Consider the following 47938-nt stretch of genomic DNA (forward strand, 5'->3'; position numbering starts at 1 on the left):
CACGTCACCCTACGCGGTGGCTCGCCTGGGGGAGGTTTCGCGGTGCGCCGGGGGCCCGTGGGGGCGTCCCCCTGGCTCGGGGTCAGGTCGTGTGGTTGTCCGCCTCCGTCAGCGCCTCGTCCAGGGCCGCGAGGCCCTCCTTCGCGTCCGCATCCGTGATGTTGCACGGCGGGACCACATGCGTGCGGTTCATGTTGATGAAGGGCCACAGGCCGCGCCGCTTCGCGGCCGCGCCGAACGCCGCCATGGGGGCGTTCGCCTCGCCCGTGGCGTTGTAGGGCACCAGCGGCTCCCGGGTCTCCCTGTTCTTGACCAGGTCGAGCGCCCAGAACATGCCCACGCCCCGCACCTCGCCCACGCTCGGGTGCCGCTCGGCCAGCTCCGCGAGGCCGGGGCCGATGATCTCCGCGCCGAGCCGGGCCGCCTGCTCGACGACGCCCTCCTCCTCCATCACCCGGATCGTGGCGACCGCCGCCCCGCACGCCAGCGGGTGCCCCGAGTACGTCAGACCGCCCGGGTAGGGCCGCCGCGCGAAGGTCTCCGCCACGGCCGCGGAGATCGCGACGCCGCCCAGCGGCACGTAACCGGAGTTGACGCCCTTCGCGAAGGTCATCAGGTCCGGCACGACACCCTCGAAGTGGTCCACGGCGAACCACTCGCCGGTCCGCCCGAAGCCCGCCATGACCTCGTCCAGGATGAAGACGATCCCGTGGCGGTCGCAGATCTCGCGGACTCCGGCGAGGTAGCCGGGCGGCGGGACCATGATGCCCGCGGTGCCGGGGATGGTTTCGAGGATGATCGCCGCCACCGTCTGCGGGCCCTCGAAGGCGATCGTGTCCTCCAGGTGGCGCAGGGCCCGCTCGCACTCCTGCTGCTCGTTCTCCGCGTAGAAACGGGAGCGGTACAGGAACGGCGCCCAGAAGCGGACCACGCCCGCGGAGCCGCTGTCGGAGGCCCAGCGGCGCGGGTCGCCGGTGAGGTTGATGGCCTGCTCGGTGCCCCCGTGGTACGAGCGGTACGCGGAGAGGACCTTGGGGCGGCCCGTGTGCAGCCGGGCCATGCGGACGGCGTGCTCGACGGCGTCGGCGCCACCGTTGGTGAAGAAGATCTTGTCCAGGTCGCCGGGGGTCCGCTCGGCGATGAGGCGTGCGGCCTCCGAGCGGGCCTCGACGGCGTAGGCGGGCGCGAACGTCGTCATCGTCGCGGCCTGCTCCTGTATCGCGGCGACGACCTTCGGGTGCTGGTATCCGATGTTGGTGTAGACGAGGCCGCTGGTGAAGTCGAGGTAGCGGTTGCCGTCGTAGTCCCAGAAGTGGGAGCCCTCGGCGCCGGCGATGGCCGGCGGGTCGATGAGCTCCTGTGCGGACCAGGAGTGGAAGACATGTGCGCGGTCCGCGGCCTTCACGGCGGCGCCGACCTGGGGATTCGGCTGAGGGGTCATGAGGCCGAGGGTAAATGTCCGCGGAGTGGACACGACATGGGCGTCCTGTCTGCCGGAACAAGCGGAACCCGACACAGTGTCGTATGTGCCGCGGGGAGGCTTTCTTCACCGGGGGCTCAGTCGTCGTCCGTGTCCGTGTCCGCCACCACTCGGGCCCGCGGGCCGTCCGGCGTGCAGCGGATCTCGTACGGCAGGTCGTCCTGTTCGTCGTCGTCGGCCGGTTCCGCCTCCAGGCGGGCCACCGCCGACGGGCCGCGGGTCACGTCGTCGTCGATGTGGAAGCCGTCGGCCGGGCTCCAGGAGACGAGGAAGACCGTGCCGTCGGTACGGCACTCCACGGTCGCCGCCCCGCCCGTGAAACGGACGGTGGACCGCTCCGGGGCCGGCGACGGCTTCGACGACTTCGGCGGCTTCGGCGGCTTCGGCGAGGGCTTCGGTGGTTTCCCCGCCGGCCCGTGCGAGGCCGCGCCGGACGGCTGCCGCGAGGGCGGAGCCTTCGTACCGCCCGAGGGGGAGCCACCGGAAGGCCCCGCCGAATCCGACGCCCTCGCCAACGCCTCGCGCACCGCGGCCTCGTCCAGCGGTCTGCTGTGCGCGGCGCCGCCCCCGCTGTCCGCGCCGGCGAGCTGCCAGGCGCCCAGTGCCCCCGCCGCCGTGCCCACGGCCACCCACGCCGCAGTCGCCGCGGCGCTCCGCCACTTCCTCATGACGCCACTGTGCAGCATCGTTTCCTAACGCCCGGTCAAGACCCCGCCAAGGAGCGGGGCCCGCCCCTGACTACGGTGGTTGTATGGCGCATCTTCTCGTCGTCGAGGACGACCCCCAGCTGCGCGGCGCGCTGGTGCGGGCCCTGCGCGACAGGGGGCACGCCGTGGCGACCGCGCCGAGCGGCATGGCGGGGCTCGACGCGGCGGTGACCAGCAGGCCCGATCTGGTCGTCCTGGATCTGGGGCTGCCCGACGTGGACGGGGCGCAGGTGCTGCGGATGCTGCGGGCGGTCAGCGACGTACCGGTGATCGTGGCGACGGCCCGCGACGACGAGCCGGAGATGGTGGCGGTACTGGAGGACGGGGCGGACGACTACATCGTCAAGCCGTTCGGCGCCGCCCAGCTCGACGCCCGCGTCAAGGCCGTGCTGCGCCGCCTCGGCGCGACCGAGACCGAGGAGCCGCTGCGGGTGGGGGCGTTGACCGTCGACACGGCCTCGCGCGAAGTCACCCTGGACGGTGCGCCCGTCGACCTGACGCCCCGCGAGTTCGACCTGCTCGCCCATCTCGCCCGCAGGCCGGGCCAGGTCGTCTCCCGGCGTGAGCTGCTGGCCGAGGTCTGGCAGCAGCCGCTGGGCGGCGCCGACAAGACGGTGGACGTCCACCTGTCGTGGCTCCGCCGCAAACTGGGCGAGACGGCCCAGCGACCGCGCTACCTGCACACCGTCCGCACGGTAGGCATAAAACTCACACCCCCGGACACCCCCGCGCCCCCGGACCCCCGAGGCGCCCCCTGATGCGCCGCAGTCTGTTGTTGCTCACTGCCGCCACGACCGCTCTCGTTCTCGCCGCCCTGCTCGTTCCGCTCACCCTGCTGACGCGGACCCATGCCGCCGACCGTGCCACGGCCGAGGCGACCGCTCGGGCGCAGTGGGTCGCTCATGCCATCGGGCCCTCCCTGGCCACCGCCGACGAGCGGGAGACCGCCGAGCAGACGGTGGAGAGCGTCAACGGCCAAGGGCTGCCCGCCACTTCGCTCGTCCTCGCGGACGGGTCGGTCATCGGGCCGCGGGACATGGGGAACGCGGAGAGCGCCGAGAACGCCGAGAACTCCGCCGTCACTGAGCCCGTCCGCCTCGCGCGGACCGGCCGTGCCTTCACCTACGAGCCCGAGTCCGGCGGGCGCCTGGTCCTGGTGCCCGTGCAGGGCGCGAAGGGCGGCACCGCGGTCGTGCAAGTGACGCTCAGCGAGCGGCAGTTGTATGCCGGGACGCTCGCCTCCTGGCTCGTCCTCACCGGCATCGGCGTCGGCCTCGTACTCCTCGGGCTGCTGCTCGCCGACCGGCTCGGGGCCCGTCTCGTCGGCGCGACCCGGCGCCTGGCCCGCACGGCCGACCGGCTGGCCGCCGGGGACCTGACCGCCCGCGCCACCCCGGAGGGGCCGCCCGAGCTGCGCCTGATCGCGGGCGAGCTGAACCGCCTTGCGGGCCGCATCGACGAGCTGCTCACCGCCGAGCGCGAGAACGCCGCCGACCTGGCCCACCGCCTGCGCACCCCGGTGGCCGCCCTGCGCCTGGACGCCGAGACGCTGCGCGACACCGACGAGGCGCGGCGCATCGCGGCCGACGTCACCGCCCTCGAACGCAGCGTCGACGACGTGATCCGCCGGGCCAGGCGCCCCCTGCGCGAGGCGCCGCGCGCGGACCTGGCGGCGGTGGCCCGCGAACGGGCCGCGTTCTGGCGGCCGCTGGCCGAGGACCAGGGACGGGACACCGGCGTCACGGCCCCGGGGCACGAGGTGCCCGTGCCCGTCCCCGCCGATGAACTGGCCGCGGCGATCGACGCCCTGATCGGCAACGTCCTTGACCACACCCCGCAGGGCACCGCCTTCCACGTCACCGTGCGCGGCACCCCCGAGGGCGAGGCCGTGCTGACCGTCCGCGACGAGGGCCCCGGCTTCCCCGGTCACGCCTCCCCCGGCCGGGGCACGAGCGGCGGCGGCTCCACGGGCCTCGGCCTGGACATCGCCCGCCGCACGGCCGAGGAGGCGCACGGCCGCTTCGGGGCGGCGAGCACGGACGGCGGGGCCGAGGTCACCCTGGCGTTCCCGCCCGCGCCCCGCGCGGAAAGGCCGTCCGTACCGCCCGCGCCCACTTGTTGATGCCCAGCTCCGGGCGGACCGCCGCATACCCCCCGCAGTACTTGGTGAAGTCGGCCGCGCGCACCCCGAACCGGTGCAGCACCCGGTCGGCCTCGGTCAGATGCCCCTTGGTCTTCGTCTCGACGAGCACGAGACCGGAGTCGGCCTCGGCGGTCCCGCCGGTCGCGGTGTCCCGTACGACGAGACCGGCGTCGCACGTGATCCGCTGGCCGTCGGCCACGAAGGTCGCCCGCTGGTAGTCCGTGACCAGGGAGGGGACGAGGCCCTCCGGTGCCTCGACGCCGTACGAACCGCGCAGCACCCCGGCGAGGAACCCCTGCCGTGCCGCGTCCAGGACGTGGTCGTCCCCTTCGAGCCGCTGCCGGTGCTTGACGGTCTCGCCACGGCCGCTCTTGAGCTTGATCTCGAACTGCCGCTCGCCGCTGTCCTGGTAGACCCGCTCCCGGATGCGATAGCGCAGGCGGCGGCCCTGGCGGTGGTCGTGGAAGGTGACGAGCTCCGGGGTGTCGTAGTACGTCGAGTGGTACCGGAACCAGCGCTTCCCGCCGATGCTGAGCGCCCGGAAGGGACCGCAGGAGCGCCGGGGGTCGGTCAGCAGGGCCGCGAAATCCCCGAAGACGTCGACGGGCACGAGATAGCTGTTGTCGAAGCGGGCCAGCAGCTCCGCCCGGGCGTTCACCTCGTCGAGCGCGATGGGTTGCGCGGCGAGCGCGGCGCGGCCGATGGCGCGTACGGCGGGGTTCACACGGTCTCCTTCGGATGGCTGGGGGCGAGCGTGCGGGACCGGCTTGTGCGTCGTCGTGGTTCCTGATGCGTGCGTCGTGACGTCTTCCCTGTGAACTCCCCGGGGCGCGTGGAAGGTTCCGGCTGGCGGAACCGGACCTCCAGCACCATGAGATCGCGTACGTAGTCGATCTCCTGCACGGTCCAGCCGAGCGGTTCGCCGAGGCGCCGGGCCAGTTCGGCGCGGAGGGCGGTCTCCTCGCGGTACACGGCGTCCAGGGTGACGACGGCCCGCCGGTCGGCCGCGAAGAGGCGCGGGTGGTCGGCGCCGTACATGACCAGGAGCAGCACGGCCGCGAGACCGGCGGCCACGGGCAGCCCGAGGGCGGGGAGTCCGCAGAGCAGGCCGAGCACCAGGGTGATGAAGTAGTACGCGACCTCCTGGTGCTGGAGGGCGTCGGAGCGCAGCCGCACGATCGAGAGCACCCCGAAGAGCCCGAAGCCGAGCGCGAGGCCGCCGTCGCCGCCCACGGTCCCGAGTCCCGCGACGACCGCGAACAGGGCGACATTCAGCGCGAGATAGGCCGGTACCAGCTCCCGCCTGCGATGCCGTGGATAGAAGACGCCGAAGGTCAGCAGCGTGACGGCGGCCAGATCGAGGGCCAGGTGAGCGCTGAGGGTCAGTGTGCTGTCCATGCCCGGTCACGCTAGGGACGGCCGGGTTAAGGCCGCCCCTGGTGGACGTTAACGAAGCGCACCACACGAAGACCATGCTTGACAGCACGCTGCCAGGCTTGACAGCACACTGCCATTACGACAGCATGCTTACGTACGACGCCATGAGCCGCAGCGACATCCACCTCACGGAGGACCCCATGTCCCGCAAGCCCGTACACCTGGCCGTCTACGACACCTTCGCCGACTGGGAGACCGGCCACACCACCGCGTGGCTGGCCCGCGCGGGGTACGAGATCCGCACGGTCGCCCTGACGGCAGGGCCCGTCACCTCCCTCGGCGGCCTGCGCGTACAGCCCGGCCTCGCGCTCGCCGAACTGCGCCCCGAGGACAGCTCGCTGCTGATCCTGCCGGGCGCCGACCTCTGGGACACGAGCGACGACCTCGCGCCCTTCGCACGCGCCGCCCGCGCCTTCCTCGACGCCGGGGTGCCGGTCGGCGCGATCTGCGGGGCCACCGCGGGCATCGCCCGTGAGGGACTGCTCGACGACCGGACACACACCAGCGCGGCGGCGATGTACCTGACGGCGACCGGCTACAAGGGCGGCGAGCGGTACGTGGAGAAGGACGCGGTCACCGACGGCGACCTGGTCACGGCGGGCCCGACCGAGCCGGTCGCGTTCGCCCGGGAGATCTTCGGGCGGCTCGGCGGCGTCTTCGAGGGCGAGAAGCTCGACGCCTGGTACCGGCTCTTCCACGACTCGGACCCGGCGGCCTACGAGACGCTCAACGCGTAGAGGCGGAGCGGCAGATGACCGACGAAGCACAGCGCGCACAGCAGGACCTGCTCAGCAGGGCGGCCCTCACCGTCTTCCGTCTCAACGGCCAGTTCCTCGCACGCTCCGAGGAGCTCGCCAGGCCGGCGGGGCTCACCGCCGCCTGGTGGCAGGTGCTCGGCGCCGTCCTGCGCGAGCCGCTGCCGGTGGCGGGCATCGCCCGCGCGATGGGCATCACCCGGCAGAGCGTGCAGCGCGTGGCGGATCTGCTGGTGCGCGAGGGCCTCGCCGAGTACGTGCCGAACCCCGCGCACCGCCGGGCCAAACTGCTGCGGCCGACCGACGCGGGCAGGGCCGCCGTGGCCAGGATCGAGCCGGGGCACGCGGAGCTAGCGGGGTGGCTCGCGGTGGCGCTCGGGGGACGGGAACTCGCGGAAACGGTAAGGGTGTTGGAACGCCTGTCCGAGGCGCTTGACGCCCTCCCCGACCCGGCTGCGGAACCCGTCGCGGGACCTGTTGTGGAACCCGTTACGGAACCGTAGAGAGCGGAGCGGTCCTCGCTGTCGTACCCGCGCACTATCCTCACCGTGTTGCACACCAATGGGGGAGGACGGTGCGGCGATGGAGAAGCTCGGGGCCGGTGATCCGCAGCGTATCGGGGCGTATCGGCTGCTGGCACGGCTCGGCGCCGGCGGCATGGGGCAGGTGTACCTCGCGCGGTCCGGCAGGGGCCGCACGGTCGCGGTGAAGCTGGTGCGCCAGGAGCTGGCGGAGCAGGACGAGTTCAGGAACCGCTTCCGGCAGGAGGTGCAGGCCGCGCGGCAGGTCGGCGGGGCGTGGACGGCGCCCGTCCTCGACGCCGACACCGAGGCGGCCATCCCCTGGGTGGCGACGGGGTATGTGGCGGGACCCTCACTCCAGAGCGTCGTCTCGCACGGCCACGGGCCGCTGCCCGAGCGGTCGGTGACCATCCTCGCGGCCGGTCTGGCGAACGCACTCAAGGACATCCACGCGGCGGGCATCGTCCACCGCGACCTCAAGCCGTCCAACGTCCTCATCACGATCGACGGCCCGCGCGTCATCGACTTCGGCATCGCCCGCGCCCTGGAGACGGTCACCGACGGCGGCCTGACCCGCACCGGGGCGCTCGTCGGTTCGCCCGGTTTCATGGCACCCGAGCAGGTGCGCGGCGACCGGATCACCCCGGCCTGCGACGTCTTCTGCCTCGGCTCCGTCCTCGCGTACGCGGCGTCGGGCGCGCTGCCCTTCGGCACGGCCAACAGCGGTGTGCACGCGCTGATGTTCCGCATCGCGCAGGAGGAGCCCGACCTGGAGGGGCTCCCCGAGAGCCTCGCCGAGCTGATCGGCGCCTGCCTGCGCAAGGACCCGGCGTCCCGGCCCTCCCTCGACGACGTCCTGGGGCTCACGGGCGCGCAGGACACGCTGAGCGAGGCCGGCCGCACGCTCGACCCGTGGCTGCCGGGCGCGCTCGTCGCGCAACTGGGGCGGCATGCCGTGCAGTTGCTGGACGCGGAGGACCCGGACGAGCCGGGGGCGCAGGCGGGCGGCTCCGCGAATGGCTCCTCGACGCCGGGTTCCTCTCAGGGCGCGGCTCCCGGAAGCACGCCCTCCGTGGGTGCGCCGCCCGGCGGCACGCCACCACTGCCGCCCGTGACTCCCCCGGCAGCCGCCGCCGGAGCGACAGCCGCGCAGAACGGCGCACGCAACGCCGCCGAGCCGCCCGCCGCCGACGGGCACACGCCCCCGCCCCCGGGCACGCCCGGCGCCACGCCCCTCGACCACCTGCCCACCATGGTCTCGGGCCAGTCCCCGCCGCCCGCGCCGCCGCCCGGCACCCCGGCGTACGGCTATCCGCAGCAGCACCAGCCGCCGCCGGCCGGCTACGGCTACCCGCAGCAGCAGCCTCCCGGGTACGGCTCGACGCCCCCCTACGGCCCCGGGTACGTCGCCCTCGGCCCGCCCGAGCCGCCGCGCCGCAACGGCCGTTCGACGGCGGCGCTGATCGCCGTGGCGCTGATAGTGGCCATCGGCGCGGGCGGCACGGTCTACGCCGTGATGAACGGCGAGGGCGACGGCAAGAAGGACGACGGCGCCAAGAACACCGCGAGCAGCGGCCCATCGACACCCGGCCCGACCTCGCCCACCCCGGGGCCGAGCACTCCGGACCCCACGCCCACCACCCAGGACGACGACGAGGGCACGGTGCCCGAGAAGTACCTCGGCACCTGGGCCGGCGGCCTCGACAACGACGCGGGACACCACACCCGCCGCCTCACCCTCCAGCAGGGCGAGACCGGGGACACCTCGCTGTCCCTGGTCGCGGAGGGCCCGATGAAGGACGGCACCCCCTACCGCTGCGTCTTCCAGGGCAAGCTGGAGTCCGCCTCCGACGAGCGGCTGCACTTCAGCGGCACCGAGATCACGGTGGGCGAGCCCATGTCGGCGTGCACCCCGGGCAAACCGAGCGTCGTCACGATCCTCGGCAACGGCAAACTGCGCCGCGCCAACACGGACGGCACGGGCGAGATGACCTACGACAAGGCGGGCTGAGCGCGCCGGGCGCCGCCTCGGCGCACCGGACCGTACGAGCTGAACCGTCGGCGAACAGTCGCCGACGGGACGGCGAAGGGGGCCCGCGCCAGCCGCCGGGCGCCTACGGTCACCGCTCATGGAGTGGTTGAGCACCGAAAACACCATCGCCGTACTGACGGCGGTCCTGGGCCTGCTCGCCACCGTGGGGGCACTCTGGTACGAACGCCGGGTGCCACGCCGGAAGCGCATCGGCTACCGGGTGCAGCTGGACACCGCCATAGGCGACAACGTCCGTACGGGCGGCGCCAATGCCCGCCTCGGGCTGTTCGACGAGACGCCCGAGATGTCCGACGCCACCCTCGTCCTGCTCCGCGTCGAGAACGACGGCTCGCAGTCCGTCTCCGACGCCGACTACACCGGCCGCGCCCTGCACGGCCTGACCGCCGTCTTCTCGGGCCGTACCGTCCGGGGCCTCGCGGTGACCGCGCCGGCCGGCGCCGACCACCTCATGGAGCACTTCACGCAGGGCGCGGGCCTGCGCTACGAGGGCAGCACCCTGCACATCCCGCGCGTCCCGCTCAACCGGGGCCAGCACTACAAGCTCCTGGTCCTGCTCACCGGCGGCCCCGTCGGCGGCGAGGTCATCGTGTCCGGCGGCATCCAGGCGGGCGAGGTCCAGCCCAACCGGTCGACCACGCTCGACGACAAGCCGCCGGTACTCTCCCGGCCCGCGCGGCTCCTGACCGTACTGCTCACCCTGTCCGTCATCACGCTGGCCACGATCATCGTGCTGCGCGACGACAACCCGCCGCCGATCGAGTGCGCGACGGGGGAGCTGACGGTGCTCGGCTCGACCGCGTTCGCGCCGGTCGCCGAGGAGCTGGCGGACAAGTACGAGAAGGACTGCCCCGGCTCCGACATCACGGTCGCCGCGCACGGCAGCGCGGCGGGTGTACGCGAACTGAACGACGAAGGGAAGCAGTTCAGCGGCGGCAGCGACGCTGCCGGTGGCCGGGGCAAGGGCTCGCCGCCCCTGCTCAGCTTCTCCGACGGTCCGAAGTCCGACGGCTTCCCGCGCCTCGCGGAGACCCGGGTCGCCGTCTCCGTCTTCGCGCTGGTCCTCAACGACCGCGTAAAGCTGACGAACCTGACGTTGCCGCAGGTGCGCCGCATCTACCGTGGCGGCGTACGCAACTGGGAGGAGCTCGGCGGCCCCAACCTGCCGGTGGTCCTCGTCAGCCGGGGTTCGAGCTCGGGCACCCGTGACACCCTCCAGCGCCGCGTCCTTGACGGCGCCTTCGAGATCAAGGCCTCGTCCAACGACTGCCTGAGCAAGGACGACCGGTCGGTGCCCGTCACGCGCTGCGAGCTGGACTCCACCGAGCAGGTGCTCGACGCCGTCGGCCGCATTCCGGGCGCCATTGGCTACAGCGAACTCCGCGCGGCGGAGGGCCTGAAGGGCCTGCACCGCCTGAACCTGGAGGGCCACGCGCCGTCCGCCGAGAACCTGGAGAAGAGCGGCTACCCGTACCGCGAGATCGAGTACGCCTACACCTACGGCCAGCCCCCCGCCGACTCCCTGGCCTCCAGCTTCCTCGCGTACGCACGCGGCAACGGCCTGGACGTCATCCGCACCCACGGGCACCTGCCGTGCGCGACGCCGGAAGGGTTGCGCATCTGCGGCGACGCCACGGCGGGGTGAGCGGGGCGGGGCTCCCTGCGGGGGGCCGCCCCGCCATGTGTCACGACAGCCGGATCGTCCGGACCAGCGGCATGTCCGCGTACAGGTCCGGGGCGGTCGTCACCACGGGCCGCCCGTCCGGCCAGTCGGGCGTCGGACGGGACAGATGGACCGCCTGGCCGACCCGCCACTGGACGCCGTCACGCAACAGCACGCCCACAGCCGACGCCCCGGCGTAGTCCAGCTCGACGATCTCCGCGGCGGGCAGCGCGCCGACGTGCTCGGCGAGCCCCTTGCGCATCCCTTCCGCCGCCGCCAGGCAGAGTGCCGGTACGTAGACGTGCCGGGTGGGGCCGTGCGCGGTGTTCGAGATGAACTGCGAGGCGAGCCGATTGCCCGAGCCCAGCGCGAGCAGGGCGCTCTCGTCGTAGATCACCGCCGTGGACCCGCTCACAGGCTGTCCACGTGCCGACCGGCCTCCAGGTCCTGCCACACCTTCTCGGCCCTGTCGTGGTCTTCGTCCGTCAGCGTCACGCCGAAGTGCGTCTCGCAGTACGCCTTGGCCTCCTCGTACCGCTTCCGCAGCTCGTCCTTGGTGGGCGTGGCGCCCGCCAGCTCGGCGAGCAGGTCGCGCATGGACATGCCCCGCTCGCGGGCGAGCACCATGAGCCGGTCACGGACGGCGGGGTCAACCTTGACGGTGGTGTCAGCCATGACGACAGTATACTGGCGGTATACCGTCTCGGGCCGCTCAAGCAACGCGGTCATGCCGTTCCTTTCTGCTGGGTGAACCCGACCGCACGGATGTGGGCCGGGAGTCTGTGATGTGCGGCCCCTGCGGGGCCGTCGGCAGCCTCACCCGGGCGAGTTCAGCGCGCCGTGCAGCAGCAGCGTGTGGACGAGGCGTCCGTCGCCGGTGGGCCGGTAGCGCCACCGCAGCGGCCAGGTCCAGCCGCCGAGCGCGGGCACCGGGATGTACGAGATGTGCCCCGGCCCGGCGGTCAGCCGGGTGACACCGTCCGGCCACGCCCGGTGCGACGTACTGCCGACCGGCACGAGGAAGTACACCGCGCGGCAGGCGCGGGCCTCCTCGATGACCGGCCCCGGGTCGCCGCCCGTGTGCCGGGCGAGCTCGTCCGCGAGGGCGCGGCCCGCGTCGCCGTCGACCCGTACGGCATCGAACTGGACGCCTGCTTTACGGAGTTGGATACCGGCGGCAGGAACCCAGTCGACCTGCGTGTTTCGCGTGTTCATGGGACCAGCTAAGCCGGACGGGGATAGCGTCTTCCATAACTCTGTGTCGACCACCGCGCACGGTCAGGATTCGGCGCCGCCTGGTTGAGATCACTTGAGTTCGGTTGAGATTGCTTGGGTTCGGTTGGGTTTCGAACTAGCTCGGAGGTGACCGCAATGGCGCGGTCCGGGAACAAGGACGAGGCGGGCGGCGTCACCCACCTCGTCGCCGCCCTGGCGAAGGCCCTGCGGGAGCAGCATCAGCTCTCACAGGACAAGTTGGGCGAACTGATCGGCTACACGGGCTCCGCGATCAGCGCGATGGAGACGTGCGCGCAGCCGGCGAGCGACCAGATGCTGGTCAAGTTGGAGGAGGTGATCGGGGCGGGGCTGGGCATCTTCGAGAAGGCCCGCAGGTATGTCTTGATGGAGAAGTACCCGGCGCGGTTCCGTGGCTTCTCCGCGATGGAGGCGGAGGCGCTCACGCTCTCCTCGTACGAGAACCTGGTCGTCGACGGTCTCTTCCAGACGGAGTCATATGCGCGGGCGTTGATCACAGGGGGCTACCCGCCCGTGTCCGAGCAGAAGCGCGAAGAGTTCGTCGAAGCCCGGCTCGCCCGCAGGGCGCTCTTCGACCGGAACCCGACTCCGATGATCGAGCTGATCCTGGAGGAGTCCGTGCTGCGGCGCCCGTTCGGGAGCTGGGATATCCACCGTGGCCAACTACGCTCGCTTGCCGAGGACGCCCAGCGTGTCAACGTCACCCTTCAGGTGCTGCCACTTGAGCGCGGACTACGCGGTACGTACGCGGGCGACCGTGGCCCCATGAAGCTCGTCGAAACCAAGGATCATGAGCATGTGGTCTTCATGGAGATCGAGGACCAGGGCATCCTGGTCAGCGATCCCGCCGAAGTCTCCCAACTATCGCACCGCTATGCGAAGATCCGCGCACAGGCCCTGAGTCCCGACGACTCGCTGAGCCTCATCGAGCGGTTGGCAGGAGAAGATCAGCGATGAGCAGCAACCTGCGGTGGTTCAAGTCGAGCTACAGCGACAGCGGGGGCGGCAACTGCCTCGAAGTCGCCTACGACTGGCGCAAGTCCAGCTACAGCGACGACGGCGGCGGCAACTGCGTCGAAGTGGCCACCGGCTGGCGCAAGTCGAGCTACAGCGACAGCGGCGGCGGTCAGTGCCTGGAGATGGCCCCCTGCCCCCACACCCCCACCACCCACATCCGCGACTCCAAGAACCCCGAGGGCCCCACCCTCACGGTCACTGCGGACGCCTGGGCCGCGTTCCTTGCAGGGAAATCACACCTCGCCGGAGAGTAACCCCAGGTCAGCAGCGGGAGGGCGTGAAACTTTCCTGCCCCCGGACGGGTCAGGTGCGGTAGCGGGGGAACTCGGCGGTGTCTACCGACCCCTGGCCCATCCGAACCCTTTCACCGAACTTGTAGTGAGCCGGGGCGGCCTACTCCTCGCTCGGGCATGACGGAGATGCCCTCCCACGGCAACGCCGCTCGCTGTCATGGCCCGAGCGTGCCGGACATGCCGAAGGGGTGAGTCGCACGTCAGCGCGACCCACCCCTTTGAGCGGCTGCCTATGAGCGGCTGCCTAGACGAACGAGTTGATCTCGATCGTCTCCGTGCGGCCCGGGCCCACGCCGATCGCTGAGATCGGGGCGCCGGACATCTCCTCCAGGGCCTTCACGTAGCCCTGCGCGTTCTTCGGCAGGTCGGAGAAGGTCTGGGCCTTGGTGATGTCCTCGGTCCAGCCGGGGAGGTACTCGTAGACGGGCTTCGCGTGGTGGAAGTCCGTCTGGTTGTACGGGAGCTCCTCGACGCGCTTGCCGTCGATCTCGTACGCGACGCAGACCGGGATCTGCTCCCAGCCGGTCAGGACGTCCAGCTTCGTGAGGAAGAAGTCCGTCAGGCCGTTCACGCGGGTCGCGTAGCGGGCGATCGGCGCGTCGAACCAGCCGCAGCGGCGGTCACGGCCGGTGGTGACGCCCCGCTCGCCGCCGATGCGGCGCAGGTCCTCGCCGTCCTGGTCGAACAGCTCGGTCGGGAACGGGCCCGCGCCGACGCGGGTCGTGTACGCCTTCAGGATGCCGATGACGCGGCTGATCTTCGTCGGGCCCACGCCCGTACCCGTGCAGGCGCCGCCCGCGGTCGGGTTCGAGGAGGTGACGAAGGGATACGTGCCGTGGTCCACGTCCAGGAGCGTGCCCTGGCCGCCCTCGAAGAGGACGACCTTGTCCTCGTCGAGCGCGTTGTTGAGGATCAGGGTCGTGTCGGCGACGTACTGCTTGATGTTCTCGCCGTGCTCCAGGAGCTGCTCCACGATCTGCTCCGCCTCGATCGCGCGGCGGTTGTAGAGCTTCGTGAGGAGCTGGTTCTTGATCTCCAGCGCCGCTTCGACCTTCTGCTGAAGGATCGACTCGTCGTAGAGGTCCTGCACGCGGATGCCGGTGCGGTTGATCTTGTCGGCGTAGGTCGGGCCGATGCCGCGACCCGTGGTGCCGATCTTGCGCTTGCCGAGGAACCGTTCCGTCACCTTGTCGACGGTGACGTTGTACGGCGTGATGATGTGAGCGTTTCCGCTGATCAGCAGCTTCGACGTGTCGACGCCGCGCTCGTTCAGACCGCTCAGCTCGGAGAGCAGGACCGACGGGTCGACGACGACTCCGTTGCCGATGACAGGCACACAGTCCGGGGAGAGGATCCCGGAAGGGAGGAGATGCAGCGCGTACTTCTGGTCGCCTACGACAACCGTGTGGCCGGCGTTGTTGCCGCCCTGGTAGCGCACTACATAGTCCACCGAGCCACCGAGCAGGTCAGTGGCCTTTCCCTTGCCTTCGTCACCCCACTGAGCACCGAGCAGCACAAGTGCGGGCACAGGCGTACACCCCTTCCGGGCGGGGCATGTCCAAGGTCTGGGGGCCGTAGCCGCCGTATGGGTGTGCCTTGGATGCTGCCCCGGAATAGACGAAGCCCCTGGCGCAATAGCGCAAGGGGCTCTTGCACAAAGATGCTACCCGAGGAAGGACGGACGTGTCGGCTCGCGACCACCTGCTAGTCGTCATCGACCCGGTCGCCCGCCGCATGGACGGCGAGTCGGTACGGATCGCGAAGGACGTACTCGGGGCGGGCGCGGCGATCCGTACCTGTCTGCCCGAGGGTCCGGAGGACTTCATGAAAGCCCTGGCCAGACGGGGTGCGAGACGCCTCGTGGTGGTGGGTGACGACCGGGCCCTGCTGCGCGCCGTGGCCGCCCTGCACCGGGAGCGGGGGCTCGGTGACGCCGCGCTCTCGCTGGTGCCGGTGGGGGCCTCGCAGACGTTGGCGCGGGCGCTCGGAGTGCCCGCGGGGGCGGTCGCGGCGGCCCGCGCGGTCCTCGAAGGGGCGGTACGGAGACTCGATCTGCTGGTGGACGAGAGCGACGGGGTCGTCCTCGGTGACCTGCGGATTCCTCCGGTGGGGGCGGTGGATTCCGCCGCCGGGCCACCGGAGGCGCCCGGCGGCGCCACGACCACCGTGGAGGGGCACGCCTGGCTGCGGACCTGCCAGTCCTTCGTACGGACCCTGGCCACGCGGCCCTCGCGGGTGGCGACGGCGCCGGGGCCGGGGCCCGCGCGGCTGCGGGTGGAGGCGGACGGCGTCACCCTGGTCGACCTGGACCAGCCGGTCGCCGGTATCCACGTCACCGCGGGGGGCGGCGGACTCGCCCAGGTGGAGGTGCGGCCGTCCTCGGTGGGCGCGGAGGCGGCACCGCTGCGGGTGCGGGCACGGACGGTGACGGTGTCGGGGGCCGACTTCCGCTACCGCGCGGACGCGGTGGTGACGGGGCCGGTGCGCACGCGGACGTGGACGGTACGTCCGGAGGCCTGGGGGCTGACGCTGCCTCGGTGACGCCATTTCGGGGGCGGTGCCTCGGTGGCGCTGCCTCGGTGCGGGGGCGCCTGGGGTCGTCCCGGCCGGCCCGGGGGCGGTGCCTCAGCGTCCTGCGGGCCGCCTGACCGGCGGCTTCGCCCGGCTGCGGCTTCGCGGCGCCGCCCCACCGGCGGCCTTGCCCGCCCTCAGTTCTTGCCGAAGAGCGTCTCGCGGTGGATGCGCCAGCGGGCCATCATGCCCGCCAGCTCGGCCTCGATGAACTCGAAGAAGGCCAGCGTCTCGGAGAGGCGGCGGCCGGCGGGGGTGTCCGGGCCGAGGTTGGCGACGCCGTCCCGCAGCGCGCTCTCCCAGCGCTTGAGCACCCCGTCACGGTTGCCCAGCGCCTCGTACCACTGGTTGTCGTGCACCCGGAAGATGTCGCGCCGGGTCCCGGGCTCGCGCTCCCGCGTAACCATGTGCTGCTGGGTGAGGTACCGCACGGCGCCCGACACCGCGGCGGGGCTCACCCGCAGCCGTTCGCCCAGCTCGGCGGAGGTGAGCGCGCCGGAGTCGGAGGCGAGCAGGGCGGTGAAGATACGGGCGGGCATCCGGGGCATCCCCGCCTCGACGAGCTGCGCGGCGAACTGCTCCACAAACCGCGACACGACCTCAGCGTGCCCGGGCGGGGGCTGCGGCGGCTGCGGCTGGGGCTGCTGCGGCTGGGGCTGGGGCTGCTGCGGCTGGGGCTGCTGCGGCTGGGGCTGCTGCGGGTCCTGCGGCTGCTGCGCCGGCCGCTGCGGCGGCTGCCCCTGCCGCAACCCCGGCGATGACTGCGGCGGCTGCGATGGCCGCGCCGCCCCGTCCCGCGTCTCGTCGTCCTTGGTCATCCGTCGATCATCTCCCGCGCTCCCCCGGCCACCATCGCCGCCGCCCTCATGGGCACGTTCAGGGAGAGTTTATACGTTTCCTTAACTTCACAAATTTGTGAAGCTCGCGTACGTTCGCATTATGACGAAGGCACCTCAGGCCGTCGACGTATCCGGCCTGCACAAGTCGTTCGGCCCCACCCATGCCCTCGACGGGCTCGACCTGCACGTCGAACCCGGCGAGGTGCACGGCTTCCTCGGGCCCAACGGGGCCGGGAAATCCACCGCCATCCGGGTCCTGCTCGGGCTGCTCCGCGCCGACTCCGGCACCACGCGCCTGCTCGGCGGTGACCCGTGGGCCGACGCGGTGACCCTGCACCGCCGCGTCGCGTACGTCCCCGGCGACGTCACCCTGTGGCGCAACCTCTCCGGGGGCGAGGTCATCGACCTCTACGGAAAGCTGCGCGGCGGGCTCGACCGGGCCCGGCGTGACGAACTCGTCGAGCGGTTCGAGCTCGACCCCACGAAGAAGGGCCGCACGTACTCCAAGGGCAACCGCCAGAAGGTCGCCCTCGTCGCCGCCTTCGCGTCCGACGTCGACCTGCTGATCCTCGACGAGCCGACGTCCGGGCTCGACCCGCTCATGGAGGGGGTCTTCCAGGGGTGCGTGCAGGAGGCGCGCGGGGCCGGGCGGACCATCCTGCTCTCCTCGCACATCCTCAGCGAGGTCGAGACGCTCTGCGACCGCGTCAGCATCATCAGAAAAGGCCGGACGGTGGAGAGCGGCTCCCTCGCCGAGCTGCGCCATCTGACGCGGACCAGCGTCACCGCCGAACTCACCGGCCCGCCCGACGGCCTGTCCTCGCTCCCCGGCGTCCACGACCTCGACGTCGCCGCCCAGGAGTCAGTCGAGGGCGGGCCGGGCCATCGGGTGAAACTCCAGGTCGACACCGACAAACTCGGCGCGGTCCTCACCTCGCTCGCGGGCTCGGGCATCCGGTCGCTGACCAGCACCCCGCCCACCCTGGAGGAGCTGTTCCTGCGGCACTACCAGGACGACGTGCGGGACAGCGCCGGCACCGGCACCGGCACCGGCGCACGGGAAGAGGCGATGACGCGATGACCGCCGCCGTCGGTCTCGGTACCGTCTCCGTGGCCCGTGCCGGGAACAACCGCCAACTCGCCGGTACCGGCACACTGTTGCGGCTCGCCCTGCGGCGTGACCGGGTGATGATGCCGGTCTGGGTGCTCGTCGTCTCCGGGATCGTCCTCGCGATGCCGGGCTCCTTGGAGAGCGTGTACGCGACCGCCGCCGAGCGGTCCGACGCCATGGAGTCGATGAACGCCAACTCCTCGATGCGGGCCATGTACGGGCCCGTCTTCGGCGACTCGCTCGGCGCCCTCTCCGCCTGGCGCATCGGCTGCTACGCGGGGGTACTCGCCGCCGTCATGAGCCTCGTCATCGTCGTACGGCACACCCGTGACGAGGAGGAGACCGGGCGGCAGGAGATGCTCTCCGCGGCCGTGGTCGGGCGGCGGGCGCCGCTCAGCGCCGCGCTCCTCGCGGCCTTCGTGGCCAACGCCTGCGCCGGGCTGCTGATCGTCCTCGGCATGGCGGGGCGCGGCGGCTCGGGGGCGTTCGCGCTCGGCGTCGGGGTCGCGGGCACCGGCATGCTCTTCGCCGGCGTGGCGGCCGTCGCCGCGCAGCTCACCGAGAGCGCGCGGCTCGCCAAGGGGCTCACGGCGGCCGTCCTTGGCACGGCGTTCGTCCTGCGGGCCGCGGGTGACGCGGGCACGGCGGACGGCTCGTCCGCGCTGACCTGGCTCTCGCCGCTCGGCTGGCAGGAGAACCTGCGGCCCTACGCGGGTGAGCGCTGGTGGGTGCTCGCGCTCATCGGCGGCGCGGTCGTGGCGCAGGGCTTCGTCGCGTACGCGCTCGCGGGGCGGCGCGACCTCGGCATGAGTTTCCTGCCGACGCGGCCGGGGCCCGCGCGGGGCCGGATCGCCACCCCGGGCGCCCTCGCCCTGCGTCTCCAGCGGGGCAGCGTGATCGGCTGGACGGCCGGGTTCGTACTGGCGGGGATCGTGTTCGGCGGGATGGCCTCCGGTGCGGCCGATCTCGTGGGGGAGAACCGGAGCACCCGCGACATCATCGAACGCATGGGCGGCCAGGCAGGGCTGACGGACGCCTTCCTGGCCACCATCACCGGGCTCTTCGGCATGGTCGCCGCCCTGTACGTCGTGGCGTCCGTGCTGCGGCTGCACGGCGAGGAGACCTCGCAGCGCGCCGAGCCGGTGCTCGCGGGCGCGGTGGGACGGCTGCGGTGGGCCGCCGGGCACCTGGTGATCGCCTTCGGCGGGACGGTGGTGCTGATGACCGCCTGCGGGCTCGGCATGGCGGTCGGCCACGGGCAGGACGCGGCGGCCCTGGTCGGCGCGAGCCTGGCGCAGCTCCCCGCGATCTGGGTGCTCGGCGGCCTCGCGGTACTGCTCGTCGGGGCGTACCCGAAGGCGGCCGTCGCCGCCTGGGCCGTCGTCGGGAGCTGCCTGGCCATCGGCTGGATCGGCCCGGCGCTCGACCTCCCCCGGGCGGTCCTGGACCTCTCCCCCTTCGGGCACCTGCCGAAGCTGCCGGGGGCCGCGATGGACTGGGCGCCGCTGCTGCTCCTCACCCTGATCGCGGCGGCGCTCGTCACCGTGGGGCTCGCGGGGCTGCGGAGGCGGGACATGGCCGGTTAGCCGGGGCCTCGGGGCTTCCCTGGGGCGTCCCTAGGTTTCGACCAGGAGTTCCCGCAGGCCGCGGATCACGAAGTTCGGCTTGCGGTCGGGTTCGGCCGCGAGCCGGAGCTTCGGGGCCCTTCGCAGGAGTGCGGCCAGGGACGCCGCCAGTTCGATGCGGGCCAGCGGCGCGCCGATGCAGTAGTGGATGCCCGCGCTGAAGGAGACGTGGGGGTTGTCGCGGCGGGCCAGGTCGAGTTCGGCGGGGCGGGTGAAGACGGCCGGGTCGTGGTTGGCGGAGCCGAAGAGGAGCGCCAGTTCGGAGCCGCGTGGAATCGTCGTGCCGTCGATCTCGATGTCGTCGAGCACCCAGCGTTCGAAGAGCTGGAGCGGGGTGTCGAAGCGCATCAGCTCCTCCACCGCCGTGGGGATCAGGCGCCCGGGATCGGCGCGCAGGGCGGCCAGTTGCCCGGGGTGGCGGAACAGCGCGTGCCAGCCGTTGACCGTGGCGTTGACGGTCGCCTCGTGCCCCGCGTTGAGCAGCAGGGCGCAGGTGGAGATCATCTCCTGCTCGCTGAGCCGCTCCCCGTCCTCGTACGCCTCGATCAGACCCGAGACGAGGTCGTCCCCCGGCGCCGCGCGGCGGGCCGCGATCAACTCCCGCAGATACGCCGAGAACTCGGCCGAGGCCCGGACCGCGCGGGCCGCCGTGTCCTCGCCCGGGTTCAGCTCGTACATGCCGCAGATCGCCGCCGACCAGGGCCGGAGCAGATGCCGGTCGGCCTCGGGGACGCCCAGCATCTCGGCGATCACCGCCACCGGGAGCGGTTCGGCGATCCGCGCGGCGAGGTCCCCGCCGCCGTCCGCCACCAGGTCGCGCACCAGGGTGTCCGCCAGCTCCTCGACGTACGGCCGCAGCCGCTCGACCGTGCGGGGCGTGAACGCCTTGGCCACCAGGCGACGGATGCGGGTGTGCGCGGGCGCCTCCAGGTCGAGCATGCCGTGGTCGTTGAGCGTGTGGAACGGCTCGTGCTCGGGCGGCGGGGCCGCGCGGCCGAACTCCTCGTGCGTGAACCGGTGGAGATACGTCCGCCCCAGCCGCCGGTCCCGCAGCAGCGCCGACACGTCCGCGTGGTGCGGCACCAGCCACTGGTCGGTGGGGGCGTAGTGGTGCACCCGCCCGGCCTCGCGCAGCCGGGCGTAGGCGGGATACGGATCGGCGACGAACTCCGGTGACGAGGGGGCGAAGACCGCGGAGGCCTCGAAGGCTGCGTCCATGCCGCGACGCTAGCGGCGCCGGCGGGCTACGACCAGGGCTCCGCGTGGCTTCGGTCAGCCCGGCGTGACCAGTCGTGCCTCGTACGCGAACACCGCCGCCTGCGTGCGGTCCCGCAGCCCCAGCTTCACCAGGACCCGGCTGACGTGTGTCTTGATGGTGGACTCCGCGACCACCAGGCGGGAGGCGATCTCCGCGTTCGACAGGCCCTGCGCGATCAGCACGAGGACCTCCGTCTCGCGCTCGGTCAGCTCGCCGTACTGCTGGGCCTGGACCGACGCGGAGAGCCGGGGCGTGTCCGCCAGCTTCGAGAACTCCGTGATGAGGCGGCGCGTCACCGTCGGCGCGAGCAGCGCCTCACCGGAGGCCACCACCCGCACCCCGTCCGCGAGCTGGCGGGCGGAGGCGTCCTTGAGGAGAAACCCGGAGGCGCCCGCGCGCAGCGCCTGGTACACGTACTCGTCGAGGTCGAACGTGGTCAGGACCAGCACCTTCGCCGTCCCCTCGGAGGCGATGATCTCGCGGGTCGCCTCGATGCCGTTCAGCTCGGGCATGCGGATGTCCATGAGGACCACGTCCGGCGCCAGTTCGCGGACCCGGTCGACCGCCTCGCGGCCGTTGACCGCCTCGCCGATCACCTCGATGTCGGGCATGGCGTTGAGGAGGACGGAGAACCCCTCCCGCACCATCATCTGGTCGTCGGCGATGAGCACCTTGATCGTCACGAGTCCGCTCCCGCCGGGTCCATTCGGTCCGCGAGCGCGACCGGCAGGAAGACCGTGACCTCATAGCCACCGTCCGCCGTCGCCTCCGCCGTCATCTCGCCGTCCAGCATCGTGACACGCTCCCGCATGCCCGTGATGCCGTGGCCCGCCCCGGGGGACGGCTTGACCAGGCCCTTCGCCGGGCCGTTGACGATGCGCAGGCCCAGACCGCCCAGGACATGGCCGATCTCCACGCGGGCCGCGGCGCCGGGCGCGTGCCGCAGGCTGTTGCTCAGCGCCTCCTGCACGATCCGGTACGCCGAGAGCTCCACGCCCTGCGGCAGCTCACGCGCCGCCCCGGTGATCACCTTCTCGACATCGAGACCCGCGTCCCGCACGTTGTCCAGGAGCCGGTCGAGGTCGGCGAGGGTGGGCTGCGGGGCGTCCGGGGCCTCGTAGTCCTCGGCGCGCACGACGCCGAGGACGCGCCGCAGCTCGGTCAGGGCCGACACCGCGTTCTCCCGGATCGTCACGAACGCCTGCTCCAGCTCGGGCGGCGGATTCTCCACCCGGTAGGGCGCGGCCTCGGCCTGGATGGCGACCACCGACATGTGGTGCGCGACCACGTCGTGCAGCTCGCGGGCGATGTTGGTGCGCTCCTCCAGGAGCGTGCGCTTGTCGCGCTCGATGGCGGTGACGGTCCGCTGCACCGTCACCTCGCGCTGGGCCTCGCGGCGCACGTGTATGACCGTGGTGATCAGCAGGGCGACCCCGGAGAAGAACAGCATCGGCACGGAGTTGGAGCTCCCCAGGCCCCAGAATCCCTCGAAGGCCAGGGAGTACACCGCCGTCCCCGTCCACATCCACAGCGCGGTGCGCGGGCCGGTCCGCGCCGCCACCACGACCATCACCACGATGTGCCCGAAGAAGGCGGGCGGTGTCCACGGCAGACCGTCCCAGCTGTTGCCGAGCACGCCCGTGAAGGGGGTGGAGAGCAGCGAAACCCAGAAGGCGCCGACGGGCCTGATCAGGGTCATCAGGACGGCGGCGGCGGGGATGATGCCCGTCAGCATGTACAGGGCGCCGTTGCCGCCCAGGTCCCGCTGGTAGGCGACGAACACGGTGATCGCGGCCGCGAGCCCCACCAGGCCGTGCCGGGTCCAGTCCGCGTACCCGCGCATCCGCTTCGGGAGGCGCCTGCTGAGCAGCCCGTCCGACTTCTTCGGCGGCAGCGGGCGGTAGTCGAAGGCATCGTGGAACAACGCCTGTCGCATGCCGCCGACGGCCTCCATCACGAGGCGGTACTCGGGGCTGCGCCGGCCTCTGGCCTTGAGCGGATCAGTCATCTCGGTCACGCCTACGAAGGTACGGGGACGGGGTCAGGGGGTCGTCCACAGCGAGAGGGGTTCTGCGGGGTCCGTCGCAGGTACTACGCGGGCACCGCCAGGGGGGACGTGCTTGCCGTCACGGGGACGTGCTTGCCGTCAGGGAGACGTGCTTGCCGTCAGGGAGGCGTGCTTGCCGTCAGGGGGCGTGCTTTCAGTACCCCGAGGGTCTGACGACTCCCGTCTCGTACGCGTACACCGCGGCCTGCGTACGGTCCCGCAGGCCCAGCTTCACCAGGATGCGGCCCACGTGTGTCTTCACGGTCTGCTCGGCGACCACGAGCCGCCCCGCCATCTCCGCGTTCGACAGGCCCCGCGCGATCAGCGCGAGCACCTCCGTCTCGCGCTCGGTCAGCTCGCCGACGCGGGCCTTCAGCGGGCCGCGCGGGCCCCCGTCCATGCGCGCGAACTCCGCGATGAGGCGTCGGGTGATGCCGGGCGCCAGCAGCGCGTCCCCGGCGGCCACGACACGGACGGCCTCGGCGAGCTGCGCCGCCGACGCGTCCTTGAGCAGGAACCCCGAGGCGCCGGCGCGCAGCGCCTCGTACACGTACTCGTCCAGGTCGAAGGTGGTCAGGACGAGGACACGCACCTCCGGCAGGTCGGCCGTGACGCGGCGGGTGGCCTCGATGCCGCTCATCTCGGGCATGCGGATGTCCATGAGGACCACGTCGGGCGTCAGCTCGGCCACCTTGGCGACCGCGTCCCGCCCGTCCACGGCCTGGCCGACCACCTCGATGTCCGGCTCCGCGTTCAGCAGGACCGAGAAGCCCTGCCTGACCATGACCTGGTCGTCGGCGACCAGAACCCGGATCGTCATGACGTGCTGTCCCCGTTCGTAGGTGGGTGGGTGAGTGGGTGCGGGGCCGGGAGGAAGGCGGAGACCTCATAGCCGCCGTCCGCCGTGGCCCCGACGGCGAGGTCACCGCCGAGCATCGCCGTACGCTCCCGCATCCCGAGCAGTCCGTGCCCCGCGCCCGGCGAGGGCGGGGCCTTGGCGCGGGGCGCGGTGTTCGCGACGCGGACGCGCAGCCCCGCCCCGGTCCGCGCGAGGCCGACGCGGACCGTCGAGCCCGGCGCGTGCCGCAGCGCGTTGCTCAGCGCCTCCTGCACGATGCGGTACGCCGACAGGTCGACGCCCGGCGGCAGCGGGAGCCGCTCCCCGGTTCTCTCGCAGTGCACGGTGAGACCGGCCAGGCGGGCGTTGTCCACGAGGGCGTCGAGACGCTCCAGGGTGGGCAGCGGCGCCTGCGGGGCGGCCTCGGGGTCCCCGGGGTGCTCCGCGCGCAGGACGCCGAGGACGCGGCGCAGTTCGGTGAGGGCCTCCAGGGCGTTCTCCCTGATGCCCGCGAGGTTCTCCCTCAGCTCCTTCGACGGGTTCTCGACCAGGTGCGGGGCGACCTGCGCCTGGATCGAGATCACGGACATGTGGTGGGCGACGACGTCGTGCAGCTCGCGGGCGATGCGGCCGCGCTCCTCCAGGAGGGTGCGCCGGGCCCGCTCCTCGGCGGTGAGCGTCTCCTGCCGGACGAGCTGGGACCGCGCCTCGCGCCTGCCACGCAGCAGGGTGCCGATCAGCGTGACGGCGCCGAGGACGACCAGCGCCAGGAACACCGTGCTGTCGTACCTGTGCGGGACCCGCGCCTCCTGGAGCAGCGGGGGGAGGCCCACGCCGACCACCAGCGCCGTCATCGCCACGCGGGTGGGCAGCCGCAGGGCGAGCAGCAGCGTGATCACCGCGTGCGCGACGAGGCCCGGCGGGGCCCAGGGCCAGGGTTCGTTCCCTTCGCCGTGCGGCAGGCTCCCCGTCGAGCAGAGGGCCGCCGTCTCGGTCGCCGCGAGCGACAGCCACCAGGCGGGGACCGGCCGCCACAGGGCGAGCACCACGGCCACGCCCTGGGCGAGCGCCATCACGGAGCCGAGCGTGTGGCCGAGGCCGTACCGCTGGTTGAACTGGTCGAAGTTGCCGACGGTCACCGCCACCGCCAGCCACACGACGAGCAGGTGCGGGGCCCAGCGCAGCCACCGCGGCGTCGTCAGCGGCGGCAGCGGCAGCCGCCTCGGGTCGCACAGGGACCGCACGCCGCTCAGCACGAGCCCGCCGAAGCCTTCCTTCCGCCCGCCACCATCCACGGCGCCCCCGCCACCGACCACGGCGCCTCCGCCACTGGCCACGGCGTCCCCGCCACGGTCCACAACGCCCCCGCCACCGTCCACAACGCCAACCCTAGGCACGTCGTACCCCCTCCGCGTCCCGTGCCCCGACGTGGCCCCCGCGGTGCGTGCGCACGACCCGCGAACCGCCCCCGCGCTTCCCGCGCTCACCGCCGCCCCCTTGCTCATGCGCCCGGAACGCCGCCCAGCACACCCCGAGCCCCACCGCGAACACCGGCAGCCAGGCCAGGCGCGCGACCACCCAGGCCGCGCCGTCCGGCACCGTGTGCAGGCCCGGCAGCGGGGCACCGGCGAGCAGGCCGAGCGCGGTGACCGCCATCAGGGCCGTCTGGTGCCAGAGGAATATCGTCATCGCGGAGACGTTCACCAGGGCCACCGCCGCCCAGGCCGCGGGCGCGCGCAGCCTGCGGCGCAGCGGCTCACGGAGCAGCAGCGCAAGGCCGCACTGGGCGAGGCCGAAGGTGACGGCCGCCAGGGTGGGCGGGTTGAGGTTGGACAGCGCCTCGCCGGGGACGCCGACCATCGACGCGGGGTATCCGCCGAGGAGGACGAGGCCCGCGGTCGCTGCCGCCCCGCCCACGAGCAGCACCCACCCGGAGCGCCGCGTCAGCTCGCCCCGCGTCCAGGCCGCGCCCAGGGTGTAGGGCACGAGCCAGCCCGCCGCGAGGTTGACCCAGCCGAGCCAGGCGGGCCCGCCGAAGCCGAACCTGACGAGGTCCACGTGGAGGACGACGGCCAGCGGCCACAGCGGGTTGAGCCGCGCCACCAGCGGGGTCAGCGCCGTGAGCACCGCGAAGACCAGCAGGAACCAGAGCGGCGACAGCGCCAGCTTCACCAGCGTGTGCACGGTGTCCGGGTCCGAGCCCGTCAGGACGAGGCCCGCCGCGACGACCGCCCACAGCGTGAGCACCGCCGCCACCGGCCGGAAGAGACGCCCCAGCCGCGCCGCGAGCCACCGCCGATAACCGGTGCCGCGCTCCCGCGCCGCCGCGTGACTCCTGGCCGCCACATGCCCGCCGACCAGGAAGAACACGGCGAGCGTCTGGAAGACCCAGGAGATCGGCGCGAGCCACGGCATGGGTCCGAGGGGGCTCGCCGCGTGCAGCACCCCGCCGTCCGAGACCAGGGCGGTGACCAGCCAGTGCCCGCCCACGACCCCGAGGATCGCGAAGGCCCGCAGGGCGTCGACGGCCCGGTCCCTGCCGGGTGGTGTCGCGGCGTCGATGTCCCTGAACGACCGGGAGAGGCGGTGCAGCGGGCCGCGTACGAGATCACGCATGGGGGGCCTCCGGGGCTTCGCCGCGCACGATGCGGGCGAGGTTGCCGAGCGGAACGGAACCTGGTGCGAGGTAGTCGCTGTGGCCGCCGGACCCCGCCGCGAAGACGCGTGCGCCGAATCCGTCGGAGACCGGGTCGGTGCCGAAGCCGAAGGTCGTGCCGAAGAGGCCGGCGTCGGTGTGCGGCACGTCGGCGATCCAGTCGTCCGCGCCTCTGCCCGCCCAGATCCGGGCCGGGGTGCGCAGGTCGGAGGCCTTGTCGGCGCCCGTGCCCGGACTGCCGTAGAACACGATGTCGGCGGCGTCGAGACCGCGCGGCCCCGAGGCGGCACCGGCGCACACCACCGAGCCGTACGAATGGCAGAGCAGGGACACGCGTGCGTGGGCGTTGATGCCGTGCAGTGCGGCCACGAAGGACCGCAGGTCCGGCGCCGCCTCCTCCGCCCGCCCCGTGGTCAGCACGGCCGGGCTGACCGTGCCCGGCGTCTCGTACCCGAGCCAGGCCACGACGGCCGTGCCCGCGCCCAGCTCGTCGCGGAGCGCACGGGCTCCGGAGCGGAACCTGTCGTACGAGTCCAGGGACGTGTCGGAGCCCGGCACCAGGACGGCGACGCTCCGCGCGCCCGCCAGGTCGCCGAAGACCTCCGCGGTACGCCCCGCGCCCCGCCCGTCGAAGGTGAGGAACCGCCGGCCGGGCGAGGCCATGGCGCGCAGCACCCCGGCCCGCTCCTGTGCTCCGTACCGCCCCGCCATGCGGGCGGCCTTCGCGGCGTTCGCACGGTTCGCCGCGTACGCCCGCGGCAGGTCATCGGCCGTGACGTGGCCGACGACGGCCGGCTCGGGCGCCGGGATCTCCGGGCGCGCGGCTGCCGAGAGCGGGAACACCACGGCCGCCGCGACGCCCACGGCCAGCAGGGTGCGGCGCAGCCGCCCGGTCCGGATACTCATCGGTCGATTCCCTTCCGCAGCGCGGGCCGGTGCTCCGACTCGCGTCCATGGAAGGGAAGTTATTGATCAGGTGCCGTCGCCCACATCACACTGGGGTATACAGCTGTCGCGTAGCTCTCAGGTATTACGGGTACCCCTCGGGTTCTCCCCCAGGGCCCACGCCGTCACCCCGGGACGTACACCGGAAGGCGGCCTCGGACGACGCGGTCTCGGAAGACGCGGCCTCAGAAGGCCAGTTGGGCGATCTCCTCGGCCACCACCGCGCACGCGTCCGCCGCCGGGTCGATCAGCGGGAAGTGCCCGACGTCCTCCAGCAGCGTCAGGCCCACGACCTCGCCCGCCCCGGCCGCCGCGTCGGCGTACGCCTCGGCCACCGCGTGCGGCACGGTGATGTCGGCGCGGCCCTGCACGACGGTGGTGGCGATGCCGGTCGGCAGGAGCGCCGCCGGGTCCGCGTAGGGCAGGCGCGCCTCGAACCTTTCTTTGCCGCCCAGGAGTTGGGCTGCCGCGCCCCCGCAGACCCCGAGCTCCTCGGCCGTGCGGAAGTCCGCGACGGGGGCGAGCGCCACGACGCCGCGCAGCGGGGCGGGGCGTTCGGTGCGCCACCGCGCGTCGGCGGGCAGCACGTGCCGCGCGGCGGCCCAGAGCGCCAGGTGGCCGCCCGCCGAGTGCCCGGTGAGGACCATGCGGCGCGGGTCGGCCGACGGCATCGTCCGGCGGACGAGCGCGGGCAGCGCGTCCAGGGCGGCGCCCACGTCGTCGAAGGTCTCCGGCCAGCGCCCGGCCACGGGCCCCGTACCGCCCTGGGCGGGGATGGGGCTGCCCCTGCGGTACTCGACGTTGGCGACGGCGAAGCCCCGGCGCGCGAGGAAGTCCGCGAACGGCGTGAGGTGCCTGCGGTCGTAGGGCGAGCGCCAGGCACCGCCGTGCAGGACGACGACGAGCGGCGCGGGGCGGGGCATGTCGCCCCTGGGCGCGTAGAAGTCGACGACCTGGTCCGGGTGTTCGCCGTACGCGGCGGTGGCGTCCGGATCCACGGCGGGGTGCGAGAAGGCGGCTTCGGTCTCGGCGGCATCGCGGGCCACGGCGGCGTCGTCCGGCATGGCGGCAACCTCTCCACAGCAGTACGTCTTGCGGGGGCGCCCCCGCCCCTCCGCGGAGGGACGGGAGCAAGATCCGCCGGACGTTATCAGCCCGGCACGGACCCCGGTGTCACGAGCCCCGGTGTCACGCCTCCAGGGTGCGCGCGAGGACGCGCGCCGCCCGCTCGGCGTCGGCGAAGGAGACGTACAGCGGGGTGAAGCCGAAGCGCAGCACGTCGGGCGCGCGGAAGTCGCCGACCACGCCCTGCTCGATGAGGCGCTTCATGACGTCGCCCGCCGCCTGGCAGCGCAGCGCGACCTGGCTGCCGCGCTCGGCGTGCGCCTCGGGCGTCAGCGACTCCACGAGGCCGTTGGGCACGTACGCCTCGACGCACTCCAGGAAGAAGTCGGTCAGGGCCAGCGACTTGGCCCGCACCGACTCGACCGAGACGCCGTCCCAGACGTCGAGGGCCGCGTCCAGGGCGAGCATCGACAGGATGTCGGGGGTGCCGACGCGCCCGCGCGTGACGCCGTCCGCCGCCTCGAAGCCGGGCCGCATCCCGAAGGGCTCGGCGTGCGAGTTCCAGCCGGGCAGCGGCGAGTCGAAGCGTTCCTGGAGCTCCTGGCGGACATAGAGGTACGCGGGTGAACCGGGGCCGCCGTTCAGGTACTTGTAGGTGCAGCCCACCGCGAGGTCGACGCCGTGCTCGTCCAGGCCGACCGGCAGCGCGCCCGCCGTGTGGCAGAGGTCCCAGACGGCGAGGGCGCCCGCCGCGTGCGCCGCCGCCGTGAGGCCGGGCAGGTCGTGCAGGCGCCCGGTGCGGTAGTCGGCGTGGTTGAGCAGCACGGCGGCGGTGCGCGGGCCGAGCGCCGCGGGCACCTCGGCCGGGGCGAGCGGGATCACGCGGCAGCCGGTGAGGCGGGCCGCCGACTGCGCGATGTAGCCGTCGGTGGGGAACGTCGTGGCGTCAACGAGGATTTCGTCGCGCCCCCCGTCCGGCGCGCCCCCGTCCGTGTCGCGCACCATGCGTACCGCCGCTACCAGCGCCTTGAAGACGTTCACACTGGTGGAGTCGCCGACCACGATCTGGCCGGGCGCGGCGCCGACCAGCGGGGCGATGCGGTCGCCGATGCGCTCGGGCGCGCTCCACCAGCCGCTCTCGTCCCAGGAGCGGATGCGCAGCTCGCCCCACTGCCGCTCGATGACGTCGGCGACGCGGGCGGGGACGTGTGCGGGCAGGGCGCCCAGGGAGTTGCCGTCCAGGTAGACCGAATCGTCAAGGACGAAGGCCTTCCGCTTGTCGGCCAGTGAGTCCTCGGCGTCCAGGGTCTCGGCACGGCTCCGCAGATCAGACATGGCTCCTCGCCGTCCACAGCTCGGGGAAAACGTTCTTCGTGGCGCGCTTCTCCAGCCAGGCCACACCGGCAGAGCCGCCCGTGCCCGTCTTGGAGCCTATCGCGCGGCGGGTGGCCACCAGGTGGTCGTTGCGCCAGCGCCAGACCAGCTCCGCGACGTCCGTCAGGGTCTCACCGAGCCGGGCGAGGTCGCCGCTCTCATCGCCGGAGTAGAGCTCGGTCCACACGGCCTCGACCTCGGCCGAAGGCTCGTACTTCTGGGAGAGGTCGCGCTTCAGGACCGAGGCGGGGATGGCGTGGCCGCGGTGGGCGAGCAGCCTGAGCACCTCGTCGTACAGGCTCGGCTCGTGCAGCGCCTTCTCCAGCTCGGCGTGCACGCGCGGCGCGCCCCGGTGCGGGACCAGCATGGACGCCGACTTGTCGCCGAGCAGGAACTCCATGCGGCGGTACATCGCGGACTGGAAGCCCGAGCCCTCGCCGAGCGCGCCGCGGTAGGAGTTGAACTGTGCGGGCGTGAGCTGGGCGAGCGGGGTCCAGGAGTGGTTGAGGGCCTCCAGCTCGCGGATGCTGCGCTTCAGCGCGGCGACGGCCACCGGGACGTCGTCCCGGCGCAGCGCCTGCGCGGCGGTCTCCCACTCGTGGACGATCACGGTGAACCACAGCTCCATGACCTGGGTGGTGACCAGGAAGACCATCTCGCCGGGGTCGTCCGAGCGCAGGTGCTGGAGGTGGGTGAGGACGTCCGCCTGGACGTAGTCCTCGTACGGGGTGGTACCCGCGAAGTCGAGGTTCGGGCTCTCGGCCTGGTGCGCCTCGGTTGACGCCTGCGTCTCGGTGGACGTCTCATGCGTCTCTGGGGACATCGCTGTCTCCTCGATACGTACTCCGGGTAGCGGTCCGCCCCTGCCGTTACCGACACGGGGGCCCCGGTCCCCACCGGAATCCTCCGTAACTTTCCCCGAATCGGCAAGGCGATCCCTGCTGGACAGCACCTAACGATCTACGTAGCTTTCATCGCATCGCCGGAGGCGCTCATGCCTGGCCGCGGCGGCGCTCCCGGCAGGCGCGCAGGTGGGCGGCGTTGCCGCAGCCGCGGACCGAGTGCCAGACGCCGCTGTTGTTGCGGGAGCGGTCGTAGAACGCGGCGGAACAGGGCGCGTTGCGGCAGATCTTCAGCCGGCGCCAGACGTCCGACGCCTGGGCGAGCAGCGCCTCGGCGAGGACCGCGGAGGCCAGCCAGTGGGCGCCCGCGCCCTCCGGCTCCACGGTGAGGGTGCCGTCGCCCGCGAGCACGACGACGACCGGCGCGGACGTGAAGCGCACCGCGCCTTCGCCGCACTCCCCGGCGGTGAGCGCGCGCCGCACCTGGTCCCGCAGACACCGCAGCTGGGGCAGGTCGTCATCGGTCAGCACGAGCTTCACGCCGGCCCTGCCCGTCTCCCTTGCCCAGTCGCGCATCGCCTGGTCGGCCCACTCCTGGGCCACGCCGAGCGAGCCGTCGGCCAGCAGATCGGGCAGGCCGGCGGAGGCGAAGCGGTCGGCGGGCGCGGTGTTCAGGAGCTCCTGGACGAGGACGAGGCCGCCGGGCGCGGGGGTCAGGCAGTAACGCTCGGACGCGGGCCGGTTCATGCCCTTCACGGTACCCGCCTCCGCACCAAAATGACCAAAGGCGTTACGGTGCTGTCAGCTCTAACGAATCTATCGAAGAACCGCACCAGAGCCCTGGAGGGCCGCATGGAAGCCACGGAAGCGACGGAAGCCACGGGAGCGACAACGGAAGCAGCGACGGCGGCGACGGCCGGAGGCGCCGAGCGGGCCGCCCGCGTCCTCGGCCGCCCCTTCGACATCAACGGCCTCACCCTGCGCAACCGCATCGCCATGGCCCCCATGACCCGCGAGTTCTCGCCGGAGGGCGTGCCCGGCGAGGACGTCGCCCAGTACTACGCCCGCCGCGCGGCCGGCGGCGTCGGCCTGATCGTCACCGAGGGCACGTACGTCGACCACCCCTCGGCGGGCAGCAGCCACCGCGTCCCGCACTTCTACGGCGACGCGGCGCTCGCGGGCTGGCGCGGGGTCGCCGAAGCCGTGCACGCGGCCGGCGGCCGGATCGTCCCGCAGCTCTGGCACGTGGGCGCCACCCGCGACGAGGGCCAGGGCCCGATCCCCTCAGCGCCCCCTGCGGGCCCCTCCGGCCTCGGCCTCGACGGCGAGGCCAAGGGCCACGCGATGACGGGCGCGGACCTCGACGCGGTGATCGCCGCCTTCGCCGGCAGCGCGGCCGCCGCCGAGCGGATCGGCTTCGACGGCGTCGAACTGCACGGCGCCCACGGCTACCTCATCGACCAGTTCCTCTGGGGCCGCACCAACCGCCGCACCGACGGCTACGGCGGCGGCCTCGCCTCCCGCACCCGCTTCGCCCAGGAGATCGTCGAGGCGGTGCGCGCGGCGGTCTCGCCGACGTTCCCCGTGATCTTCCGCCTCTCCCAGTGGAAGGCCAACGCCTTCGACGCGAAGCTCGCGGAGGAACCGGCCGAACTCGACGCCCTGCTCGCCCCGCTGGCCGCCGCGGGCGTCGACGCCTTCCACGCCTCCACGCGCCGCTACTGGCTCCCCGAGTTCGAGGGCGACGACCTCAACCTCGCGGGCTGGATCAAGAAGCTCACCGGCAAGGCCACGCTGTCCGTCGGCTCGGTCGGCCTCGACAAGGAGTTCGTGGGCCCGCAGGGCTTCGCCAGGGAATCCGCGTCCACCGGCATCGACCTGCTCCTCGACCGCATGGAGCGGGACGAGTTCGACATGATCGCGGTGGGCCGTTCGCTGATCAGCGACCCGGAGTGGGCCGACAAGGCGGTCTCCGGCCGCCTGGCCGAGGCGACGCCCTACGACGCAGGGCTGCTCGGCACGCTGCACTAGACACGGCCGGGCGGACCCGCGGTGCACTGCCGCGGGCCCTCCCGAGCGCTGGAACTAGCCCAGCGTCTCCGCCGCCGTCTGCGAGGAGTCGCGCAGGAAGCCGGCGCAGCGCTCGTACTCCTCCTGCTCGCCGATGGACTGCGCGGCCCGCGCGAGGCCGTGCAGGGCCCGCAGGAAGCCGCGGTTGGGCTCGTGCTCCCACGGCACGGGCCCGTGGCCCTTCCAGCCGCTGCGGCGCAGGGAGTCGAGCCCCCGGTGGTATCCCGTACGGGCGTACGCGTACGACTCGACGACGCTGCCCCGCTCGAACGCCGCGTCGGCGAGCTGCGCCCAGGCGAGCGAGGACGTCGGGTACTTCGCGGCGACGTCGGCGGGATCGGCGCCGTTCGCGAGAAGCTCGCGCGGCTCCGGGTCGTCGGGCAGGTGGGTCGGGGGCGGTCCCCCGAGCAGATCCTTGTGAATGGCCATGGGACCAAGTCTGCGGCATGCCCGTACGACGAAGGCCCCGGGTCACCGACCCGGGGCCTTCGCACCCGTGGAACGCGGGGTGCCGCTTCAGCCGCGTACCCGCGGAACGCGAGGGGGTTACTTCAGCTTCGTGCCCGTGGAGCGCAGGTTCGCGCAGGCCTCGGTGACGCGCTTGGCCATGCCGGCCTCGGCCAGCTTGCCCCAGGTGCGCGGGTCGTACGTCTTCTTCGAGCCGACCTCGCCGTCGACCTTCAGAACGCCGTCGTAGTTGCTGAACATGTGGTCGGCGACGGGCCGCGTGAAGGCGTACTGGGTGTCGGTGTCGAGGTTCATCTTCACGACGCCGTTCTCCAGGGCGGTCGCGATCTCCTCGGCGGTCGAGCCGGAGCCGCCGTGGAAGACGAAGTCGAACGGCGAGGTCTTGCCGTACTTCGAGCCGACGCCCTCCTGGAGGTCCTTCAGGAGCTCCGGACGCAGCACGACGTTGCCCGGCTTGTAGACGCCGTGCACGTTGCCGAAGGAGGCGGCCAGCAGATAGCGGCCCTTCTCGCCCAGGCCCAGGGCCTCGGCGGTGCGGATCGCGTCGTCGACGGTGGTGTACAGCTCGTCGTTGATCTCGTGGGTGACGCCGTCCTCCTCGCCACCGGTCGGCGTGATCTCCACCTCAAGGATGATCTTCGCGGCGGCGGCCTTGGCGAGCAGCTCCTGGCCGATGGCCAGGTTGTCGGCCAGGGTCTCGGCGGAGCCGTCCCACATGTGCGACTGGAAGAGCGGGTTGCGGCCCTGCGCGACGCGCTCGGCGGAGACGTCGATCAGCGGACGGACGTACGTGTCCAGCTTGTCCTTGGGACAGTGGTCGGTGTGCAGCGCGACCGTCACGTCGTACTTCGCGGCGACGATGTGCGCGAACTCGGCGAGCGCGACCGCGCCGGTCACCATGTCCTTGCTGTACTGGCCGCCCAGGAACTCCGCACCACCCGTGGAGATCTGGATGATGCCGTCGCTCTCGGCCTCCGCGAACCCGCGCAGTGCGGCGTGCAGGGTCTGCGAGGACGTCACGTTGATGGCCGGGTAGGCGAACTTGCCTGCCTTCGCCCGGTCGAGCATCTCGTTGTAGACCTCGGGAGTTGCGATGGGCATGTGTCCGCTCCTTGTGATGTGCGGGTGGGTGCTGTGCTGCTTGACCCTGACCTGGGGGCGACGACATTGTCGCCCCCATCCTTCCAGACTCGGCCGCCGGAGCGGACTCGGACGTCAGTCCAGGCCCAGGTCGTCCTTGGAGTACGCGAAGAGGTACGGCACCCCCGCGCCCTCGGTGATCTTCTCGCCGGCGCCGGTGGCGCGGTCCACGATCGTGGCGACGCCGACGACCTCGGCGCCCGCCTCGCGGACGGCCTCGACGGCGGTCAGCGGGGAGCCGCCGGTGGTGGAGGTGTCCTCGACGACCAGGACGCGGCGGCCCTTGATGTCGGGGCCCTCGACGCGGCGCTGCATGCCGTGCGCCTTGGCGGCCTTGCGGACCACGAAGGCGTCCAGGCGCCTGCCGCGCGCGGCGGAGGCGTGCAGCATCGCGCCCGCGACGGGGTCGGCGCCCATGGTCAGGCCGCCCACGGCGTCGAAGTCGAGGTCCGCGGTGAGGTCCAGCAGGACCTGGCCGACCAGCGGGGCGGCCTCCCCGTCGAGGGTGATCCGGCGGAGGTCGATGTAGTAGTCGGCCTCCAGGCCGGAGGAGAGCGTCACCTTGCCGTGCACGACGGCCTTGTCCTTGATCTGCTGCAGCAGCTCGCCGCGTACGTCAGTCATGCACAGAAGCTTAAAGCCGTCGCCAGGTCCACGTGGTGGACGTCTCCAGGGGCTCGATCGGGGTCACCAGGCGGGGCGCGGTGTTGAGCCCGTCCGGCGGCCCGGTCTGCGGTTCCACGCACACCGCGGCCTCCTGCTCGTCGTAGACGACGACCCACTGCTCACGGCTCGTGACGTTGACTTCGAGCCGCTCTGGCCAGGTCAGCGTGACGTCGACGCCGTCGGGCATGCCGAAGCAGTCGTCCCGGGGGCCGGGCTGCGGGTCGATCCGCCGGCCGGTCGGCAGGTGGTCGGCGCCGCGCTCCTCCTGCCAGGCGGGGGTGAAGTCGATGCGTACGGGGTCGCCGCCGCCCTCCAGGGAACGGTTGAACCACGGGTGCCAGCCCGCCTGCGCGGGGAAGGAGTCGCCGTACGTCTCGATGCCGAGGCGCAGCGTCAGCGACTCCTCGGCGAGCTCCACGATCTGCGTGACGCGCCCCGGGTATGGCCAGGGGTCGGCGAGGTCGTAGGTGAAGACGGCCTCGGTGTCCGAGGCGCGGGCCGTGCGCCACTCGGCGTCCCGCGCGAAGCCGTGGATGGCGTGCGGCGGGGAGTTCAGCGGCATCTGGTGGACCACCGCCCCGTCGCGGAACCGGCCGTCCCTGATCCGGCCGCACCAGGGCGCCATGGGGAAGGAGCCGTACTTCTGCCCCTGCCGCAGCAGCTCGACGCCGCCGATGCGCAGACTTCCGATGCGGCAGCCGTTGCCCGGCTGCACCGTCACTTCCGCGTCGCCCGCGGTCAGGGTCACGTCTTTGGTACTCACGTGGCGACCCTACGGCGTGCGGGCTCAGCGGCGGCGGCGCAGGGCCCTTCCGACCACGATGGCGGACGCCACCGCCAGGGCCGCCGCGGGCGCGGCCCAGCGGAGCGTGGCGCCCGCGGTCAGCGACTCGGCGGCGGGCGCGGGCGCGTACCGGCCGCGGGGCGGGGCGTGGTCGACCTCCTCGGCGCTGCGGCCGATCATGGTGCGGCGGGCGTGCGCGGCCTCGGCGGGCGGTACGTCGATGTCCTCGACGTCACCCATCTCGTCGAGCCGCTCGGGCCCGTCCGCGTCGTCCAGCTCGGTCAGTTCGTCCAGGTCGTCGAGGTCGAGCGCCTCGTGCGCGTCGAGCCCGTCATGTGCGTCGAGCCCGTCATGGCCGTCGAGCCCGTCTTGGCCGTCGTGTGCGTCGAGTGCGTCGAGCGCGTCGTCCAAGCCCTCGTCCCGGTCCGTCTCCTCGCCCGCCCCCGCGCCGGTTCCCGCGGCGTCCCGCGGCGGCCCGGAGTCCGCGGGCGCCGCCGCCGCCAGCCCCTCGGCGAACCGGTCGAGGAGCCGCAGCACGGCCGACTCGACCGCCTGGGGGGTGTTCTCCTCGGTGATGCGCCCGTCCGCGCCGGCCGTCCCGCCGAAGACGAGGGTCGCCCCGGCCATGGCCGGTTCGATCCGTACGGTCAGGGAGAGCCGGACGGAACCGGAACCGCGCGCCTCGGTCGCCTCGCCCTCGATGGCGTACGTCCCGTCGCCGCGGGCGGTGGTCGTCGCCGACCCGCGGTACGTGATCGAATGCCCGCCGACGCGCACCTTCAGGCGCCCGGAGAGCGGACCCGCCGCGTCCTCGGCGTCGCGCTGAAGCCCGGGCACCGCCCCCGCGACCCGTTCGGGATCTGCGAGGACCTGCCGGAGACGCGTCGCCGGAACCGGAACGAACACCTCATGCTCCATGACAATCGAGCCTACCCACGCACCCGCCACTATGTGCGGCGGTTCGGCGCAGCGGATACGTCAGTTCGCGTAACGCGGATGCACCAGGGTGGACGCCACCAGGCCCGGCACCCTGGTCCGCCGCACCTCGCGGGCCCCCGCGCGCACCACCGCCGTCCGCTTGGCGCCGGCCAGCACGGGGCACGCCCGCGAGGCGAGCACGAAGCCCCAGTCGCGCGCCGCCCGCACCCCCTCCGAGGTGCGGTCGGGCCCCGCGGCGAACCCCGGCCGGCGGCCTCCCACCCGGTACGGCACGGTCCGCAGGCCCGCCGCCCTGAGCGTCGTCTCCACCGTCCAGAAGACCCGCGGCCTGGTCGTCACGGGCCCCGCGTGCACGGAGATCCGGCCGCCGGGGGCGAGGACGCGGGTGGCGAGGCCGTAGAACTCCTGGGAGTACAGCTTCGTGCTCGCCGTGATGCCCGGGTCCGGCAGATCGGAGATCACCACGTCGTACGAGCCGCGCGCGGCGCGCAGCCAGCGGAAGGCGTCAGCGGTCACCACCCGCACCCGGGGGTCGCGGTACGCGTGGCCGTTGAGCGCGCTCAGGGCCGGGTCGTGCCGCGCCAGGTCGACGACGCCCGCGTCCAGCTCGACGACGTCGACGCGGCGCACCCCGCGGTGGCGCAGCACCTCGCGCACGGCGAGACCGTCGCCGCCGCCGAGGATCAGCACGCGTGCGTGGGGTCCGCTCATCGCCGGCTGGACGAGCCCCTCGTGGTACCGGTGCTCGTCGCGGCCGCTGATCCGCAGCCGTCCGTCGAGGTACAGGCCGAGGGAGCGCCGGTCGCCGCCGGTGAGGACGACCTCCTGCACGTCCGTCCGGACGGCGACCCGCACCTCGGCGCCGTACACCGCCCGGCGCGCGGCCCGCTCGAAGTCGTCGACGAGGACGGCGGCCGTGGCGAGCAGGGAGAGGACCAGGACGTTGGCCGTGAGCAGCATCCAGCGGGCACGCGGGCTCAGGTCGTGCCGGAAGAGGCCGAGGACGAGCGCGCCGCCCGCGAGCGTGTTGACGGCCCCGGTGAACAGGGCGCCGGTGAGCTGGCCGAACATCGGGAGCAGCAGGAAGGGGAAGGCGAGGCCGCCGGCCAGCGCGCCCACGTAGTCGGCGGCGAAGAGGTCGGCGACGGCGCCGCTCGCCTCCTGGCGCCGGACGCGCTGGATGAGCACCATGAGGAGCGGCACCTCAGCGCCGATGAGGATGCCGATGACCAGGGAGAACACGACCAGCAGCAGCCGCGGGCCGCCCGCCCACGCCTCGCCCTCGTCGCCGGTCCACGCGAACGCCGCGTACACCGCCATGGCGCTGCATCCGCCGACCAGGGCGAGGGCCGCCTCCAGGAGGCCGAACGAGGCGGAGGCGCGGCACCGCAGCCGCTTGGCGAGCAGCGAGCCGATGCCCATCGCGAAGACCATCACGGAGAGCACGACCGAGGCCTGGGTGACCGAATCGCCGATCAAGTACGCGGCGAGCGCGACCAGTTCGAGTTCGTACACGAGTCCGCAGGCGGCGCAGACGAACACGCCCACGAGGACGAGGAAACGTCCCGCCCGGGGCGATACCGGCAACGGCACCGACGGCTCGATCACGCCAGGAACGCTACGACACCACAGTCTGCCGCCAAGTCACCCACAAGGGTGTAAATGACCCGGCGGAGGTGTAGACGCGGCTTCGCCGGATTCAGAGCGCGGCGGGCAGCGGCATCCGCACGCCGACCCTGGTCCGCGTGGCCACCAACTGGCCCTCCTGCGGGTAGGCGTGCCACGTCCGCCACATCACCGAGCCCTCGCGCCGCCGCGCGAGCAGGGCGGTGAAGGCGTGCGGGCTGCCGGGGAAGACCCCGGCCAGACCGTGCGGGTGCTCGGCGACCAGGGCGAGCAACTCCTGCGCGCGCCCGGCGAATTGGCCGCGCGACAGCGTCTCGACGCGCGCGGCGAACTCGTACTCCCACTCGCCCACGCGCTTGGAGACGCCCAGCGGGAGCGGTGTGCTGCTGCCGGGGATGCAGGCCACGGTCTCGGAGCACGTGCCGCGCTCCTGCTCCAGGAGGACCTGGTGCGAGGCGCCGAGCAGCCTCAACTCCATTCTCGCTCCGGCCAGTTCGAGTTCGAGGGTGGCCAGAGCGGGCAGAGGCTCGCGGCCGAGGGCCCATGCGAGGTCCTCGGCGCGCGTGTCGGTATAGACAGTCTTCAAGGTCGTGAGCATGGGTCGGCTCCGCTAACACGCAATGGAGGGGGGACCGGCGCACCGGATCGGACCCGGGACACCGAAATACCGGCTCGTGCCCACGAGCACGTCACATACGGATGTCCCGGTATCGGACCCTGAAACCTGTGACGGACCTCTGAGGGCGTGCTGACTGACGAGGTAATCATGGTCGGCGACACTGCCACAGCACTTTTACCCAACTTCATGCGCTTTCCACCCCCGGGGGATGCGCAGTTCAACTGTTCAATGCGCCTCGCGCCGTGCGGCATCTCGAACACGCCCCCCGCCGCACCACGTACCGCGGCCACCCGGCACGGCACCGCCAACGACGAAGCGCCCGGCGGAAGTTGCCTTCCTGCCGGACGCTCTGGGATCGGTGGACCAGCTGCCCCGTGTCAGCTGCCTCCGCCGCATCCTCCCCCGCCACCCCCGCCACCCCCGCACGAGGAACCGCCCCCGCACGAGGATCCGCCACCGCAGGAAGAGCCACCGCCGGAGTCGCCGCCGCCCGAGTCACCGGCCCACCAGCTACCGCCCCCCACACCGCCCGGCGAGGTGCCCGAGCCGACCCCCGCGTGCGCGCGCTTCCTGCCGCTCCCGCGCCGCCCGGCCACCGCGGCCAGCACGAAGATGATCACTCCGATGAAGATGAAGGCCCCGATCACGGCCACCACGCTCCTTCCCGTTCCCCCGCAGCGGGTCCCCCGTGGGCCCTCGCTCTCGCGTGACAGGGGGATGCCCGGACCCGCCGCGCCCCAAAGCAGAGTTGAGGAAGTCCAGAGGTTCGGCGCAGGATGGCCGCCATGACCTCCACTTCCGGGAGCGGGCGCCCGCTGCTCAACCGCCGCCTGACCGAGTTCGGTACGACGATCTTCGCCGAGATGTCCGCCCTCGCGGTGACCACGGGCGCGATCAACCTGGGCCAGGGCTTCCCGGACACCGACGGTCCCGAGGCCGTCCGGGAGGCGGCGGTACGGGCGCTGCGCGACGGCCGCGGCAACCAGTACCCGCCGGGCCCCGGCGTCCCGGAGCTGCGCACGGCCATCACCGGACACCAGCTCTCCCGCTACTCCCTCTCGTACGACCCGGACCGCGAGGTCCTCGTGACGGCGGGCGCGACCGAGGCCATCGCGGCGTCCCTGCTCGCCCTGGTCGAGCCGGGCGACGAGGTCATCGCCCTGGAGCCCTACTACGACTCGTACGCCGCCGCCATCGCCCTCGCCGGCGGCACCCGCGTCCCGGTCACCCTGCGCCCGCGGGACGGCCGCTTCCACCTCGACCTGGACGAGCTGCGCGACGCCGTCACGCCCCGCACCCGGCTGCTGCTGCTCAACACCCCGCACAACCCGACCGGCACGGTCCTCACCCGGGCCGAGCTGGCGGAGATCGCGAAGCTCGCCGTCGAGCGCGACCTGCTCGTCGTCACCGACGAGGTCTACGAACACCTCGTCTTCGACGACGCCGAGCACATCCCGCTCGCCTCCTTCCCCGGCATGCGCGAGCGCACGGTCACCATCGGGTCCGCCGGCAAGACGTTCTCGTTCACCGGCTGGAAGGTGGGCTGGCTGACGTCGTCGCCCGAGCTGGTCGCGGCGGTCCGCTCGGCGAAGCAGTACCTCACCTTCGTGTCCGCGGGGCCCTTCCAGTACGCCGTCGCCGAGGCGCTCGCGCTGCCCGGCTCCTTCTTCGCCGGCCTCCGGGCGGACATGCGGGCCAAGCGCGACCTGCTCAGCGAGGGCCTGACCGCCGCGGGCTTCGGCGTCTACCGCCCGGCGGGCACCTACTTCGTGACGACGGACATCCGCCCGCTGGGGGACGGCCTCTCCCACGGGGGCGACGGCTTCGCCTTCTGCCGCTCACTGCCGGAGCGTGCGGGCGTCGTGGCCATCCCGAACGCCGTCTTCTACGACCACCGCGACGCGGGCGCCCCCTTCGTCCGCTTCGCCTTCTGCAAGCGGATCCCGGTCCTGGAGGAGGCGGTCGCCCGCCTGAAGTCACTGGCGGGCTGAGACCGCCCGGCCGCGGCACGACGAGAGCCCGGCCGGGGTCTTCGCGCCCCGGCCGGGCTCCGGCCGTACAGGAGGTACGGGCCCTCAGGCCTCGTCGTCGCCCGGCTTCTCGTCCTCGGCGGAATCCACCTCGGACTCCAGGCCGAGCTGCTCGACGAGCCAGCGGTCGAACTCGATCGCGGCGCGCACCCAGCTGACGGTCGAGGACACGAAGTGCTCCAGGGAGACTCCAGTGCCGATCAGCATCTGGGCCTCGCCGATCAGGCGGACCGTGCCGTCGTCGTGCGTGTGGCTGTAGACCTTCGGCCACAGCGTCCGGCGGTTCCAGTCGTCGATCGACTCCAGGAGCTGCTGCTTCTGCTCGATCTGGTGGGGCCGGTCGTAGAACGTCCGCACCGAGAAGACCTGCTGGTCGTCCTCGCCGCGGAACATGAAGTACGTGCGGAAGTCCTCCCACGGCGCCGCGAGGTCACCCTCGTCGTCGACGACGTGCTTGAGCTCCATCTGGTCCAGGAGCTGCTTGACCAGGTCCTGGTCGGGGACGACGGGGCCCGCCGGTCCTGCTCCCTGCTGCGGTTCGGGCTGGCCCCCGAAATTCGGAATCGAGGACGGGTCGATGCTCACGTGCGTGGTCCCTTCGTACGGATTCCGCCATCCTCTCCCAGGAGGGGCCCCCGATAGCAACCCCGGCACCGCGTCTGCCCTGTTTCCACCGTCTGCCGACCGGTCACAGGGTCTTGCCCGTGGGCGACCCCGTGGCCGGGCCCACGATCAGGCCGTCCTCGAAGCGGTCCACCCGGACCGTGTCGCCGTCCTTGACCTCGCCCGCGAGGATCTCCTTCGCGAGGCGGTCGCCGATCGCCGTCTGGATGAGGCGGCGCAGCGGGCGCGCCCCGTACGCCGGGTCGTTGCCCTCGTCCGCCAGCCAGGCGAGCGCGTCGGGGGTGATGTCCAGGGTGAGGCGCCGCTCGGCGAGGCGGTCGGCGAGGCGGCCGATCTGGAGCCGCGCGATGTGCGCCAGCTCGTCCTTGCCGAGCGCCGAGAAGACCACCAGGTCGTCGAGCCGGTTGAGGAACTCCGGCTTGAAGGACGCCCGCACCACCTCCAGGACCTGCTGCTTCTTCTCCTCCTCGGAGGAGAGCGGCTCCACCAGATACTGGCTGCCCAGGTTGGACGTCAGGACCAGGATGGTGTTGCGGAAGTCCACCGTCCGCCCCTGCCCGTCGGTGAGGCGCCCGTCGTCGAGCACCTGGAGCAGGACGTCGAAGACCTCCGGGTGCGCCTTCTCCACCTCGTCGAGCAGCACGACGCTGTACGGGCGCCGCCGCACCGCCTCGGTGAGCTGGCCGCCCTCCTCGTAGCCCACGTAGCCGGGGGGAGCGCCGACCAGGCGGGCCACGCTGTGCTTCTCGCCGTACTCGCTCATGTCGATGCGGACCATGGCCCGCTCGTCGTCGAAGAGGAAGTCCGCGAGGGCCTTGGCCAGCTCCGTCTTGCCGACGCCCGTCGGGCCGAGGAACAGGAAGGAACCGGTGGGCCGGTCGGGGTCGGCGATGCCCGCGCGGGTGCGCCGCACCGCGTCGGAGACCGCCGTCACCGCCTCGCGCTGCCCGATGAGCCGCTTGCCGAGCTCGTCCTCCATGCGCAGGAGCTTCTGCGTCTCCCCTTCGAGGAGGCGTCCGGCGGGGATGCCGGTCCAGGCCCCGACGACGTCGGCGATGTCGTCCGGGCCGACCTCCTCCTTGACCATGGTGTCCTTGGCCTGCGCGGCCTCCTCCTCGGCCTCGGACGCGGCTTCGAGATCGCGCTCCAGGGACGGGATCTCTCCGTAGAGCAGCTTGGAGGCGGTGTCGAAGTCGCCGTCGCGCTGGGCACGCTCCGCCTGGCCGCGCAGCTCGTCGAGCTTCTCCTTCAGGGCGCCGACGCGGTTGAGGGACTGCTTCTCCTTCTCCCAGCGAGCGGTGAGGCCGCGCAGCTCCTCCTCCTTGTCGGCGAGGTCGCGCCGCAGCTTCTCCAGGCGCTGCTTGCTCGCCGGGTCGGTCTCCTTGCTGAGCGCGAGCTCCTCCATGCGCAGCCGGTCGACGGCGCGCTGGAGCTCGTCGATCTCCACGGGCGAGGAGTCGATCTCCATGCGAAGACGGGACGCCGCCTCGTCGACCAGGTCGATGGCCTTGTCGGGGAGGAAGCGCGAGGTGATGTACCGGTCGGAGAGCGTCGCCGCGGCCACCAGGGCGCTGTCGGCGATCTGCACCTTGTGGTGCGCCTCGTACCGCCCCTTGAGTCCGCGCAGGATCGCGATGGAGTCCTCGACGGACGGCTCGGCGACCAGGACCTGCTGGAAGCGGCGCTCCAGGGCGGGGTCCTTCTCGATCCGCTCGCGGTACTCGTCGAGGGTGGTGGCGCCGACCATGCGCAGCTCACCGCGGGCCAGCATCGGCTTGAGCATGTTCCCCGCGTCCATCGAGGAGTCACCGCCCGCGCCCGCGCCGACGACGGTGTGCAGCTCGTCGATGAACGTGATGATCTGCCCGTCGCTCCCCTTGATCTCGGAGAGGACGGTCTTGAGCCGCTCCTCGAACTCGCCGCGGTACTTGGCACCGGCGACCATCGCGCCCAGGTCGAGGGAGACGAGCCGCTTGTTCTTCAGCGACTCCGGCACGTCCCCCTTCACGATCCGCTGCGCGAGCCCCTCGACGACGGCGGTCTTGCCGACGCCGGGCTCGCCGATGAGCACGGGGTTGTTCTTCGTACGGCGTGACAGCACCTGGACCACCCGCCGGATCTCCTGGTCCCGCCCGATGACCGGGTCGAGCCTGCCCTCGCGGGCCGCGGCGGTGAAATCGGTGCCGAACTTCTCCAGGGCCTTGTACTGGCCTTCGGGGTCGGGTGTGGTCACCCGGCGCCCTCCCCTTGTCGTCTCGAACGCGTTCAGAAGCTTCTTGTCGGTGGCGCCGCGCTTCGCCAGCGCCTCCCCGGCCCGGCCGCCCTTGGCCGCGACGCCGATGAGCAGGTGCTCGGTCGAGAGGTACTCGTCGCCCAGCTCCTTGGCGCGCCGCGAGGCGTCGGCGATGACGGCGAGCAGCTCGCGGTCGGGCTGCGGCGGGGCCACGGTGGACCCGGTCACGCTGGGCAGCGCGGCGAGAATCCGCTCGGTGTCGGCGCGCACGGCCGCCTGGTCGGCGTCGGCCGCGGCGAGCAGGTCGGTGATGTTCTCGTTCTCCCTGCCCTCCAGCAGCGCCAGCAGCAGATGCGCCGGGGTCAGGTCGGCGTGCCCGTCGTGCACGGCACGGTCACCGGCCGCGTTGATCGCGTCCCGGCTCCTGTTGGTCAGCTCTGCGTCCACGTGCGCTTCTCCTCCTTACGGTCCAACCACTCACCCGGGCCCACGCGCACCCGTATCGCCGGGTACCCCGTACCGCCCGTCCACACTGACTACGTCAACGTGCACAAAGTTGAGTCTATTCCACTCAAGGCGAGCGGGGTAAGGCCGGGCGGCTATGTTCCGGACCATGAGCACCAAGCCACCCAGCAGACAGGTCGACCCGCGCGACCCGCCCGAGCCCTACCTCAGCTTCTGGCGCGAACGGCACCTGTGCACGTTGACGACACAGCGCCCGGACGGCACCCCGCACGTGGTGCCGGTCGGCGTGACGTACGACCCGGCCGAGGGCGTCGCGCGGGTGCTCGCCCGTAAGACCAGCCGGAAGGTCGCGCACGTTCTCGCGGCGGCGGGCGCCGACGGCGGGCCCGGGGCGCGGGTGGCGGTCTGCCAGCACGCGGGCCGGCGCTGGGCCACGCTGGAGGGCATCGCGACGGTCAGGACGGAGCCGGCGCTGATCGAGGCGGCGGAGCTGCGCTACGAGGAGCGCTACGAACGCAGGCCGTCCCCGAACCCCGACCGCGTACTGATCGAGATCCGGGTGACGCGGGCGATGGGCAAGGCGTGAGGCCGCGCGGGGGCGTGCGCCGATGACATGCGCTCAGGGGGTGCGCGCACGCCACAGCGGCGCCACCGTGTTCAGGTCCACGGTGACGCCGCTGCTGGGGGAAGTGCCTGCGCGATTTACAACGACGGGGGAATCGCGTCAGGCACTGCGGGGGGTGGCTGTGATGCTGTCGGACACGTCGGCCGTGTCCGGGCCCTGTTCTCCGATGATCCGGTGGTCACGTCGGTCCAGATTGACGAAGACCATGCCGTACCGGACGGCACACCGCACGGGCTGGGGTGCCCCTCGCGGTCGCCGCAGGCACCGGTAGGCGCGGATCTCCTCCTCGTCGTCACGGGTGACGACGATCGGCTCACCGAGCAGGGTCACCATCAAGGAGTCACCGTGGTGGGGGATCGCGGTGACAAGATCGATGAAGTGCCAGCCCGAGCGGTAGGCCGTGGCCATCTCGCGGCGGAAGGTGCGGTCGTCGGGGGGAGTGCTCACGCCCGGCCGCCTCCCTTCGGGAGCACATTCCACGACAGATCCGAGCCCGGTGCGGCCACCGTCGCGACGTCCGCCGGCTGGCTGTTCCAGGAGAGATCGAGAATGGTTACCCCGCCCAAAGCCAGCCCTGCGGAGAAGGTGGTGACAAGCACCGAGCGAAGCATGCGCTTAAACATGATCGGCTTCGTCCTCACTTGGTAGGTTCCTCTCCCCCGGCACAAGAAGACGATGTCTCAATTGAGCACGTCAAAGCCACAGGGTCGATGCATCATGTTCCTGCACGTTCAGGACCCTGGGGGGTGGAGATTTGATCACAACAAGCACTAAACCGGCACATCCCCACCCCTCGACCCCGCTCTGTGATGAGGGTGCGAGGCTTTATGCCAGCGCGCTCAGCAGTGGCCGCCTGGCGCGACTGGAGGCCGAGAACGCGCCCTGCCTGCTCGAAACCAACCTGCTGCACCCCGATCCGGACGACAACGACTGGCTGCGCCCGATCCCCGCGTCGGCGGCGCTCGCACAACGCCTCAATCCGATCGAACGGGAAATACAGGACCGACGGCGGCTCGCCGTACAGCTGACCGATCTGTTTGAGCCATTCATGGCCATCACCGCGCGCACCGAACCGACGGGTCACTCGATAACGGTGCTGGAGAACGACGGGCACATCGACGCCGCCATCGAGCGGGCCACGGCCGAATGCCGCCACGAGATCCTCACGGCCCAGCCCGGCGGCGGCCGCAGCGAGGACTCGCTCACGGTGGCGTTGCAGCGCGGCCAGACCGTGCTCGACCGCGGCATCACCATGCGCACCCTCTACCAGCACACGGTCCGGCACAGCCAGGGGACGCTGGCCTACGCGGCACGCATGGCCAACGGCAACGTGCACATCAGGACCCTGGAAGAGCTGATCGACCGGCTGATGATCTTCGACCGCACGGTGGCGCTCATCCCCGCGCGGGAGGACCGCCAGGTCGCCCTGGAGCTCCGGCACCCGGGCATCGTGGAGTACCTGGCCAAGGTCTTCGAGCACCAGTGGCACAAGGCGACGCCCCTGCTCGACGAGGTTCCGTACGCCCCGTCCACCGACGGGATCACCGGCGTCCAGCGTTCCATCGCCAAGCTCCTCATCGAGGGCCACGTCGACGAGGCCATCGCGCGCCGGCTCGGCATGAACGTGCGCACCTGCCGCGCCCACATAGCCAAGATCGCCGCCGCCCTCGGCAGCGGCAGCCGCGCCCAGCTCGGCTACCTCATCGCCCAGTCGGGGATTCTCGACCAGGGCCGCCCCCGGTGACGCCGAAGGCCCCCGCGATCACCGTCCTCGACGGGCTCGACCGGATCAACTCCGCGATCGAGCGGGCCATGGAGGACATCACCGAGGAGTTCCTCGCGGTCCAGCCGGGCGGGGCCAGGCCGCCGGAGATCTTGGCCGAAGTCTTCCCCCGCGACCAGGCCATCCTCCGCCGCGGCTGCCGGATGCGGACGCTCTACCAGCACCCCACGCGCTACTCCCTGCCCGTGCTCGCCCACTTCGAGCACCTTCAGGGCGACGCCGAGGCGCGGACGATGGACGAGGTCACCGAGCGGCTCTTCGTGCTCGACAGGACCGTGGCGTTCATCCCGGCGAGCAAGGACCGCAGCGTCGCCCTGGAGGTGCGCCACCCCGCCCTGGTCGAGCACTTCGCCACCACCTTCTGGCGGCTGTGGCGGCTCGCCACGCCCATGTGGCCGCAGGCCGCGCCCCAGCCGCCCAAGGACGGCGTCACGGCCCGCCAGCACGCCATAGCGGGCCTCCTCGTCGAGGGGCTCACCGACGCCGAGATCGCCACGCGGCTCGGCATGAACATCCGCACGGCCCGCGTGCACATCGCCAAGCTGGCCGCCCTGCTCGGCAGCGGCAGCCGGGCACAGCTCGGCTACCTCATCGGCCGCTCGGGCCTCCTGGACGCCCGGCACTCATGACGGGGCACGGCCCGGCGCCCGCCCGCAGCCCGCTCCCGGCCCCGCTCGCCCTCCGCGTCAGACCCCGGCCCACTCCGTGAGCAGTGCCTCCCGCTCCGCCGTGCGCGGGGTGCCGCCCTCGTGGCGGCGGCCCCACTCCGACATCACCGCGAGCGTCGTGTGCAGTGTGGCCGCGCCCTCGGTCAGGCGGGCGAGGATCATGCGGGAGAGGTCGAACTCCCGCTGGGAGTAGCCGACCGCCGCCGCGGTGTACGCCGTCAGCTCCGTGTCGCCGTCGGGGCCGCCGACCCGGACCGTCATCAGCGGGGCGTCGTCGGCGCCCCCGAAGCCCAGCGACAGGACCATGTCGACCGCCGCGCCCACGTGCCGCTTCAGCGTCTTGACGGGGACGTCGTCGATGGTCAGCGACCGCACGTCCTCCCAGAGCAGCAGGCCGGGCCGGCCGTCTCCGAGCGGGAGCACACCCTCAGGGGTCAGCCGCACCCCTTCGGCGAGACCGGACGGCTTCGCCCCCACGTACACATCCCCCTCGGCCATCCAGAACAGTCCCACCATGGCCATGCCGAACCACCCACTTCCCCCGGCACACAACGATCAACTTCAGGTCGTGAACGCAAACGCGCGCCGGGGGGGGGGGGGGTTCCCCCCCCCCCCCCCCCTCCCCGGGGCGGAAAAAAGGGAAGGTCTCCCCCCCTCTCTCCGCTTCCACCCCAACACAAAACACCCCCCCCCCCCTTCCCCTCCCT

General features: G+C 72.4%; 49 protein-coding genes and 1 pseudogene. 18 read left to right on the forward strand and 32 right to left on the reverse strand.

The annotated features are described in order from the left end of the window. Positions 1 to 82: 82 nt before the first annotated feature. Together ACZ6JY_RS04805 and ACZ6JY_RS04810 are read right to left on the reverse strand one after the other, a co-directional pair. Positions 83 to 1441, reverse strand: coding sequence for an aminotransferase class III-fold pyridoxal phosphate-dependent enzyme (locus ACZ6JY_RS04805; protein ID WP_469192269.1), 1359 nt, complete (start codon positions 1439 to 1441; stop codon positions 83 to 85). Between the two features lie 116 nt (positions 1442 to 1557). Further along, the gene (locus tag ACZ6JY_RS04810; RefSeq protein ID WP_469192271.1) at positions 1558 to 1779 is read right to left on the reverse strand and encodes a hypothetical protein; all 222 of its coding nucleotides are present in this window, start codon (positions 1777 to 1779) and stop codon (positions 1558 to 1560) included. Between the two features lie 16 nt (positions 1780 to 1795). Between ACZ6JY_RS04810 and ACZ6JY_RS04815 the strand changes: the two genes are divergently transcribed. The 3 genes from ACZ6JY_RS04815 to ACZ6JY_RS04825 are packed head-to-tail and all read left to right on the forward strand — an operon-like array spanning position 1796 to position 4309. Beyond that, complete coding sequence (locus tag ACZ6JY_RS04815) at positions 1796 to 2176, forward strand: hypothetical protein (RefSeq protein WP_469192273.1); 381 nt, start codon at positions 1796 to 1798, stop codon at positions 2174 to 2176. A 55-nt stretch (positions 2177 to 2231) separates the two neighbouring features. Then, positions 2232 to 2945 (forward strand): response regulator transcription factor, encoded by a 714-nt coding sequence (locus ACZ6JY_RS04820; RefSeq protein WP_469192274.1) that lies wholly within the window; start codon positions 2232 to 2234, stop codon positions 2943 to 2945. After that, complete coding sequence (locus tag ACZ6JY_RS04825) at positions 2945 to 4309, forward strand: sensor histidine kinase (protein ID WP_469192276.1); 1365 nt, start codon at positions 2945 to 2947, stop codon at positions 4307 to 4309. The genes ACZ6JY_RS04820 and ACZ6JY_RS04825 overlap by 1 nt, the downstream gene beginning before the upstream one ends. On the opposite strand, the gene ACZ6JY_RS04830 is transcribed toward ACZ6JY_RS04825, so the two are convergent. Beyond that, a complete protein-coding gene (locus ACZ6JY_RS04830) occupies positions 4242 to 5054 on the reverse strand; it encodes a VTC domain-containing protein (protein ID WP_469192278.1) in 813 nt (270 codons plus the stop codon). The genes ACZ6JY_RS04825 and ACZ6JY_RS04830 overlap by 68 nt on opposite strands. Further along, positions 5051 to 5728 (reverse strand): DUF4956 domain-containing protein, encoded by a 678-nt coding sequence (locus ACZ6JY_RS04835; protein WP_469192280.1) that lies wholly within the window; start codon positions 5726 to 5728, stop codon positions 5051 to 5053. The genes ACZ6JY_RS04830 and ACZ6JY_RS04835 overlap by 4 nt, the downstream gene beginning before the upstream one ends. 179 nt (positions 5729 to 5907) lie before the next feature. Between ACZ6JY_RS04835 and ACZ6JY_RS04840 the strand changes: the two genes are divergently transcribed. From ACZ6JY_RS04840 to ACZ6JY_RS04855, 4 genes are all read left to right on the forward strand, one after another. Next, the gene (locus tag ACZ6JY_RS04840; protein WP_469192997.1) at positions 5908 to 6504 is read left to right on the forward strand and encodes a DJ-1/PfpI family protein; all 597 of its coding nucleotides are present in this window, start codon (positions 5908 to 5910) and stop codon (positions 6502 to 6504) included. 14 nt (positions 6505 to 6518) lie between these two features. Further along, entirely contained in the window at positions 6519 to 7025 is a 507-nt protein-coding gene (locus tag ACZ6JY_RS04845; protein ID WP_469192282.1) for a MarR family winged helix-turn-helix transcriptional regulator, read from the forward strand. 79 nt (positions 7026 to 7104) lie between these two features. Continuing rightward, positions 7105 to 9054: a protein kinase domain-containing protein gene (locus ACZ6JY_RS04850; protein WP_469192284.1), complete on the forward strand. Its 1950-nt coding sequence runs from the start codon at positions 7105 to 7107 to the stop codon at positions 9052 to 9054. 118 nt (positions 9055 to 9172) lie between these two features. Next, the gene (locus ACZ6JY_RS04855) at positions 9173 to 10738 is read left to right on the forward strand and encodes a PstS family phosphate ABC transporter substrate-binding protein (protein WP_469192285.1); all 1566 of its coding nucleotides are present in this window, start codon (positions 9173 to 9175) and stop codon (positions 10736 to 10738) included. Between the two features lie 40 nt (positions 10739 to 10778). On the opposite strand, the gene ACZ6JY_RS04860 is transcribed toward ACZ6JY_RS04855, so the two are convergent. The 3 genes from ACZ6JY_RS04860 to ACZ6JY_RS04870 all read right to left on the reverse strand — a co-directional run bounded on the left by ACZ6JY_RS04860 (position 10779) and on the right by ACZ6JY_RS04870 (position 11971). Beyond that, entirely contained in the window at positions 10779 to 11171 is a 393-nt protein-coding gene (locus ACZ6JY_RS04860) for a PIN domain-containing protein (RefSeq protein ID WP_469192287.1), read from the reverse strand. Then, the gene (locus ACZ6JY_RS04865; protein ID WP_469192289.1) at positions 11168 to 11431 is read right to left on the reverse strand and encodes a hypothetical protein; all 264 of its coding nucleotides are present in this window, start codon (positions 11429 to 11431) and stop codon (positions 11168 to 11170) included. The genes ACZ6JY_RS04860 and ACZ6JY_RS04865 overlap by 4 nt, the downstream gene beginning before the upstream one ends. 141 nt (positions 11432 to 11572) lie before the next feature. Further along, complete coding sequence (locus ACZ6JY_RS04870; protein WP_469192291.1) at positions 11573 to 11971, reverse strand: hypothetical protein; 399 nt, start codon at positions 11969 to 11971, stop codon at positions 11573 to 11575. Between the two features lie 156 nt (positions 11972 to 12127). Between ACZ6JY_RS04870 and ACZ6JY_RS04875 the strand changes: the two genes are divergently transcribed. Next, the gene (locus tag ACZ6JY_RS04875) at positions 12128 to 12967 is read left to right on the forward strand and encodes a helix-turn-helix domain-containing protein (RefSeq protein ID WP_469192293.1); all 840 of its coding nucleotides are present in this window, start codon (positions 12128 to 12130) and stop codon (positions 12965 to 12967) included. Further along, a complete protein-coding gene (locus ACZ6JY_RS04880; protein ID WP_469192294.1) occupies positions 12964 to 13281 on the forward strand; it encodes a DUF397 domain-containing protein in 318 nt (105 codons plus the stop codon). The genes ACZ6JY_RS04875 and ACZ6JY_RS04880 overlap by 4 nt, the downstream gene beginning before the upstream one ends. A gap of 283 nt (positions 13282 to 13564) precedes the next feature. Here the strand turns inward: ACZ6JY_RS04880 and ACZ6JY_RS04885 are convergent, their stop codons facing one another. Further along, entirely contained in the window at positions 13565 to 14848 is a 1284-nt protein-coding gene (locus ACZ6JY_RS04885; RefSeq protein ID WP_469192296.1) for an adenylosuccinate synthase, read from the reverse strand. A 206-nt stretch (positions 14849 to 15054) separates the two neighbouring features. Between ACZ6JY_RS04885 and ACZ6JY_RS04890 the strand changes: the two genes are divergently transcribed. Further along, positions 15055 to 15861: a diacylglycerol kinase family protein gene (locus tag ACZ6JY_RS04890; protein WP_469192998.1), complete on the forward strand. Its 807-nt coding sequence runs from the start codon at positions 15055 to 15057 to the stop codon at positions 15859 to 15861. 167 nt (positions 15862 to 16028) lie between these two features. Here the strand turns inward: ACZ6JY_RS04890 and ACZ6JY_RS04895 are convergent, their stop codons facing one another. Further along, positions 16029 to 16439, reverse strand: coding sequence for a GbsR/MarR family transcriptional regulator (locus ACZ6JY_RS04895; RefSeq protein ID WP_469193000.1), 411 nt, complete (start codon positions 16437 to 16439; stop codon positions 16029 to 16031). Between the two features lie 57 nt (positions 16440 to 16496). Here ACZ6JY_RS04895 and ACZ6JY_RS04900 point away from each other — a divergent pair, with 57 nt between their 5' ends. The 3 genes from ACZ6JY_RS04900 to ACZ6JY_RS04910 all read left to right on the forward strand — a co-directional run bounded on the left by ACZ6JY_RS04900 (position 16497) and on the right by ACZ6JY_RS04910 (position 19427). Beyond that, positions 16497 to 16652: a hypothetical protein gene (locus ACZ6JY_RS04900; RefSeq protein ID WP_469192298.1), complete on the forward strand. Its 156-nt coding sequence runs from the start codon at positions 16497 to 16499 to the stop codon at positions 16650 to 16652. 178 nt (positions 16653 to 16830) lie between these two features. Further along, positions 16831 to 17811: an ABC transporter ATP-binding protein gene (locus tag ACZ6JY_RS04905; RefSeq protein WP_469192300.1), complete on the forward strand. Its 981-nt coding sequence runs from the start codon at positions 16831 to 16833 to the stop codon at positions 17809 to 17811. After that, positions 17808 to 19427: an ABC transporter permease gene (locus ACZ6JY_RS04910; RefSeq protein WP_469192302.1), complete on the forward strand. Its 1620-nt coding sequence runs from the start codon at positions 17808 to 17810 to the stop codon at positions 19425 to 19427. Before ACZ6JY_RS04905 ends, ACZ6JY_RS04910 begins: the two co-directional genes overlap by 4 nt. 30 nt (positions 19428 to 19457) lie before the next feature. Here ACZ6JY_RS04910 and ACZ6JY_RS04915 read toward each other — a convergent pair whose 3' ends face one another. From ACZ6JY_RS04915 to ACZ6JY_RS04965, 11 genes are all read right to left on the reverse strand, one after another. Next, a complete protein-coding gene (locus tag ACZ6JY_RS04915) occupies positions 19458 to 20684 on the reverse strand; it encodes a cytochrome P450 (RefSeq protein ID WP_469192304.1) in 1227 nt (408 codons plus the stop codon). A gap of 54 nt (positions 20685 to 20738) precedes the next feature. Beyond that, positions 20739 to 21407: a response regulator gene (locus ACZ6JY_RS04920; RefSeq protein ID WP_469192306.1), complete on the reverse strand. Its 669-nt coding sequence runs from the start codon at positions 21405 to 21407 to the stop codon at positions 20739 to 20741. Continuing rightward, positions 21404 to 22732 carry a sensor histidine kinase gene (locus ACZ6JY_RS04925; protein ID WP_469193002.1) on the reverse strand — a complete coding sequence of 443 codons (1329 nt, stop codon included), beginning with the start codon at positions 22730 to 22732 and terminating at the stop codon, positions 21404 to 21406. The genes ACZ6JY_RS04920 and ACZ6JY_RS04925 overlap by 4 nt, the downstream gene beginning before the upstream one ends. A gap of 193 nt (positions 22733 to 22925) precedes the next feature. Beyond that, complete coding sequence (locus ACZ6JY_RS04930; RefSeq protein ID WP_469192308.1) at positions 22926 to 23591, reverse strand: response regulator; 666 nt, start codon at positions 23589 to 23591, stop codon at positions 22926 to 22928. Next, entirely contained in the window at positions 23588 to 24865 is a 1278-nt protein-coding gene (locus tag ACZ6JY_RS04935) for a sensor histidine kinase (protein ID WP_469193004.1), read from the reverse strand. The genes ACZ6JY_RS04930 and ACZ6JY_RS04935 overlap by 4 nt, the downstream gene beginning before the upstream one ends. Before the next feature lie 133 nt (positions 24866 to 24998). Next, on the reverse strand, positions 24999 to 26225 hold the full coding sequence (locus tag ACZ6JY_RS04940; protein ID WP_469192310.1) for an acyltransferase family protein: 1227 nt from the start codon (positions 26223 to 26225) through the stop codon (positions 24999 to 25001). Further along, positions 26218 to 27171, reverse strand: a complete 954-nt coding sequence (locus ACZ6JY_RS04945; RefSeq protein WP_469192312.1) for an alpha/beta hydrolase — start codon at positions 27169 to 27171, stop codon at positions 26218 to 26220. Before ACZ6JY_RS04945 ends, ACZ6JY_RS04940 begins: the two co-directional genes overlap by 8 nt. 224 nt (positions 27172 to 27395) lie before the next feature. Continuing rightward, on the reverse strand, positions 27396 to 28274 hold the full coding sequence (locus ACZ6JY_RS04950; protein WP_469192314.1) for an alpha/beta hydrolase family protein: 879 nt from the start codon (positions 28272 to 28274) through the stop codon (positions 27396 to 27398). Positions 28275 to 28398: 124 nt separating this feature from the next. Next, complete coding sequence (gene kynU, locus ACZ6JY_RS04955) at positions 28399 to 29610, reverse strand: kynureninase (RefSeq protein WP_469192316.1); 1212 nt, start codon at positions 29608 to 29610, stop codon at positions 28399 to 28401. After that, entirely contained in the window at positions 29603 to 30472 is an 870-nt protein-coding gene (locus tag ACZ6JY_RS04960) for a tryptophan 2,3-dioxygenase family protein (RefSeq protein WP_469192318.1), read from the reverse strand. Before ACZ6JY_RS04960 ends, kynU begins: the two co-directional genes overlap by 8 nt. Positions 30473 to 30641: 169 nt before the next feature. Beyond that, positions 30642 to 31238 (reverse strand): CGNR zinc finger domain-containing protein, encoded by a 597-nt coding sequence (locus ACZ6JY_RS04965; RefSeq protein WP_469192320.1) that lies wholly within the window; start codon positions 31236 to 31238, stop codon positions 30642 to 30644. Positions 31239 to 31343: 105 nt separating this feature from the next. Between ACZ6JY_RS04965 and ACZ6JY_RS04970 the strand changes: the two genes are divergently transcribed. After that, positions 31344 to 32522, forward strand: a complete 1179-nt coding sequence (locus ACZ6JY_RS04970; protein WP_469192322.1) for an NADH:flavin oxidoreductase — start codon at positions 31344 to 31346, stop codon at positions 32520 to 32522. A 54-nt stretch (positions 32523 to 32576) separates the two neighbouring features. Here the strand turns inward: ACZ6JY_RS04970 and ACZ6JY_RS04975 are convergent, their stop codons facing one another. The 7 genes from ACZ6JY_RS04975 to ACZ6JY_RS05005 form a co-directional block, all read right to left on the reverse strand. After that, positions 32577 to 32990 carry a DUF3151 domain-containing protein gene (locus ACZ6JY_RS04975; protein WP_447038360.1) on the reverse strand — a complete coding sequence of 138 codons (414 nt, stop codon included), beginning with the start codon at positions 32988 to 32990 and terminating at the stop codon, positions 32577 to 32579. 117 nt (positions 32991 to 33107) lie between these two features. Then, a complete protein-coding gene (gene fbaA, locus ACZ6JY_RS04980; RefSeq protein ID WP_447038361.1) occupies positions 33108 to 34130 on the reverse strand; it encodes a class II fructose-bisphosphate aldolase in 1023 nt (340 codons plus the stop codon). A 114-nt stretch (positions 34131 to 34244) separates the two neighbouring features. Then, entirely contained in the window at positions 34245 to 34793 is a 549-nt protein-coding gene (pyrE, locus tag ACZ6JY_RS04985; protein WP_358709961.1) for an orotate phosphoribosyltransferase, read from the reverse strand. Between the two features lie 10 nt (positions 34794 to 34803). Next, positions 34804 to 35598 (reverse strand): aldose epimerase family protein, encoded by a 795-nt coding sequence (locus ACZ6JY_RS04990; protein WP_469192324.1) that lies wholly within the window; start codon positions 35596 to 35598, stop codon positions 34804 to 34806. Positions 35599 to 35622: 24 nt separating this feature from the next. Continuing rightward, on the reverse strand, positions 35623 to 36537 hold the full coding sequence (locus tag ACZ6JY_RS04995) for an SRPBCC family protein (protein ID WP_469192326.1): 915 nt from the start codon (positions 36535 to 36537) through the stop codon (positions 35623 to 35625). 60 nt (positions 36538 to 36597) lie between these two features. Continuing rightward, positions 36598 to 38166: a polyamine aminopropyltransferase gene (locus ACZ6JY_RS05000; RefSeq protein WP_469192328.1), complete on the reverse strand. Its 1569-nt coding sequence runs from the start codon at positions 38164 to 38166 to the stop codon at positions 36598 to 36600. Between the two features lie 91 nt (positions 38167 to 38257). After that, positions 38258 to 38782 (reverse strand): DUF2617 family protein, encoded by a 525-nt coding sequence (locus ACZ6JY_RS05005; protein WP_469192330.1) that lies wholly within the window; start codon positions 38780 to 38782, stop codon positions 38258 to 38260. An 806-nt stretch (positions 38783 to 39588) separates the two neighbouring features. Here ACZ6JY_RS05005 and ACZ6JY_RS05010 point away from each other — a divergent pair. Next, positions 39589 to 40794 (forward strand): pyridoxal phosphate-dependent aminotransferase, encoded by a 1206-nt coding sequence (locus ACZ6JY_RS05010; RefSeq protein WP_469192332.1) that lies wholly within the window; start codon positions 39589 to 39591, stop codon positions 40792 to 40794. Between the two features lie 84 nt (positions 40795 to 40878). Here the strand turns inward: ACZ6JY_RS05010 and ACZ6JY_RS05015 are convergent, their stop codons facing one another. Together ACZ6JY_RS05015 and clpB are read right to left on the reverse strand one after the other, a co-directional pair. Continuing rightward, positions 40879 to 41418, reverse strand: coding sequence for a type III secretion system chaperone family protein (locus ACZ6JY_RS05015; protein ID WP_469192334.1), 540 nt, complete (start codon positions 41416 to 41418; stop codon positions 40879 to 40881). 103 nt (positions 41419 to 41521) lie between these two features. Then, a complete protein-coding gene (clpB, locus tag ACZ6JY_RS05020) occupies positions 41522 to 44137 on the reverse strand; it encodes an ATP-dependent chaperone ClpB (RefSeq protein WP_469192336.1) in 2616 nt (871 codons plus the stop codon). A gap of 166 nt (positions 44138 to 44303) precedes the next feature. Here clpB and ACZ6JY_RS05025 point away from each other — a divergent pair, with 166 nt between their 5' ends. Further along, a complete protein-coding gene (locus ACZ6JY_RS05025) occupies positions 44304 to 44741 on the forward strand; it encodes a pyridoxamine 5'-phosphate oxidase family protein (RefSeq protein ID WP_469192338.1) in 438 nt (145 codons plus the stop codon). A 138-nt stretch (positions 44742 to 44879) separates the two neighbouring features. On the opposite strand, the gene ACZ6JY_RS05030 is transcribed toward ACZ6JY_RS05025, so the two are convergent. Together ACZ6JY_RS05030 and ACZ6JY_RS05035 are read right to left on the reverse strand one after the other, a co-directional pair. Continuing rightward, on the reverse strand, positions 44880 to 45227 hold the full coding sequence (locus tag ACZ6JY_RS05030) for a hypothetical protein (protein ID WP_469192340.1): 348 nt from the start codon (positions 45225 to 45227) through the stop codon (positions 44880 to 44882). After that, entirely contained in the window at positions 45224 to 45403 is a 180-nt protein-coding gene (locus ACZ6JY_RS05035; RefSeq protein ID WP_447038371.1) for a hypothetical protein, read from the reverse strand. Before ACZ6JY_RS05035 ends, ACZ6JY_RS05030 begins: the two co-directional genes overlap by 4 nt. Positions 45404 to 45534: 131 nt before the next feature. Between ACZ6JY_RS05035 and ACZ6JY_RS05040 the strand changes: the two genes are divergently transcribed. Together ACZ6JY_RS05040 and ACZ6JY_RS05045 are read left to right on the forward strand one after the other, a co-directional pair. Further along, entirely contained in the window at positions 45535 to 46524 is a 990-nt protein-coding gene (locus ACZ6JY_RS05040) for a helix-turn-helix transcriptional regulator (RefSeq protein ID WP_469192342.1), read from the forward strand. Beyond that, positions 46524 to 47192 (forward strand): annotated as a pseudogene (locus tag ACZ6JY_RS05045) (helix-turn-helix transcriptional regulator); the annotation flags it as partial. The gene ACZ6JY_RS05040 and the pseudogene ACZ6JY_RS05045, both read left to right, overlap by 1 nt. Positions 47193 to 47249: 57 nt before the next feature. On the opposite strand, the gene ACZ6JY_RS05050 reads toward ACZ6JY_RS05045, so the two are convergent. Continuing rightward, on the reverse strand, positions 47250 to 47753 hold the full coding sequence (locus ACZ6JY_RS05050; RefSeq protein ID WP_469192344.1) for a hypothetical protein: 504 nt from the start codon (positions 47751 to 47753) through the stop codon (positions 47250 to 47252). Between the last annotated feature and the right edge of the window lie 185 nt (positions 47754 to 47938).

Source organism: Streptomyces sp. NPDC046335 (assembly GCF_055587985.1).

Bases quoted from the DNA above. Each gene is read 5' to 3' on its own strand.
- ACZ6JY_RS04840 (WP_469192997.1), top strand. From the start codon at position 5,908: ATGTCCCGCAAGCCCGTACACCTGGCCGTCTACGACACCTTCGCCGAC.
- ACZ6JY_RS04960 (WP_469192318.1), bottom strand. From the start codon at position 30,472: ATGTCCCCAGAGACGCATGAGACGTCCACCGAGACGCAGGCGTCAACC.
- ACZ6JY_RS04945 (WP_469192312.1), bottom strand. From the start codon at position 27,171: ATGAGTATCCGGACCGGGCGGCTGCGCCGCACCCTGCTGGCCGTGGGC.
- ACZ6JY_RS04855 (WP_469192285.1), top strand. From the start codon at position 9,173: ATGGAGTGGTTGAGCACCGAAAACACCATCGCCGTACTGACGGCGGTC.
- ACZ6JY_RS04890 (WP_469192998.1), top strand. From the start codon at position 15,055: ATGGACGGCGAGTCGGTACGGATCGCGAAGGACGTACTCGGGGCGGGC.
- ACZ6JY_RS04930 (WP_469192308.1), bottom strand. From the start codon at position 23,591: ATGACGATCCGGGTTCTGGTCGCCGACGACCAGGTCATGGTCAGGCAG.
- ACZ6JY_RS04940 (WP_469192310.1), bottom strand. From the start codon at position 26,225: ATGCGTGATCTCGTACGCGGCCCGCTGCACCGCCTCTCCCGGTCGTTC.
- ACZ6JY_RS04915 (WP_469192304.1), bottom strand. From the start codon at position 20,684: ATGGACGCAGCCTTCGAGGCCTCCGCGGTCTTCGCCCCCTCGTCACCG.
- ACZ6JY_RS04975 (WP_447038360.1), bottom strand. From the start codon at position 32,990: ATGGCCATTCACAAGGATCTGCTCGGGGGACCGCCCCCGACCCACCTG.
- ACZ6JY_RS04875 (WP_469192293.1), top strand. From the start codon at position 12,128: ATGGCGCGGTCCGGGAACAAGGACGAGGCGGGCGGCGTCACCCACCTC.
- ACZ6JY_RS04965 (WP_469192320.1), bottom strand. From the start codon at position 31,238: ATGAACCGGCCCGCGTCCGAGCGTTACTGCCTGACCCCCGCGCCCGGC.
- fbaA (WP_447038361.1), bottom strand. From the start codon at position 34,130: ATGCCCATCGCAACTCCCGAGGTCTACAACGAGATGCTCGACCGGGCG.
- ACZ6JY_RS04925 (WP_469193002.1), bottom strand. From the start codon at position 22,732: ATGACTGATCCGCTCAAGGCCAGAGGCCGGCGCAGCCCCGAGTACCGC.
- ACZ6JY_RS05035 (WP_447038371.1), bottom strand. From the start codon at position 45,403: ATGTTTAAGCGCATGCTTCGCTCGGTGCTTGTCACCACCTTCTCCGCA.
- ACZ6JY_RS04995 (WP_469192326.1), bottom strand. From the start codon at position 36,537: ATGGAGCATGAGGTGTTCGTTCCGGTTCCGGCGACGCGTCTCCGGCAG.
- ACZ6JY_RS05010 (WP_469192332.1), top strand. From the start codon at position 39,589: ATGACCTCCACTTCCGGGAGCGGGCGCCCGCTGCTCAACCGCCGCCTG.
- ACZ6JY_RS04970 (WP_469192322.1), top strand. From the start codon at position 31,344: ATGGAAGCCACGGAAGCGACGGAAGCCACGGGAGCGACAACGGAAGCA.
- pyrE (WP_358709961.1), bottom strand. From the start codon at position 34,793: ATGACTGACGTACGCGGCGAGCTGCTGCAGCAGATCAAGGACAAGGCC.
- ACZ6JY_RS04950 (WP_469192314.1), bottom strand. From the start codon at position 28,274: ATGCCGGACGACGCCGCCGTGGCCCGCGATGCCGCCGAGACCGAAGCC.
- ACZ6JY_RS04865 (WP_469192289.1), bottom strand. From the start codon at position 11,431: ATGGCTGACACCACCGTCAAGGTTGACCCCGCCGTCCGTGACCGGCTC.
- ACZ6JY_RS04870 (WP_469192291.1), bottom strand. From the start codon at position 11,971: ATGAACACGCGAAACACGCAGGTCGACTGGGTTCCTGCCGCCGGTATC.
- ACZ6JY_RS04895 (WP_469193000.1), bottom strand. From the start codon at position 16,439: ATGCCCCGGATGCCCGCCCGTATCTTCACCGCCCTGCTCGCCTCCGAC.
- ACZ6JY_RS04905 (WP_469192300.1), top strand. From the start codon at position 16,831: ATGACGAAGGCACCTCAGGCCGTCGACGTATCCGGCCTGCACAAGTCG.
- ACZ6JY_RS04820 (WP_469192274.1), top strand. From the start codon at position 2,232: ATGGCGCATCTTCTCGTCGTCGAGGACGACCCCCAGCTGCGCGGCGCG.
- ACZ6JY_RS05005 (WP_469192330.1), bottom strand. From the start codon at position 38,782: ATGCTCACGACCTTGAAGACTGTCTATACCGACACGCGCGCCGAGGAC.
- ACZ6JY_RS04845 (WP_469192282.1), top strand. From the start codon at position 6,519: ATGACCGACGAAGCACAGCGCGCACAGCAGGACCTGCTCAGCAGGGCG.
- ACZ6JY_RS04850 (WP_469192284.1), top strand. From the start codon at position 7,105: ATGGAGAAGCTCGGGGCCGGTGATCCGCAGCGTATCGGGGCGTATCGG.
- ACZ6JY_RS04825 (WP_469192276.1), top strand. From the start codon at position 2,945: ATGCGCCGCAGTCTGTTGTTGCTCACTGCCGCCACGACCGCTCTCGTT.
- ACZ6JY_RS04835 (WP_469192280.1), bottom strand. From the start codon at position 5,728: ATGGACAGCACACTGACCCTCAGCGCTCACCTGGCCCTCGATCTGGCC.
- ACZ6JY_RS04805 (WP_469192269.1), bottom strand. From the start codon at position 1,441: ATGACCCCTCAGCCGAATCCCCAGGTCGGCGCCGCCGTGAAGGCCGCG.
- ACZ6JY_RS04880 (WP_469192294.1), top strand. From the start codon at position 12,964: ATGAGCAGCAACCTGCGGTGGTTCAAGTCGAGCTACAGCGACAGCGGG.
- ACZ6JY_RS05025 (WP_469192338.1), top strand. From the start codon at position 44,304: ATGAGCACCAAGCCACCCAGCAGACAGGTCGACCCGCGCGACCCGCCC.
- kynU (WP_469192316.1), bottom strand. From the start codon at position 29,610: ATGTCTGATCTGCGGAGCCGTGCCGAGACCCTGGACGCCGAGGACTCA.
- ACZ6JY_RS04910 (WP_469192302.1), top strand. From the start codon at position 17,808: ATGACCGCCGCCGTCGGTCTCGGTACCGTCTCCGTGGCCCGTGCCGGG.
- ACZ6JY_RS05050 (WP_469192344.1), bottom strand. From the start codon at position 47,753: ATGGCCATGGTGGGACTGTTCTGGATGGCCGAGGGGGATGTGTACGTG.